At 62.5% G+C, this 55835-nt stretch carries 55 protein-coding genes, 3 tRNA genes and 1 pseudogene (1 of these 59 running past the window's edge); 38 read left to right on the forward strand and 21 right to left on the reverse strand.

The window, feature by feature from the left end:
• The 7 genes and pseudogenes from DDF70_RS14410 to DDF70_RS14435 form a co-directional block, all read left to right on the forward strand.
• Positions 1-217, forward strand: a pseudogene (locus DDF70_RS14410) (aminotransferase); the annotation flags it as partial.
• A 7-nt stretch (positions 218-224) separates the two neighbouring features.
• Positions 225-749: a hypothetical protein gene (locus tag DDF70_RS36590; protein WP_162820405.1), complete on the forward strand. Its 525-nt coding sequence runs from the start codon at positions 225-227 to the stop codon at positions 747-749.
• Between the two features lie 98 nt (positions 750-847).
• A complete protein-coding gene (locus DDF70_RS14415; RefSeq protein ID WP_114945560.1) occupies positions 848-2173 on the forward strand; it encodes a homoserine dehydrogenase in 1326 nt (441 codons plus the stop codon).
• A 55-nt stretch (positions 2174-2228) separates the two neighbouring features.
• Entirely contained in the window at positions 2229-3227 is a 999-nt protein-coding gene (gene glpX, locus DDF70_RS14420) for a class II fructose-bisphosphatase (protein ID WP_114945639.1), read from the forward strand.
• Positions 3228-3339: 112 nt separating this feature from the next.
• Positions 3340-3783, forward strand: coding sequence for a GNAT family N-acetyltransferase (locus DDF70_RS14425; protein ID WP_114945561.1), 444 nt, complete (start codon positions 3340-3342; stop codon positions 3781-3783).
• Positions 3784-3973: 190 nt separating this feature from the next.
• On the forward strand, positions 3974-5785 hold the full coding sequence (gene recJ / locus DDF70_RS14430; protein WP_114945562.1) for a single-stranded-DNA-specific exonuclease RecJ: 1812 nt from the start codon (positions 3974-3976) through the stop codon (positions 5783-5785).
• Positions 5786-5864: 79 nt separating this feature from the next.
• Positions 5865-5939, forward strand: a tRNA-Glu gene (locus DDF70_RS14435).
• 97 nt (positions 5940-6036) lie between these two features.
• Here DDF70_RS14435 and DDF70_RS14440 read toward each other — a convergent pair.
• A complete protein-coding gene (locus DDF70_RS14440) occupies positions 6037-6291 on the reverse strand; it encodes a hypothetical protein (protein WP_162820406.1) in 255 nt (84 codons plus the stop codon).
• A 426-nt stretch (positions 6292-6717) separates the two neighbouring features.
• On the opposite strand from DDF70_RS14440, the gene DDF70_RS14445 reads away from it, so the two are divergent.
• Positions 6718-6951: a DUF6894 family protein gene (locus tag DDF70_RS14445; protein WP_114945564.1), complete on the forward strand. Its 234-nt coding sequence runs from the start codon at positions 6718-6720 to the stop codon at positions 6949-6951.
• A gap of 63 nt (positions 6952-7014) precedes the next feature.
• Here the strand turns inward: DDF70_RS14445 and DDF70_RS14450 are convergent, their stop codons facing one another.
• The 3 genes from DDF70_RS14450 to DDF70_RS14460 form a co-directional block, all read right to left on the reverse strand.
• A complete protein-coding gene (locus DDF70_RS14450) occupies positions 7015-7269 on the reverse strand; it encodes a hypothetical protein (protein WP_162820407.1) in 255 nt (84 codons plus the stop codon).
• Positions 7270-7349: 80 nt separating this feature from the next.
• Complete coding sequence (locus DDF70_RS14455) at positions 7350-7976, reverse strand: 2-dehydro-3-deoxy-6-phosphogalactonate aldolase (protein ID WP_114945566.1); 627 nt, start codon at positions 7974-7976, stop codon at positions 7350-7352.
• 90 nt (positions 7977-8066) lie between these two features.
• Positions 8067-8264 (reverse strand): hypothetical protein, encoded by a 198-nt coding sequence (locus tag DDF70_RS14460; protein WP_162820408.1) that lies wholly within the window; start codon positions 8262-8264, stop codon positions 8067-8069.
• A 398-nt stretch (positions 8265-8662) separates the two neighbouring features.
• Here DDF70_RS14460 and DDF70_RS14465 point away from each other — a divergent pair, with 398 nt between their 5' ends.
• From DDF70_RS14465 to speB, 3 genes are all read left to right on the forward strand, one after another.
• Positions 8663-9178, forward strand: a complete 516-nt coding sequence (locus DDF70_RS14465) for an Lrp/AsnC family transcriptional regulator (protein WP_114945568.1) — start codon at positions 8663-8665, stop codon at positions 9176-9178.
• A gap of 100 nt (positions 9179-9278) precedes the next feature.
• Positions 9279-10478, forward strand: coding sequence for an ornithine--oxo-acid transaminase (gene rocD / locus DDF70_RS14470; RefSeq protein WP_114945569.1), 1200 nt, complete (start codon positions 9279-9281; stop codon positions 10476-10478).
• An 18-nt stretch (positions 10479-10496) separates the two neighbouring features.
• The gene (gene speB, locus DDF70_RS14475) at positions 10497-11537 is read left to right on the forward strand and encodes an agmatinase (RefSeq protein ID WP_205772433.1); all 1041 of its coding nucleotides are present in this window, start codon (positions 10497-10499) and stop codon (positions 11535-11537) included.
• A 168-nt stretch (positions 11538-11705) separates the two neighbouring features.
• On the opposite strand, the gene DDF70_RS14480 is transcribed toward speB, so the two are convergent.
• Positions 11706-12662: an acetyltransferase domain-containing protein gene (locus DDF70_RS14480; protein ID WP_162820409.1), complete on the reverse strand. Its 957-nt coding sequence runs from the start codon at positions 12660-12662 to the stop codon at positions 11706-11708.
• Between the two features lie 102 nt (positions 12663-12764).
• Here DDF70_RS14480 and DDF70_RS14485 point away from each other — a divergent pair, with 102 nt between their 5' ends.
• From DDF70_RS14485 to DDF70_RS14495, 3 genes are all read left to right on the forward strand, one after another.
• Positions 12765-13478 (forward strand): SIR2 family NAD-dependent protein deacylase, encoded by a 714-nt coding sequence (locus tag DDF70_RS14485; protein WP_114945641.1) that lies wholly within the window; start codon positions 12765-12767, stop codon positions 13476-13478.
• A gap of 127 nt (positions 13479-13605) precedes the next feature.
• Positions 13606-14226, forward strand: coding sequence for a cold-shock protein (locus DDF70_RS14490; protein ID WP_170316076.1), 621 nt, complete (start codon positions 13606-13608; stop codon positions 14224-14226).
• The gene (locus tag DDF70_RS14495; protein WP_114945643.1) at positions 14226-14693 is read left to right on the forward strand and encodes a DUF192 domain-containing protein; all 468 of its coding nucleotides are present in this window, start codon (positions 14226-14228) and stop codon (positions 14691-14693) included. Before DDF70_RS14490 ends, DDF70_RS14495 begins: the two co-directional genes overlap by 1 nt.
• Before the next feature lie 92 nt (positions 14694-14785).
• On the opposite strand, the gene DDF70_RS14500 is transcribed toward DDF70_RS14495, so the two are convergent.
• Complete coding sequence (locus tag DDF70_RS14500; RefSeq protein ID WP_114945571.1) at positions 14786-15046, reverse strand: PilZ domain-containing protein; 261 nt, start codon at positions 15044-15046, stop codon at positions 14786-14788.
• 427 nt (positions 15047-15473) lie between these two features.
• On the opposite strand from DDF70_RS14500, the gene DDF70_RS14505 reads away from it, so the two are divergent.
• The 3 genes from DDF70_RS14505 (at position 15474) to DDF70_RS14515 (ending at position 16104) form a co-directional block, all read left to right on the forward strand.
• A tRNA-Pro gene (locus tag DDF70_RS14505) sits at positions 15474-15550 on the forward strand.
• A gap of 37 nt (positions 15551-15587) precedes the next feature.
• A complete protein-coding gene (locus DDF70_RS14510) occupies positions 15588-15893 on the forward strand; it encodes an ETC complex I subunit (RefSeq protein ID WP_162820410.1) in 306 nt (101 codons plus the stop codon).
• A 134-nt stretch (positions 15894-16027) separates the two neighbouring features.
• Positions 16028-16104: transfer RNA gene (locus DDF70_RS14515), tRNA-Arg, on the forward strand.
• Positions 16105-16121: 17 nt separating this feature from the next.
• Here the strand turns inward: DDF70_RS14515 and DDF70_RS14520 are convergent.
• Positions 16122-17975: a PHA/PHB synthase family protein gene (locus DDF70_RS14520; RefSeq protein ID WP_114945573.1), complete on the reverse strand. Its 1854-nt coding sequence runs from the start codon at positions 17973-17975 to the stop codon at positions 16122-16124.
• 340 nt (positions 17976-18315) lie between these two features.
• On the opposite strand from DDF70_RS14520, the gene DDF70_RS14525 reads away from it, so the two are divergent.
• Together DDF70_RS14525 and DDF70_RS14530 are read left to right on the forward strand one after the other, a co-directional pair.
• Positions 18316-18723: a hypothetical protein gene (locus tag DDF70_RS14525; RefSeq protein WP_114945574.1), complete on the forward strand. Its 408-nt coding sequence runs from the start codon at positions 18316-18318 to the stop codon at positions 18721-18723.
• Positions 18720-19037: a c-type cytochrome gene (locus DDF70_RS14530; RefSeq protein WP_114945575.1), complete on the forward strand. Its 318-nt coding sequence runs from the start codon at positions 18720-18722 to the stop codon at positions 19035-19037. Before DDF70_RS14525 ends, DDF70_RS14530 begins: the two co-directional genes overlap by 4 nt.
• A gap of 80 nt (positions 19038-19117) precedes the next feature.
• On the opposite strand, the gene DDF70_RS14535 is transcribed toward DDF70_RS14530, so the two are convergent.
• Positions 19118-19393 (reverse strand): hypothetical protein, encoded by a 276-nt coding sequence (locus DDF70_RS14535; RefSeq protein WP_114945576.1) that lies wholly within the window; start codon positions 19391-19393, stop codon positions 19118-19120.
• 194 nt (positions 19394-19587) lie between these two features.
• Between DDF70_RS14535 and DDF70_RS14540 the strand changes: the two genes are divergently transcribed.
• Positions 19588-19851 (forward strand): hypothetical protein, encoded by a 264-nt coding sequence (locus tag DDF70_RS14540; RefSeq protein WP_245435496.1) that lies wholly within the window; start codon positions 19588-19590, stop codon positions 19849-19851.
• A 66-nt stretch (positions 19852-19917) separates the two neighbouring features.
• On the opposite strand, the gene DDF70_RS14545 is transcribed toward DDF70_RS14540, so the two are convergent.
• Together DDF70_RS14545 and DDF70_RS38750 are read right to left on the reverse strand one after the other, a co-directional pair.
• Positions 19918-20904: a phasin family protein gene (locus tag DDF70_RS14545; protein WP_114945577.1), complete on the reverse strand. Its 987-nt coding sequence runs from the start codon at positions 20902-20904 to the stop codon at positions 19918-19920.
• A 222-nt stretch (positions 20905-21126) separates the two neighbouring features.
• Complete coding sequence (locus DDF70_RS38750) at positions 21127-21252, reverse strand: hypothetical protein (protein ID WP_281024365.1); 126 nt, start codon at positions 21250-21252, stop codon at positions 21127-21129.
• 291 nt (positions 21253-21543) lie between these two features.
• Between DDF70_RS38750 and DDF70_RS14555 the strand changes: the two genes are divergently transcribed.
• Entirely contained in the window at positions 21544-22752 is a 1209-nt protein-coding gene (locus DDF70_RS14555) for an efflux RND transporter periplasmic adaptor subunit (RefSeq protein ID WP_114945578.1), read from the forward strand.
• Complete coding sequence (locus tag DDF70_RS14560; RefSeq protein WP_114945646.1) at positions 22752-25901, forward strand: efflux RND transporter permease subunit; 3150 nt, start codon at positions 22752-22754, stop codon at positions 25899-25901. The genes DDF70_RS14555 and DDF70_RS14560 overlap by 1 nt, the downstream gene beginning before the upstream one ends.
• Positions 25902-25916: 15 nt before the next feature.
• Here the strand turns inward: DDF70_RS14560 and DDF70_RS14565 are convergent, their stop codons facing one another.
• Positions 25917-26291, reverse strand: coding sequence for a hypothetical protein (locus tag DDF70_RS14565; RefSeq protein WP_114945579.1), 375 nt, complete (start codon positions 26289-26291; stop codon positions 25917-25919).
• A gap of 146 nt (positions 26292-26437) precedes the next feature.
• Here DDF70_RS14565 and DDF70_RS14570 point away from each other — a divergent pair, with 146 nt between their 5' ends.
• Positions 26438-28471 carry a prolyl oligopeptidase family serine peptidase gene (locus tag DDF70_RS14570; RefSeq protein ID WP_114945580.1) on the forward strand — a complete coding sequence of 678 codons (2034 nt, stop codon included), beginning with the start codon at positions 26438-26440 and terminating at the stop codon, positions 28469-28471.
• 307 nt (positions 28472-28778) lie between these two features.
• Complete coding sequence (locus tag DDF70_RS14575; RefSeq protein ID WP_114945581.1) at positions 28779-31208, forward strand: helicase-related protein; 2430 nt, start codon at positions 28779-28781, stop codon at positions 31206-31208.
• Between the two features lie 3 nt (positions 31209-31211).
• On the opposite strand, the gene DDF70_RS14580 is transcribed toward DDF70_RS14575, so the two are convergent.
• A complete protein-coding gene (locus tag DDF70_RS14580; protein ID WP_114945582.1) occupies positions 31212-32381 on the reverse strand; it encodes a M20 aminoacylase family protein in 1170 nt (389 codons plus the stop codon).
• A gap of 98 nt (positions 32382-32479) precedes the next feature.
• Between DDF70_RS14580 and DDF70_RS14585 the strand changes: the two genes are divergently transcribed.
• The 6 genes from DDF70_RS14585 to DDF70_RS14610 all read left to right on the forward strand — a co-directional run bounded on the left by DDF70_RS14585 (position 32480) and on the right by DDF70_RS14610 (position 38436).
• Positions 32480-33166 carry a phosphoribosyltransferase gene (locus DDF70_RS14585; protein WP_114945583.1) on the forward strand — a complete coding sequence of 229 codons (687 nt, stop codon included), beginning with the start codon at positions 32480-32482 and terminating at the stop codon, positions 33164-33166.
• Between the two features lie 184 nt (positions 33167-33350).
• Entirely contained in the window at positions 33351-34391 is a 1041-nt protein-coding gene (locus DDF70_RS14590; RefSeq protein ID WP_114945584.1) for an ABC transporter substrate-binding protein, read from the forward strand.
• A 10-nt stretch (positions 34392-34401) separates the two neighbouring features.
• A complete protein-coding gene (locus tag DDF70_RS14595) occupies positions 34402-35250 on the forward strand; it encodes an ABC transporter permease (RefSeq protein WP_114945585.1) in 849 nt (282 codons plus the stop codon).
• Entirely contained in the window at positions 35247-36038 is a 792-nt protein-coding gene (locus tag DDF70_RS14600) for an ABC transporter permease (protein WP_114945586.1), read from the forward strand. Before DDF70_RS14595 ends, DDF70_RS14600 begins: the two co-directional genes overlap by 4 nt.
• A gap of 6 nt (positions 36039-36044) precedes the next feature.
• Positions 36045-37109, forward strand: coding sequence for an ABC transporter ATP-binding protein (locus DDF70_RS14605; RefSeq protein WP_114945647.1), 1065 nt, complete (start codon positions 36045-36047; stop codon positions 37107-37109).
• A 1-nt stretch (position 37110) separates the two neighbouring features.
• Complete coding sequence (locus tag DDF70_RS14610) at positions 37111-38436, forward strand: amidohydrolase family protein (RefSeq protein ID WP_114945587.1); 1326 nt, start codon at positions 37111-37113, stop codon at positions 38434-38436.
• A gap of 94 nt (positions 38437-38530) precedes the next feature.
• On the opposite strand, the gene DDF70_RS14615 is transcribed toward DDF70_RS14610, so the two are convergent.
• On the reverse strand, positions 38531-40405 hold the full coding sequence (locus tag DDF70_RS14615) for an adenine deaminase (protein WP_114945648.1): 1875 nt from the start codon (positions 40403-40405) through the stop codon (positions 38531-38533).
• An 83-nt stretch (positions 40406-40488) separates the two neighbouring features.
• On the opposite strand from DDF70_RS14615, the gene DDF70_RS14620 reads away from it, so the two are divergent.
• Positions 40489-41412: a nucleoside hydrolase gene (locus DDF70_RS14620; protein WP_114945588.1), complete on the forward strand. Its 924-nt coding sequence runs from the start codon at positions 40489-40491 to the stop codon at positions 41410-41412.
• A gap of 26 nt (positions 41413-41438) precedes the next feature.
• A complete protein-coding gene (locus DDF70_RS14625) occupies positions 41439-41966 on the forward strand; it encodes an ankyrin repeat domain-containing protein (protein WP_114945589.1) in 528 nt (175 codons plus the stop codon).
• A gap of 2 nt (positions 41967-41968) precedes the next feature.
• Here DDF70_RS14625 and DDF70_RS14630 read toward each other — a convergent pair whose 3' ends face one another.
• The 6 genes from DDF70_RS14630 to DDF70_RS14655 all read right to left on the reverse strand — a co-directional run bounded on the left by DDF70_RS14630 (position 41969) and on the right by DDF70_RS14655 (position 47209).
• Positions 41969-42826: an SAM-dependent methyltransferase gene (locus DDF70_RS14630; protein ID WP_114945590.1), complete on the reverse strand. Its 858-nt coding sequence runs from the start codon at positions 42824-42826 to the stop codon at positions 41969-41971.
• Positions 42823-43977, reverse strand: a complete 1155-nt coding sequence (locus DDF70_RS14635) for an NAD(P)/FAD-dependent oxidoreductase (protein ID WP_114945591.1) — start codon at positions 43975-43977, stop codon at positions 42823-42825. The genes DDF70_RS14630 and DDF70_RS14635 overlap by 4 nt, the downstream gene beginning before the upstream one ends.
• Positions 43974-44687 (reverse strand): methyltransferase domain-containing protein, encoded by a 714-nt coding sequence (locus DDF70_RS14640; protein ID WP_114945592.1) that lies wholly within the window; start codon positions 44685-44687, stop codon positions 43974-43976. The genes DDF70_RS14635 and DDF70_RS14640 overlap by 4 nt, the downstream gene beginning before the upstream one ends.
• Before the next feature lie 8 nt (positions 44688-44695).
• Positions 44696-45787 carry a type III polyketide synthase gene (locus DDF70_RS14645; protein WP_114945593.1) on the reverse strand — a complete coding sequence of 364 codons (1092 nt, stop codon included), beginning with the start codon at positions 45785-45787 and terminating at the stop codon, positions 44696-44698.
• A gap of 102 nt (positions 45788-45889) precedes the next feature.
• Entirely contained in the window at positions 45890-46810 is a 921-nt protein-coding gene (locus tag DDF70_RS14650; RefSeq protein WP_114945594.1) for a DMT family transporter, read from the reverse strand.
• A gap of 93 nt (positions 46811-46903) precedes the next feature.
• Positions 46904-47209 carry a hypothetical protein gene (locus tag DDF70_RS14655; RefSeq protein WP_114945595.1) on the reverse strand — a complete coding sequence of 102 codons (306 nt, stop codon included), beginning with the start codon at positions 47207-47209 and terminating at the stop codon, positions 46904-46906.
• Positions 47210-47595: 386 nt separating this feature from the next.
• Here DDF70_RS14655 and purT point away from each other — a divergent pair, with 386 nt between their 5' ends.
• From purT to DDF70_RS14675, 4 genes are all read left to right on the forward strand, one after another.
• Positions 47596-48768 (forward strand): formate-dependent phosphoribosylglycinamide formyltransferase, encoded by a 1173-nt coding sequence (gene purT, locus DDF70_RS14660; protein ID WP_114945596.1) that lies wholly within the window; start codon positions 47596-47598, stop codon positions 48766-48768.
• 173 nt (positions 48769-48941) lie between these two features.
• Complete coding sequence (locus DDF70_RS14665; protein ID WP_114945597.1) at positions 48942-51062, forward strand: PAS domain-containing protein; 2121 nt, start codon at positions 48942-48944, stop codon at positions 51060-51062.
• Positions 51062-51493: a response regulator gene (locus DDF70_RS14670; protein ID WP_114945598.1), complete on the forward strand. Its 432-nt coding sequence runs from the start codon at positions 51062-51064 to the stop codon at positions 51491-51493. The genes DDF70_RS14665 and DDF70_RS14670 overlap by 1 nt, the downstream gene beginning before the upstream one ends.
• Positions 51490-52542, forward strand: a complete 1053-nt coding sequence (locus tag DDF70_RS14675) for a sensor histidine kinase (protein WP_114945599.1) — start codon at positions 51490-51492, stop codon at positions 52540-52542. The genes DDF70_RS14670 and DDF70_RS14675 overlap by 4 nt, the downstream gene beginning before the upstream one ends.
• A 15-nt stretch (positions 52543-52557) precedes the next feature.
• On the opposite strand, the gene DDF70_RS14680 is transcribed toward DDF70_RS14675, so the two are convergent.
• Positions 52558-52938, reverse strand: coding sequence for a hypothetical protein (locus tag DDF70_RS14680; RefSeq protein WP_114945600.1), 381 nt, complete (start codon positions 52936-52938; stop codon positions 52558-52560).
• A 375-nt stretch (positions 52939-53313) separates the two neighbouring features.
• Between DDF70_RS14680 and DDF70_RS14685 the strand changes: the two genes are divergently transcribed.
• Positions 53314-54957, forward strand: coding sequence for a Na/Pi cotransporter family protein (locus DDF70_RS14685; protein ID WP_114945601.1), 1644 nt, complete (start codon positions 53314-53316; stop codon positions 54955-54957).
• Positions 54958-54965: 8 nt separating this feature from the next.
• Here DDF70_RS14685 and DDF70_RS14690 read toward each other — a convergent pair whose 3' ends face one another.
• A complete protein-coding gene (locus tag DDF70_RS14690; RefSeq protein ID WP_114945602.1) occupies positions 54966-55166 on the reverse strand; it encodes a hypothetical protein in 201 nt (66 codons plus the stop codon).
• A gap of 126 nt (positions 55167-55292) precedes the next feature.
• On the opposite strand from DDF70_RS14690, the gene gcvA reads away from it, so the two are divergent.
• Positions 55293-55835 carry the 5' portion of a transcriptional regulator GcvA gene (gene gcvA / locus DDF70_RS14695; RefSeq protein WP_114945603.1) on the forward strand. 393 nt of this gene lie beyond the right edge of the window, so only the first 543 of its 936 coding nucleotides appear in the window; the start codon lies at positions 55293-55295; its stop codon lies beyond the right edge, outside the window.

Consider the following 55835-nt stretch of genomic DNA (forward strand, 5'->3'; position numbering starts at 1 on the left):
GATGGGCAGCCTCGAATTCTCCAAGCTCCTGGTGGAAAAGGCCGACGTGGCGGTGGCGCCGGGCATCGGCTTCGGCGAGCACGGCGACGAGTATGTGCGCATCGCCCTTGTGGAGAACGAGCAGCGCATCCGCCAGGCCGCGCGCAACATCCGCAAGTTCTTCGACAATGCGGACCAGACGCTCCACAACGTGGTGCCGATGGTGCGTCGGGGATAACTGGCTGTTGCGCGCCAGTCTGCGAACAACCCTCTTCCCCTTGTCGATGGTTCTTTGCGCTGCGGTGATAGCCGCAGCCAATGCCAATCAACCTTCCCTTCGCTGGAACTATGAGGTCAGGTCGGATGATGGACAGTGCCTCGCCCGCGCTGATGCCGAAAACCGGCAAGTAACCGTTTTTCGGCTTGGACCAGAGGGGTGGGATCAGCTCTGGACGGTGCAGGACTATGCTCCGTCCGTGGCTGTGGGAGGGGGCTGCCTCACCCTCATATTAGAAAGCGGCGACATTCTAGGAGAAGGCGACCCTGCGACGATCGTGCTGGCTTTTTATCAAAGGGGCCGGCGGAGTGGTTCCGTCAAACTCGGAGATGTCTATCCTGATCTGGACACGATCAACCGCACTTTCCGCGGATCATTTTGGATCGAAAGGATGATCTGGGAAACAGGACGGGTTCTGGTTCGGACGGTAGATGGTCGACAGCTAACCTTTGATCCAGCTTCAGGAAAACGGTTGAAACAGATCCGCTTCTGAAGAGACAGGGCGGATCGATTTCCGGGCATGGACAGATCCCAGGCGTGACTTTAAGAGGGCGGGATAGTTTCGGTCCCAAGTCCACAAGGAGGAATGACGTGTCGCCTCAAGCTCTTCGGGTCGGCATTGCCGGCCTCGGCACCGTCGGCGCATCGGTCATTCGCATTCTCGACCGCCAGAACGAATCTGTCGCCCAGCGTGGCGGACGGGCGGTTGAGGTCGTGGCGATCTCGGCTCGCGACCGGACCAAGGATCGCGGCTTCGATCTCTCCCGTTTCACATGGTTCGACAGCCCGGTCGAACTGGCGCGCTCGACGGATGTGGATTGCGTGGTCGAGCTGGTCGGAGGAGCGGACGGAGCGGCCCTGGAGACGGTGCGGACGGCACTTTCGCTCAGCAAGCACGTGGTCACGGCCAACAAGGCGCTGCTCGCCAAGCACGGTCTCGAACTGGCGAAGCTCGCCGAAGAAAAAGGCGTTTCGCTCGCCTTCGAAGCCTCCGTCGCAGGCGGCATTCCGATCATCAAGACATTGCGCGAAGCCCTGCCGGGGAACCGGATCTCGCGCCTCTACGGCATCCTCAACGGCACCTGCAACTACATCCTGTCCCGCATGGAGCTCGAGGGGCTGACCTTCGCCGAATGCCTGAAGGACGCGCAACGTCTGGGCTATGCCGAAGCGGATCCGACCTTCGACGTCGAGGGGTTCGATACCGCCCACAAGCTCGCGATCCTCACCAGCCTGGCCTTCGGCACCGAGATCGATGCGGATGCGATCTATGTGGAGGGCATTTCCTCCATCACGCCGCTCGACCTCGCCATGGCGAAGGAGCTGGGCTTCCGCATCAAGCTCCTGGGCGTCGCCGAGCGCACCAAGACCGGCATCGAGCAGCGCGTGCATCCGACCATGGTGCCCCGGACCTCCTCGATCGCCCAGGTCATGGGGGTAACCAATGCCGTCACGATCGACGCCGACGCGGTGCGGGAACTGACGCTCATCGGGCCGGGAGCAGGGGGCGACGCCACCGCCTCCGCCGTCGTGGCCGATATCGCCGACGTCGCCACCGGCAATGTGCAGCCGCTCTTCGGCACTCCGACGGATCGTCTGGAGAAGGCCGCCCGCGCACCCATGCAGCGCCACGAGGGCGGCTATTACGTTCGCCTGACGGTCCATGATCGTCCGGGTGTCGCCGCCGGCGTAGCAACCCGCATGGCGGAGGCCGACATTTCCCTGGAGAGCATCCTGCAGAAGCGCTCCGAGATCGCCGCGACGCAGGATCCGCACGGCCGCTCGGGCGCGCCGGTCTCCCTCGTGCTGATCACCTACGCGGCCAGCGAAGCTTCGATCCGCTCGGCCTTGGAAAAGATCTCGAGGGATGGTCTTATCGCCGAGCCGCCCCAAGTCATTCGCATCGAACGCGAGTAAGCTACGACCGGTCCATTCCGGACCCCGACGATCACAAATGGGAGACGACAAGTCCATGTCGCAAGGCATTACCGTCCAACCGGGCCAAATCATCGAGCGCATCCTGACCCTGGAGCTCGTCCGCGTCACCGAGCGCGCGGCGGTGGCCTCCGCCAGGCTGCGCGGCCGCGGCAACGAGAAGGCCGCCGACCAGGCGGCCGTGGATGCCATGCGCCGTGAGCTGAACAAGCTTCCCATCGACGGCACCGTGGTGATCGGCGAGGGCGAGCGCGACGAGGCGCCCATGCTCTTCATCGGCGAGAAGGTCGGCAACAAGCAGGGCCCGAAGGTCGACATCGCGGTCGATCCGCTGGAAGGCACCACGCTGTGCGCCAAGGACATGCCGGGTTCCATCGCCGTCATGGCCATGGCGGAGGCCGGAACGCTGCTGGCGGCTCCCGACGTCTACATGCACAAGATCGCTGTCGGACCGGGCTACCCCGCCGGCGTGGTCGATCTCGACGCCTCACCGGAAGAGAACCTGCACAACCTCGCCAAGGCGAAGGGCGTGAAGGTGAACGAACTCACCGCCCTCGTGCTGGACCGTCCGCGTCATGCAGACCTCATCGCGGCGATCCGTAAGACGGGTGCCGGCGTCCGCCTGATCTCGGACGGTGACGTGGCGGGCGTGATCTTCACCACGAAGCCCGCTGAAACGGGCATCGACATCTATCTCGGCATTGGCGCCGCACCCGAAGGCGTCTTGGCGGCCGGAGCGCTGCGCTGCATCGGCGGTCAGATGCAGGCCCGCCTAATCCTCGATACCGAGGAGAAGCGCTCCCGCGCCCTCCAGATGGGCGTGACCGACCCGAACAAGAAATACGACATGACGGATCTCGCCCGGGGCGACGTGATCGTGGCGGCGACTGGCGTGACCGACAGTGCCCTGACCAGAGGTGTCCACTTCGGCAAGGAGGTGATCACCACCGAGACGGTGGTCTACCGCTCCGCCACCGGCACCGTGCGCCGCATCTACGGCGAGCACCGGGAGCTGTCGAAGTTCCACCTGGACTAAGTCGCTCCTGCAACGGACTTCATCTTAGTTTCGTCATGGCCGGGCTCGTCCCGGCCATCCACGTTTTATGTCCGGGCGTGCATGACGATGGACCAGTAAGGGGAAAGCACCTGTGATTGAAATCCGTCCCTTCACCACGGAAGACCGGAATGCCTGGGAGATTCTCTGGCAGGGCTATCTGACATTCTACAAGTCGTCCTTGCCGCCCGAGGTCACGGATGCCACATGGCGCCGGTTCCTCGATCCTGCCGAGCCCATGCACGGCCTTGCGGCGGTTCTCGACGGCAGGATCGTAGGTATCGTGCATTACCTCTATCACCGCTCCACCTGGACGACGGCCGATTACTGCTACCTGCAGGATCTGTTCACGGCCGAGGAAGCGAGGGGACGAGGGGTGGCACGAGCCCTGATCGAGGCCGTGTACGAGAAGGCGAAAGCCCATGGAGCAAGCCGCGTCTACTGGCTGACCCATGAGACGAACACGACCGCACAGGCGCTCTACGACAAGGTCGCCTCCCGCAGCGGCTTCATTCAGTACCGCCATCTGTTGGGCTGATGTTCTTCGCCACGACGTCATCACGGGCCTTGTGCCGGTGATCCTAATCGATCGAGGCACAACGCTCTTCAGCATCGGGATGGCCGGGACCGATCCCCGGATCAAGTCCGGGACGGCCATGACAGGTGAGGAGCGGCTGGGGTACTTTGCCAGGATGCTTTGACCACAATTCGCGGCTAAGACTCCCGCTGTGACCGAATCATCTCCTCTCCTCCTGCCGAAACCCTTTCTCGGCGTCACCAATTCCGCCCTCGGGCGTACCTGGGTCGAGCGCTGCGATGCCGCCCAGGGGACGATTGCGCTCGCCATCGCCCAGACCCATGGCCTGCCGGATGTCCTTTCCCGGGTGTTGGCCGGGCGGGGTGTGGGCATTCACGAGACGGAAGGCTTCCTGAACCCGCGCCTGCGGGATCTCATGCCCGACCCGCATGTGTTGACCGACATGGAGGCTGCGGCCTCCCGGCTGGCCGATGCCGTTCTGCGCAACGAGAAGGTGGCGATCTTCGGCGATTACGACGTGGACGGCGCCTGCAGCGCGGCTCTGCTCGCCGAGTATCTGCGGTCCTGCGGGTTGGATTATGCGATCCATATTCCCGATCGGATTACGGAAGGTTATGGCCCGAATGTCGATGCCATCCGGGCGTTGAAGCAGCAGGGCGCCGACATCCTCGTCACGGTCGATTGCGGCACGGCCAGCATCGAGCCCTTGGCCGAGGCCAGGCGCCTCGGTCTCGATCCCATCGTCCTCGACCACCACCAGGCGCCGGAGCAGCTGCCCGAGGCGCTCGCGGTCGTGAACCCGAACCGGCAGGACGATCTCTCTGGCCTGGGCCATCTCTGCGCGGCCGGCGTGGTGTTCCTGTTCCTGGTCGCCCTGAACCGAGCCCTTCGCGCTCGCGGCTTCTTCCAGGGGCGGGCCGAACCGGACCTGATGGGCAGCCTCGATCTCGTCGCCCTCGCGACCGTCGCCGACGTGGTCCCGCTCGTCGGCCTCAACCGGGCCTTCGTGCGCCAGGGTCTTGCCATCATGAAGAGCCGCCGCCGGGTGGGGCTGGCGGCCCTCCTCGACACGGCGGGCCTCGCCGGGGCGCCGGAGAGCTGGCATCTCGGCTATCTCGTCGGGCCGCGGATCAATGCGGGCGGTCGCATCGGCGATGCCGCTTTGGGATCGAGGCTCCTGCTGACGGAGGATCCCGTGCAGGCGGGGCGGCTTGCCGCCGAACTCGACCGGCTCAATCGCGAACGGCAGGCCATCGAGGTTGTGGCCGTGGCCGAAGCCGAAGCGCAGGCCATGATGGCGCTGGAGCGCATGCCGGACCTGCCGGTTCTCGTGACGGCGTCGGCCGAGTGGCATCCGGGCGTCGTTGGCCTGATCTCCGCCCGCACGAAGGAGCGGTTCCGCCGCCCATCCTTCGCCTTCACGCTGAACCCGGACGGCACGGCAACGGGTTCGGGCCGTTCCGTACCCGGTGTAGACCTGGGCTATGCAGTGCGCGCGGCCGTCGATGCGGGGATCGCCATCAAGGGCGGCGGCCATACCATGGCGGCCGGAGTCACGATCCAGGCTATCGACCTGGAGCGGTTCCTCGGCTTTGTCACCGAAAAGCTCACCGAGCCGGTGAGCTCCATGCGCCTCGCGGACAACTTTGCCATCGACGCGACCCTGACGGCCGCAGGCGCCCAGCCCGCCGTGGTCACGGCGCTGGAGCGGGCAGGGCCCTTCGGCCAGGGTCAGCCGGAACCCGTCTTCGTCTTTCCTCAGCACCGGCTTATCGAAGCCCGCGAGGTAGGCAGCGGCGGGCATATGCGCGTGAAGCTCCGGGGCGGCGATGGCAGCTTCATTGGCGGAATCGCCTTCCGGGCTGCCGGCCAGCCCCTCGGCATCGCCTTGTCTCAGGCCATCGGCAATACGCTCCATGTGGCGGGTACGCTCTCCATCGACCGTTGGGGCGGCAACGAGAAGGTCGAGGTTCGCATCATGGATGCCGCAAGGCCGGAATAATTCCAATCAGGTGCTTGCGATGCGTCACGAACCCATCTATAGGTTCGCCCACTTCGGAGGCACTGCCCCGAAGGACTGCGCGCCCTTCGTCTATCGGTTAGGACATCTGCCTTTCACGCAGGAAAGAGGGGTTCGACTCCCCTAGGGCGCGCCACTCTCCAATCCCACGAACTCAACTGTTTTCAACCTCATCAGGCATCCATCGACGCCTCGAAGGTTCGATAGTCTCGGCCAATCGTCCCGGACGGATTTCAGGCCGGATTGCCCTTGATCTTGGTGACCATTTCCCAATTGTTGCCGGCGGCGATGAGGCAGGCTTTGCCGTTCGGCATCGTCATCACCATCGTCCAGGATCCGTTTGACGAGGCGAAGACCTCGAGCACCTGCCCGGGCTGGGCGAGGCCTATTCCGACCGGATCTTCCTTGTACTGATCTGCAAGCAATTTCACGAGCTGTTCGCGCGGGCCGCATGAAGTCTGCGCAGCGGCCGGCGTGATTCCAAACATGGCGATCGCACCTATGAGAATAGCTGAATCGAGAGGGCGACGGATCATGGCATGTCCCTAACGGTTGACCCGCGATTACCCTTGGCGTGCCAATCAACGCGCTCTCATGGAAAAAGCTCCATGGATCGACCTAGAACATCGGACCCAAGAGTGGACTCCACTTTTGGGATTTATCCGATGTTCAATTCCTCAAGCGGCGCATCGTTCTTTGCGGAAAACCGGGTCCACTTTTCACTAACGTGGCCCTACGGGTCGCTAGCGCGGCCCGCTGGGTCGGCACGATGCGCTAGCCGGCCTGCTACAGCCTTGCGACTGGTGTCACTATTTCCGAAAAATACGTGTATAGGAGAAGCGTAGGTGCCTGATTGAACCTGCGGCCCGCAGGGGCGTTCTTCCCGCCAAACATCCATCTGAAGCTTGATTCCCATGCCCCGTTATTTCTTCAACATCCGAGACGGCTATGACGTCGATGAAGACGAGGAGGGAATCGACCTTCCCGACCTCGAGGCCGCACGCGCCGAGGCACTGGCCACGGTCGAGGAACTGCGCGATGAACTGGCCGATGCGGGCAACATCGAACTCGAGATCACCGACGAGACAGGTCGGCGCCTTCTGACCGTGCCGTTCTTCCGGGGCGGGCAGGGCGGACGCCGCCGCTGAAAAGCCATCGACAGAGAGGCCCGGCGTGAGGCCGGGCCCCGACTGGCGAAAAGAAGAGCCCGATCAGCACTCGGTCTTCTTCTTGGTGGTCGTGTCGCCGAACTCGTCCGTCTTCTGCTTGGTCTCGGTGGTGCAGCCCACGGAACCCGTGGTCGTGGTGACCGAGGTGGACGACGTCGTGCTCGGCTCCGTCTTGCGCTCGATGGTCGTCTGGCTGCCCAGGATGCCTTCTTCCTTCTTGATGGTCGTGGTGGTGTCCTGAGCGAAGGCAGCCGTGCTGAGAAGCGAGGCCGCAAGGATCAGTAGCGTCTTCTTCATCGTGAACTCCTTGAACAAGCATTTCTCCCTGAGAACGGCTTTCGCTCCCAGGGGTTCCTGCTCAGGTCGATCAGATGTGCTCAGGCGGACTGGAGGCTATGCCAAGCTTGCGCGAAGTTTCTGGCATTCCGGCCGATCTCCTCGACCGACATGGCCGGCGTGAAAAGCGCGGAGCCCAGCCCGAAACCGTTGGCGCCTGCATCCACATACGGCTTCATGGTGTCCGGCTTGATTCCGCCGACCGGCAGGACGAGCGCGTCTTTCGGCAGAACGGCCCTCCAGGCCTTCACGACGGTGGGCGGAATGGCTTCGGCCGGGAAGATCTTGATGGCGTCTGCTCCTGCCTTCAGGGCTGCGAAGGCCTCCGTCGGGGTTGCTACGCCGGGGGTGCAGAGGAGGCGGTTCTTCTTGGCGGACCGGATCACGTCCAGATCCGCATGCGGCATGACGATGAGTTTGCCGCCCACATCGTGGACACCAACGACCTGCTCGGGCTCCAGGACTGTTCCAGCCCCGACGAGCACGTTCTTCGGCATCGTCCTGGCGAGGATCTCGATGCTGCGGAAGGGCTCCGGCGAGTTCAACGGGACCTCGATGATCCGAAAACCGGCTTCGACCAGGGCGAAGCCTACCGCTTCAGCATCGTCGGGCTTCAGCCCGCGCAGAATGGCGACCAGAGGAAGATCGATCAGGTAATCCCGCAGCACAACAGCACCTCCAACCCCACCGCGAAAACGCAGATGTCCCGAACACCTTACGGACAGGCGGGTACTAGTTGGCAAAGCGGGAGGTCGGTTTCAACCTTTTGCCGCCCGAGCAGGGAGAAATCGTACCAGATAGGAAACAGCACTGCGAAGCGTGTCCCGACCGTCTGCGCTGTGCTCGATGAACCAGTCTTCCAGGGCCGCGTCGGGATACAGTTCTTCGACCCCGGCGAAGAACTGCATGAGCTTGAGGGAATCGAACCCGAGCGAGTGGGTCAGTGACATATCCATGCTGACCACGTTCCTGCAATTCTCGTTAAGGGATCTGCAGAGAGCCGAGATGCTCTCGGCGACATCCATCTCCGAAAGAAGGTTCACTGATTTGGGTCCCTCAAAAAGTGACGTAGAGTTATACTCAAGCTTCAAGGTGGCACAACATTGAAATGATATAGACTTGTGAAGAATGCCTCAGATGTGGCGATTTGATGTAATAACATGTCATATCAATGTGGCTCGATTGTGGGCGATCTCACGATTTTCAGGTGAGGGGCTTCGATCGGGGTTGGCGCTCCGTTGGGGTTCTTCCTTATTCCTTATGTGGAATTGCAGCGCTCATGCTTGGTGGGATAGAGACCTGACGATCTGCCGTCGTCGGGTCTCATCCATCTGGGCCCTATCCGAGTCGAACCATGAAGCCGCCCTCGAAGCTGCTTAGCCGCAGCGTCAAACCTTCCCTCGACCGGATCGACCTGATGATCCTCGATGCGCTCCGCGACCACGGACGCATAACCTATCAGGCTTTGTCGGAGCGGGTAGGGCTCTCGGCGCGTCCCTGTCTCGAGCGCGTGAGGCGCCTTGAACAGAAGGGCGTCATCCGAGGCTACACGGTGCTGGTCGAGCCTTCCGCCCTCGGGCACGACATCATCGCCCTGGCCGGGATCAGCATGCGCGATCCTTCCACCGGGACCCGGCAGCGTCTGGAGCGAGCCTTGACAGCTAATCCTGCTGTGATCGAGCTCCAGGTCGTTAACGGCGAGTACGATTACATCGCCAGAATCGTGGCCCCGACCCTGACCGCTTACGAAGCCCTGACCGAAGCGTATCTCGCCGATCCCGGGTTTGGAATCGGGCGTATCCACACGACCTTCGTGCTGAAGACCCTGAAGGATTTCGAGGGCTACCCTGTGCCCGAGCGTCAGGATTGAGCGCTGGCACCTGAACGCACGACAGAAACGGCTGTCGCGCGGCCGGAATTCAGCCTCAAATGAAGCGTCAAGCTCCTAAGCTTGTCCATGGAGGATTTCCATGGATTTCATTGCTCTCGAACGATCGGTCACAGCTGCCAACTACGACCCTTTGCCCGCTGTCCTGAGGGAGGCGAAGGGCGTCTGGGCCACCGATACGGAAGGCCGGCGCTATCTCGACATGATGAGCGCCTATTCGGCCGTCAGCCTTGGCCATGGCCATCCCCGCATCCTCAGGGCGATGATGGAACAGGCCTCGAAGCTCGCCGTCACCAGCCGCGCCTACCACACCGAACTGCTCGGCCCCTTCCTGGAGCGCCTCGTCCAGATCACCGGCCTCGACATGGCGCTTCCCATGAACACGGGAGCCGAAGCCGTCGAGACGGCGATCAAGGCCGCCCGGCGTTGGGGATACACCAGGAAGAAGATTGCGCAGGATCAGGCGGAGATCATCGTCGCCAACAACAATTTCCACGGTCGCACGACCACCATCGTGGGCTTCTCGTCCGACGAGTCCTATCGCGAGGGTTTCGGCCCCTTCGCCGGCGGCTTCACGCTGGTGCCGTTCGGGGATGCCGCCGCGGTCGAGCGGGTCATTACGGGCAACACCTGCGCGGTCCTGATCGAGCCGATCCAGGGCGAGGCGGGGATCGTCGTCCCGCCTGAAGGATATCTGAAGGATCTGCGTGCCATCTGCGACAGGCACAATGTGCTGCTGATCCTCGATGAGGTTCAATCGGGCCTCGGCCGCACGGGGCGCTGGTTCGCCCACCAGCATGAGAATATCAAGCCGGACGGCCTGATCCTCGGCAAGGCGCTTGGCGGTGGCGTCTATCCGGTCTCGGCCTTTGTGGGCACGCATGATGTCATGGGCGTCTTCAAGCCGGGCTCCCATGGCTCGACCTTTGGCGGCAACGCCCTGGCGGCCAGAATCGGCCTGGAGGCCCTGGCCGTGATCGAGGAGGAACATCTCGTCGAGCGGAGCGCGGAGATGGGTGTGTATCTCCAGGACCGGCTGCGGGCCATGCGCAGCAACATCGTGAAGGAGGTGCGCGGTCGCGGCCTGTGGGTCGGTGTCGAGGTAGATTCCAACGTGGTTTCCGCCCGAGCGGTCTGCGATGCGCTGCTCGAGAACGGCGTGCTCTCGAAGGACACCCACGGGACGGTGCTGCGCTTCGCGCCGCCTCTCACCATCACCCGCGACGAAATCGACTGGGGAATGGAGCGGATCGAGCGGGTCTTCGCCCGCGCCGTTCATTGATGCACGGGGATTCCATCGATGGCACAGAACCTTAAGAAGATGAACGAGCCTGCCACTCGCGAGCAGCGGCTGGAAACGTACCAGCCGTTGTCCGGAATGGTGGTTCCCCGCTTTGCCGGCATCTCGACCTTCATGCGGCTGCCCTACCTTGCACCCACTCAGGCGCCGGGCGAGATCGACATCGCGATTCTCGGCATACCGTTCGACGGAGCTACCACCAACCGACCCGGCACCCGGCTCGGGCCGCGCCAGGTACGTGAGGCGTCCTCGCTTATGCGCCTGGTCAACTACGGCACGCTGGTCGCGCCGTATGATCTCTGCGCCTGCGCCGATGTGGGTGATGTTCCGGTCAATCCCATCGACGTGCAGGATACGCTTCGTCGGATCGAGGCGGAGGTCTCCTATCTCCATCAGGGTGGCGTGACGCCTCTCTCCATCGGCGGCGATCACATCATCTCATATCCGATCCTGCGCGCTCTCGCGGCGAAGAGCGGTCCCATGGGGCTGATCCATGTGGACGCGCACAGCGATACGGGCGACACCTATTTCGGCGGGCAGAAGCTCACCCATGGAACTCCGTTCCGCCGCGCCATCGAGGACGGTGTTCTCGATCCCAAGCGCATGGTGCAGATCGGGATCCGAGGCCATATGTATGCCGCCGACGAACGCGAATGGGCCCTCGATCAGGGAATTCGCATCATCGACATGGAAGAGGTGGTGGAGAAGGGCATTCCTTATGCGGTGGCCGAGTCGCGCCGGATCGTCGGGATGGACCCGACTTATTTCACCTTCGACATCGATTCCATCGATCCGGCCTTCGCGCCGGGCACCGGGACACCGGAGATCGGTGGCTTCACGAGCCGCGAGGCGCTCCAGCTCGTCCGCGGCTTCCGGCACCTGAACCTGGTCGGCGCCGACATGGTCGAAGTGTCCCCTCCGCTCGACCAGTCCGGCGGCACCGCGCTGGTGGGCGCGTCCATAGCGTTCGAACTCCTCTGCCTGCTGGCCGAGGCGAGGGCGGAACGTGTCTCGAAGGAGACACGGCTGAACGTGGTTTGAAGAGCTCTGCACAGTCATTCCGGGGCGCCGGAGGCGAACCCGGAACCCATAAACACGGCGGCTCAAAAATAGAGCGGGCAACGTCACGCCTCTTACTGCACCATCAGTGGCTATAGGTTCCGGGTTCCGCTGCGTGGCCCCGGAATGACGGCGCTGAATCATTACAGCTCAGGAAGGCGCGCGCTGGCGCATGCATTGCTGCGCCGCCCGCGAGACCCGCGTGCTGTCCTCCTCGGCGGCCTTGTTGGCGAGGAGCCTTTGCCAGAGGTCGCGCTCCGGGACCTGCTGCAGAATGCAGGAGCAGACCGACGGGCACAGGGCCGGATCGCCGTTCTGCATCAGGCAGATCTGCCGACAGGCCGCCGACGGGGCCGGACCAACGATTTGAGCGACGCCGAAGAGGATCCCGAGCAGGACGATCTGGTGCGTCAGGTAGATCGGCAGGCTCTTGCGTCCCGCCCAGATCAGAAGCTTCGAGAACGGATTCGCGGCGCGCCAGCGTGCAAGGTTGAGCGTCTCCTGCCGGGTCAGCAGCAGTTTTCCGCCGGCAACGCCGATCAGCACGAGACCGAACCACGGAAAGATCGGCACGTAATCGTTCGTCACGGGATCGGCGGCTCCGAGGCCGAGCCAGTCGAGCCAGGGCGCGTCGAGGGCCGGACTCGTGAAGAGCCATGGGCCGACAAGGAAGAACGCGGCGGCGCCCAGGGTCAGGACAGGATGCAGGCGCAGGAAGGGCAGGGCCAGCACGCTCGAGACGGCGATGCAGTGCAGGATGCCGAAGAAGATATAGCTTTCAGGAAAGGCGAAATAGGTCGCGAGGGTCACGGCCAATGCCGCGCCGCCGACCCTCATGAGGCGTTTCAGGAAAGGGTTCCGCCGAAAGCCCTGGGCATGGGCGAGTACCAGGCCGAATCCCGCGAGCATCAGAAAAGAACCTGCGATCCCCCTGGCGAACCAGCGCCATGCGGGGATTTGGAGGATGTTCGTGCCGATCAGCTGCAGGAAGCTGAGGTCCCAGCTGAAATGGTAGATGATCATCGCGGCTATCGCGAGGCCACGGGCGACATCGATAGCATCCCAGCGCTGGGAAACGGTGCGGGCTTGGGGCAAGGTGGCGGTCAAGTGTACCTGTCTCGTGGGTAACGGCATTCCCTCACAGCCTGTCAGCCTTATGTGAGTGACATGACCGAGAGCCTCGCTGCATCAATCGCCACATTACAGGACATGATTCAAGATGCCCGCATCGTTGCCGGCTTCACAGGGGCGGGGATCTCGACAGAAAGCGGGATCCCTGATTTCCGGTCCCCGGACAGTCCGTGGATGCGCCACAAACCGATCTCCTTCGATCTTTTCCTGCAGAGCGCGGAGGCGCGTCGGGAGGCATGGCGGCGGAAATTCGCCATGGACGATCTCTACCGTGGTGCACGTCCAGGACTGGGCCACCTTGGTTTCGCATCCCTTGTGGCAGCGGGCCGGATGCCGGCCGTCGTCACCCAGAACATCGACGGCCTCCATCAGGCCTCGGGGCTGGGCGAGGATCAGGTCATCGAACTGCACGGCAATGGCACCTATGCCAAGTGCCTTTCCTGCGGCCGCCGCCATGAACTCGAATGGGTGAGAGAAAGTTTCGAGGCGGAGGGCGAGCCACCCAATTGCCGCATTTGCGGAGGAATCCTCAAATCGGCGACGATATCGTTCGGACAGACGATGCCGGAGCAAGCGATGCGCCGGGCCCAAAAGCTGACGGCGTCGTGCGACCTCTTCCTGGTCGCCGGCTCGTCCCTCGTGGTCTATCCGGCGGCGGCATTTCCGGCCTTCGCCAAGGATAACGGGGCGCGGCTGGTGATCGTGAATCGGGAGCCGACACCTCTGGATGAGACCGCCGATCTGGTGATCCATGCGGAGATCGGCTCGGTCTTCTCAGTATTTGTGCCGTAAGTTCAAGAACATGCGGGTTGCCGAAAATTTCATCGCCCTTTGATGCGCGTTTCTGGCTTCCCCTGATTCAGGACGATGTTATCCTCTTATTAAGAATCGGGTTCATGATTCGAGTTTGGGTAATTTCATGACTGGCGATTACGGCTCCAATTCTTTCAGTCTCCGCGAGGAGAATTCGTCTTTAGATCAGGGCCACCGCGAGGTCGCTCAGCCAGCCTCGGAAGAGGGTGCTCTCGAGCTCGTCCAGGTCAGCGGTCGCATCAAGTGGTTCGATGTCGCCAAAGGCTTCGGCTTCATCGTTCCCGATAACGGCATGCCCGATGTTCTGCTTCATGTGACCTGCCTGCGCCGGGACGGCTACCAGGCGGCCAATGAAGGAGCTCGGATTGTCGTCGAAGCGGTTCAGCGTCCCCGCGGCCTCCAGGCCTTCCGCATCCTCTCGCTCGACGAATCCACTGCCCTGCATCCTTCCGAGCTTCCGCTGCCCCGGACCCATGTCCAGGTGGTGCCGACCAGCGGCTTGGAGCCGGCGGTCGTGAAGTGGTTCAACCGCTTGCGCGGCTTCGGATTCCTGACCCAGGGCGAGGGTAAGCCGGACATCTTCGTCCATATGGAAACCCTGCGCCGTTACGGCATTGCCGAGTTGAAGCCGGGTGAGCGCGTCTTCGTTCGCTTCGGGGACGGTTCCAAGGGCCTCATGGCCGCCGAGGTTCGTCTGGCCGACATGGCCCTGCCGCACTCCCATTGATGAGCTTTGCCGTGCTGTCGCGTATCCGGCCTGCGTTGTCGGCCTTCGGTTTTCTCGTTCTTGTCGCCAGCGCGGCCTACGCGCAGGCGTTCGAGAATCTATCCATCGCCACCCAGGGTGGGCAGCGGCAGACGTTCAGGGTCGAAGTCGCCCGTAACGACGCGGACCGCGCCCAGGGGCTGATGTTCCGCCGGTCCATGCCGGCCGATCAGGGCATGTTGTTCGATTTCGGCCGTGTCGAGCCCGTGGCCATGTGGATGCAGAACACCTATCTGCCGCTCGACATGCTGTTCATCCGCGCCGACGGGACGATTGCCCGAATCGCGGCCAATACCGAGCCGCTCTCGACCCGGACCATTTCCTCGGGTGAACCGGTGCTCTCGGTCCTGGAGCTGAACGCCGGTACGGCGGCCAAGCTTGGAATCAAGCCGGGCGACCGGGTGGAGCACCCGCTCTTCAAGCGGTGATGGTGATGCGGATGGGGGGGCGCGTCCAGCCCCCGGCAAATCGTCCCGTTATCCCGATAGATCTGCCCGGATCGCGTCTGGCAAGGGACACCTCAATCCGTAAATCGTCCTCCGTAGTGGATGCCGGTGGTCCAGATCAATCGGACATTCGCCTTTGCGTCCTGCGAGGGGATCCGAAGCTCGAACTCCAGGGGAAGGTCAGCGGGCGGGGCGACCACCAGTCGCACGCCGGCTTCCGACAGGTCCCAGACCGTGCATTCGATCGGTTCTCCAGTCGTTTCGCTTGCGATCCAGCCTTCCATGCAGGCGGGATACCGCTGACATGACCGGCGCTCTGGTATCCGATGGCTCATGCTTCTGATCCTGCCTTCGAGGGAACAACCCTTCTAGAGGAGGAAGCTGGTGTGAAAATGGCCTCGCATATGTCATTCATTCCGTTGCGGAAGGTGAAGCGCCAGACATCCAAAAAAATAAGCGCCTCCTGACGGTTGGCGCTCAGGTACGATCCGTAGGGGCAAACCTGGATCGGGACAGGGATTATGGCTCTGGCCTTGGCAGAGGGAAGAACCAGGTCGGCAATCATGAGGGGTATCGGGCACCTCGGAAGAATATGACTTCGGGATAGGTCGTGGCCCTTGCCGCGTCCTGCCCGCGGGTTCAGGGCGATTCCCCGGTGATTTGATCCGGGAGATGGGTCGTTTTCTTTGTTTCCCGATCGAGGAACCTCGCCCTTGCGCATCGGTTCTCAAATCGATAGAGAAACCAAGCTGTTGAGGATAACGGGGTGTAGCGCAGTCTGGTAGCGCATCTGCTTTGGGAGCAGAGGGTCGCGGGTTCAAATCCTGCCGCCCCGACCATCTTCACCGGATGAGTCTTGGAGAGAGTCCAAAACCAATGCCTGCACGGATCTATAAGCCCGCCAAGTCCGCAACGCAGTCCGGAATGGCCCGGACCAAGCAGTGGCTTCTCGTTTTCGAGCAGGACAAGCCTCGTGAGATCGAGCCCTTGATGGGCTGGACGAGCTCGGGGGATACCCGCCAGCAGCTCCGCCTCTGGTTCGACACCAAGGAGGAGGCCATTGCCTACGCCGAGCGCGAGGGCATTGCCTACCGGGTCGAGGAACCGCATGAGGTCAAGCGGCGGACGATTTCCTACTCCGACAATTTCAAGTTCAACCGGGTCGGGCCCTGGACCCACTAGAGCATCGTGTGGAAAAGTGGATCCGGTTTTCCGCACAGAGCGATGCTCTGATGAAAGAAGAAAGCATCGGATTGGATCCCAAAAGTGGATTCCACTTTTGGGTCCGATGCTTTAGGGACAAGGCCCCGGTCGATGGCTCCGTAGCTCAGCTGGATAGAGCAGCCGCCTTCTAAGCGGCAGGTCGTAGGTTCGAGCCCTACCGGAGTCGCCATCCCATTACCGAGTGAATCAGGCTTGAAGCACGTACGCGCCTGGCGCCTCGCAGAGCGGCGGGTAACCTTGCGCCGGTGCCCCCATGGGCGGTGGAACTGTCGGCTCGTCGGAATGGGACACCAGCCAGCGCGTCCATTCGGGCCACCATGACCCCTCGAACCGAGGTGCGATCTTGATCCAGGCGTCGGGATCCAAGTAATGCCCCGAGGCGGATCGTGTCAGCACCTGGAAGCTCGCACCCGTCCTGTTCGGATCGGCAACGATGCCGGCATTGTGACCTCCGGTCGTGAGAAGGAACGTCACATCGGTATCAGCCAGGAGATGGATCTTGAATGCCGAGCGCCATGGCGCAACGTGATCGCGCTCGGTGCCGACCGCGAAGATCGGGATGCGTATGTCTCGGATGGCTATGGGGCGTCCGTCGACGAGGAAGCGTCCCTCGGCCAGGTCATTGTTGAGGAAGAGCTGTCGCAGGTAGTCCGTGTGCATGCGATAGGGCATGCGTGTCGCATCAGCGTTCCAGGACATAATATCGTTGAGCGGCGTGCGTTCGCCCAACAGGTAGTGCCGGATAAGCCGCGACCAGATCAGGTCGTTCGAACGCAGAAGCTGGAAGGCGCCCGACATCTGCCGCGTATCGAGATAGCCCTGGCTTCGCATCAGGTCTTCGAGGAAGTGAAGCTGGCTCTCGTTGATGAAGAGCGTCAGTTCGCCGGCCTCGCGGAAATCGGCCTGGGCGGCCAGGAGTGACAGGGTCGCCAGCCGCCTGTCGCCGTCCCGCGCCATGGCGGACGCAGCGATGGAGAGAAGAGTGCCGCCAAGACAATAGCCGACCGCATGAATTTTGCGGTGGGGCAGGACGGCATTGACCGCATCGAGCGCGGCCATCACCCCGAGCCTTCGGTAGTCGTCCAGGCTGAGATCCCGATCCTCGGCGGTCGGGTTCTTCCAGGAGATGATGAAGACCGTGAAGCCCTGGTCGGTCAGGTAGCGGACCAGGGAGTTCTCGGGCGAAAGATCGAGGATGTAGTACTTCATGATCCAGGCCGGCACGATCAGGAGCGGTTCCGGGCGAACCTTCTCCGTCGTCGGGTTGTACTGGATCAGTTCGATGAGGCCGTTACGGTAGATCACCTCTCCGGGCGTGACGGCGACCCTGCGGCCCGGTCGGAAGAGTTCGGTGCCGGCCGGAGGCTTGGAACGGATGATTCTCTCCCAGTCATCGATGAAATTCCGGAGGCCCTGGACAAGGTTCTGCCCGCCCGTCTCGAGAATGCGCTCCTGCACCACAGGATTGGTTGCGATGAAGTTCGACGGTGACACCATGTCGAGGATCTGGCGCATGACGAACTCGACAACCGCTTGGTGCTGCTTGGTTACCCCGTCGATATCGGTCGTGGCGTTGTCCCACCATTGCTGCAGCAGCAGAAAGCTTTGTTGAACGAAATTGTAGGGCCACTGTGACCACTCCTTCTCCGCAAAGCGGCGGTCTTGCGGGAGGGGGTGAATGCACGGCGCCGCGCTGCCGCAATTAATGGCGCACCGAGAGCCGAACTGCGTCAGCCGCGCCCATTTCCGCGCGGCTTTCGTCGCAAGCTCAACCTGCTTGCCCGGAGAGATGGCAAGATGGACCCCCCAGTCCATGAATGCATCGACGATGGCTGCAGGTGAGAGGCCGGCCGTCAAATGCGCAAGGCCGGCATGGACGGTATGATCGAGTGCATCCCGAAGCTGATGGAGTTCGGCGTCGTCCCATGGTTCCGGGAAGGCTGGTGGGGCGATGGCACTGGGTGCCAAGGCAGGCATCATGGGGAGGTGGGGCTCGAAGGTCTGGCGTTCCTGGGATTGGGCGGGTGTACGAGCGGGCATCGCAAACTCCGGAACTTCCTGCCCTCATACGAGGGAGATAACCGTCTCATTATGATCGCCGCTCTGGTGCGTTCCTTGCGGTGGATCAATTCCCCGCTTCCAGCTTCGGTCACGGGACGGCTGAGGCCTGCAGCCTGCGAAATCTTCGTTGATATGGCGATCGAATGGCAGCGATCTTTCGAGCTACCCATCAGATGTTCCAGGAGATCACTGGAACAGCCTTTTGCAGTCCCGCTCATGCCTCAATTTGACGTGAATCAAGGCAGACGGACGACATGGTCCTAGGGTTTGCCTCAAAAGGCAGGTCCATGTGAGGCACGCTCGAAGTCGGGAGGGACAGTTGCTTTACCACATCACCCTTCATCTTGCCCGCAACAGGCAGTTTCCGGAAGGCAGCCCGCGCTACGGCTATGAGCTGACCGCGCCGCTCGATGAGGACGGGCACCTGGATCAGGAGGAATGGGCGCGAAAGCGATCCTTCTGCCGCGTCCGCCGCTTCTGGGGCGATGAAGGCGAGCGGCAGGGCGTTCTCATTCACCGGGCAGGCGGCGCTGGTGGCGCGACCTGGCTGATCGATTACAACCAGGGCCGCTTTGGTGACGAGGAGGCAGGCTACCACCTCAATCAGCATCGTTTCGTTGAAGGCGAGTACGTCACCATCCAGGATGAGGACGAGAAGCCTTACACCTTCGAAATCGTTTCGGTTCGGGATGCCGAGCCGTCGCCAGCGGAAGGACGCCGGCTATGAGAGGCCTGGTCATCTGCGGCCTTGGGCTCATCCTCGGAACGACGACCGTCATGGCTCAAGCTGGACGCATCCAGCGCGGCCAGACTTTCGCGCAGACCAACTGTTCGCAATGTCACGCGATCGGTCGGGTGGGCGAGAGTCCCATTCCCGAGGCGCCGCCCTTCCGGACACTGCATACCCGTTATCAGATCGAGGATCTGGCAGAGGCCTTTGCGGAGGGCATCACCACAGGGCATCCCTCCATGCCTCAGTTCCAGCTCGACCCCGCTCAGATCAACGACCTCATCGCCTACCTGAATTCCATTCAGGGCTAGCCTGATCGGCGCAACGCGGAGCCGTCACCCTGCAGGTCGTATTCGACGAGCAGGTACAAAGCAGCCCACGCGGCATGTCCTTATGCGAAGGTCTCCTCGATCCGGGAACGGAGGGTCACAAGTTCCTGAATGTATGGGGCTCGCTGCTCACAATGCAGGCGCTGGAGGCCGGCGATCATTTCGCTCTTGTGATCTTCATCCGCCTCACTGTGCCTGATGGAATCGAGACGCTTTTCATAAGCGAAGTCGATGTCCGCCAAATCGGCAAGTACCGTTTGGAGCTGGGGGAGAATGTCGGGCGAGTAGAACTTTTCGCTCTTCGATACCTTCTGGAAACGCACGACGTCTGCGGCCATAGCTTCCTCCGACGGTATTCTTCAAAGCTCAGCTTTCCCGAACCTTTGATTTAACTTAAGCCTATAACTTTGGTCTGCATATGGCGGCGTGACGGTGCATGCCCGTAGAACAGATCACTTTTCCCGAATGACCATGCAAGACGCAGATGTCGCAAGCATTGATTCCGATCAAGTCATCGGTAGAAGCTTCTGCCATGGCGCTTGCCGGACTTATCGGCCAAGCTGCGCAGAACCGTGAACTGTCCGTGGCCCTGGAGGCGCTCATGATCGGGTGGATCGTTCGGATTTTGATGATTGCCGCGAGTGTCGTTACAGGTTGGTTCGTTGCCAAGGATGCGCCGATCTTCGGGGTGGCGCAGGTCATGGTCGCCCTGCTTCTTCTCACGTTCATCGTTGCGGTCCTGGCATTCTGGCCGCGCCGTTGGACAACTGCCCTGAACCGGTCCTGGAAACAGTGAGCGGATCGCTCCGGGCCATCATTGACGCCCCGGACGGAAGCCGGGGCGCCATCTCACTCCGATGCTCTAGGCTGCCCGGTTGGCTCGATCGGAGAACTGCTTCACCTCGGCCGTTGCATTCCGCGTGGCTTCGTCGGCCAGCTGCATCGTGAGCTCGGCCATGCGTCGGCTGTTTTCCATGGTCTGCTCCAGATTATCCCGGATGAGCGAGCCCTGAACCGCGACGAAGTCATTCATGGAGCGGCAGCGGGCGAGGGCGTTCATGCCTTCGATGTTTGTCCGCAGACGCTTCTGACATAGCTCGAACCACTCTCGGGAGACGTCCTGCATCCCTCTCGCCAGGGAGATGTTGGCTTCTACCACGGTCCTGACATTGCCCGAGGCCGGCTCGCCGGATGCGCGAGCCTCGCCGTTGGGCCGAGCGTACATTTGCATCGCTTGGCCCGTCGAGCGGCGGGCCAACTCGGAGAACAGCCCGAAGCTGGTCTGTATCGCCTGCTGCATGGTCTGAGCAATGCTCTGAACATTCTCCGTCCCGGTCTTCACGGTCTCGGCCAGGTCTTCGGTCATGCGTTGAACCGTTTCGACCTGATCGCGGGCGCGGCGCGCTTCGAACCGCTTCGTTTCATCGATTGCTGCCATTTCATCCTCCACCTTCTCGGCGACCGCTTCCACCTCATCGTCGCTCAGGACCTTGAGCACGGCCGGGAGAAGCTCCTTTCTGTCATCGCGGATATGCTGCTGAAACACTCTTCTCAGCTCTGCCACCTTGGAGAGAAACTCTCCGGTATTCTTCGGCATAGTCTCCAGCTCCGTCAGGAGCGCATTGGTTTCCTCATTGTCGTCGAGGGCCTGCCGGACGAGATCGTCCATCCCGTGCCGTCGGAGAACCGGCAGGAGGTGCTGCTCCTGCAACGTTGCCAGGAGCCGCAGTTCTTCCTGCAGTTCCGCGAACAGACGCTCGCGGGATTTCACGGCATTGTCGGAGGTGGCGAGAAGCTTTTCGAAGAGATCCCGCGCCTTATCAGGAGGCGTCTGGATAATTTTTCGCATGGTGATGATCCGTTCGCAAAAATTAGATGAAACGCAGCCCTGCGCGGAGCGCAGCCGTCCAGGTGCTGAATGGTGATGGGATGCTAGTGCTGGACACCTAACGGCCAGGGAGCAAATAGGTTCGGCCGTCTCCAGAGCACGAAATGGTCCTGTACGGCGAGGTCTAAGCGGGTGTCTTTTTCCAGAAGCACAATCTGAGCTTCGATCGCCCTGAGCTCACGTTCAAGCTTGGCTGTCCGACGATTCTCGGAGGAAATGGATTTTCTTTTCTTGGCCTTCATCAAGCACTCCATGGTCCGGGCAGCCCGCGGCTTCCTCGAAAGAAGCGGACAGCGTGCGGATGGCCATGTTGGTGCCCCCTGCGATCATTTCATTCTGTCGTTGATGCGAATGATATCGAAGTGCGCCTGTTCGTCTGTCAGGAACCCGACACAAGGAAAGAAATTGTTAACACAGGTTAAAGTGCCGCAGGTCTGCATTCGCAGGAGCCTGTCCGCACGTCCGGCCGCGGCGGAACTCGCACATGGCCGGGATGTTCATGCCTTAGGGTGAAGATCTGCCGTCGGACGCTCGCCCATGAACATCGATAAAGGTCAGCCCTGAGTCGAGGGCCTAGCCTGAATGAGTCCGGAGGGTCGGGTGGTCAAGAGAATACTCCTGATCGTGATGGCCGGCGTGGCTCTTGCGGCGGCAGGCTACTTTTTCATGCTCCGCACACCACGTCAGACACCAGCCCAGCAGACGGCGTCCGCGACGCTGCCAGTCCCCCAGGTCGGCATCATCGTCGCCCGGCCCGCTGAAGTGCCGTATCCGGTGGAATATGCCGGCCGCGTCTCCGGTTTTCGCGACATTGAAGTCCGCGCTCGGGTAGGCGGGCTGCTGCTCAAGCGCGAATTCGAGGAGGGGGCTCGCGTCACACAGGATCAGGTGCTCTTCCGGATCGATCCCGCGCCTTACGAGCTTGCCCAGAGCCGGGCGGAGGCGCAGTTGCAGCAGGCACAAGCGGCCGTCCGTCAGGCCGAGGATAATTTCAATCGGATCGAGCAGCTCGTCCGCCGCGGAGTTTCAACGGAAGCCCAGCTCGAGGACGCCCGCTCCCAGCGGGACCAGGCTCGGGCCGGGGTGCAACTCGGCGAGACCGAGGTTCAGAACGCCAAGCTGAATCTGAGTTACACCACCATCACGGCGCCGGGAACAGGCGTCACGGCGCTGGAATCGCCGCCGGTCGGTGCGCTGGTCCAGGCGCAGCAGACGCTTCTGACCACCATCTCCCAGATCGACCCGGCTTATGTGGTCTTCTCCTTCACGGATGAAGAGGGCAGGGCCTTTCGTGCCCTGAACGAAAAGCGGGAGAAGCCGATCTCCGAGAAGGATCTGACGGTCGAGCTTCAATTCGCCCAGCAGGGCAAATATCCGCAGACCGGCAAAATCGACACCGCGGCCCAGCGGGTCGATCTCCAAACCGGGACGATTCAGGCGCGGGCGGTCTTTCCGAACCCTGACGGCCTGTTGCTGCCGGGCCAGTTCGTCAGGATACGCCTCATCGGCATCACCTTGCCCGATGCCATCGTCGTCCCGCAACAGGCCGTCAGCCAAGGGCCTCAGGGGCCGACGGTCTACGTTGTCGGGGAGAACAACATTGCCCAGGCTCGCCCGATCCGCTTAGGTCCCGAAGTCGCGACTGGCTGGGTCGTGCAGAATGGCCTGAATGGGGGCGAACGGGTCATCGTCGATGGCGTGATCCGCGTCAAGCCGGGCCAGCCTGTCCAGCCCGTGGAGATGGATCCGAAAGCCGCGCAGACGACCGGCTCCCCGGACAGCCCGGTATCCAGCGGGAACCGGCCATGATCTCGAAGTTCTTCATCGACCGCCCGATCTTCGCCTCGGTTCTCTCGATCGCCATCTTGCTCATCGGCCTGATCGCCATGCGGGTTCTGCCGGTTGCGCAATATCCCGAGATCGTGCCTCCTCAGGTCGTCGTTTCGGCCAATTATCCGGGCGCGAGCGCGGAGACGATCGCCGAGACCGTTGCGGCCCCGCTGGAGCAGCAGGTCAATGGGGTCGAGGACATGATTTACATGCAATCGACCTCCACCGGCTCAGGGACCATGAGCCTGTCGGTGTATTTCCAGACCGGAACGGATGCCGACCAGGCGACCATCAACGTCAACAACCGCGTCCAGCGGGCAACCGCCGTCCTGCCCGAGGAGGTGCGGCGGCAGGGCGTGACGGTGACCAAGCGGTCGTCCTCGATCCTTCAGATCGTCGCCATGTCTTCCCCCGATAGGCGGTACGATACGATCTACATCTCCAATTACGCCCTCATCAACGTCATCGACGAGCTTCGCCGCACACCGGGCGTCGGTGATGCATCGCTCTTCGGCGCTTCCGATTACTCCATGCGCATCTGGCTCCGCCCTGACAAGCTGGCACAGTACAATCTGACGCCCGGTGACGTCGCCGCCGCCATCCGCGAGCAGAACGCGCAATTCGCGGCCGGGCGCTTTGCGGAGGAGCCCACGCCGGGGCGGCAGGCCTTCACCTATTCGGTCACGACCCAGGGCCGCTTCGCGGATCCCCGCGAGTTCGAGCAGATCGTCCTGCGCTCGGACGAGAATGGCGGCGCGCTGCGGTTGAAGGACGTCGCGCGTGTCGAGCTCGGCTCGCTGAACTATTCCACCGTGTCGACCCTCAATGGGGCTCCGACGGTGCCGATCGGGATCTATCTTCAGCCCGGCGCCAATGCGCTCAGCGTTTCGGCTGCCGTCGATGCGACGATGAAACGGCTCGCCCAGCGCTTCCCCGACGGGCTGCGCTACGACGTTCCTTACAACACGACGAAATTCATCCAGGTTTCCATCGACGAGGTGGTCAGGACCTTCGCCGAGGCCATCGTGCTCGTCGTGGTCGTGGTCTTCCTCTTCCTGCAGAACTGGCGCGCGACCCTGATCCCGCTGCTTGCGGTTCCGGTCTCCATCATCGGGACTTTTGGCGGCATGTACGTGCTCGGCTTCTCGGTCAATCTCCTTACGCTCTTCGGCCTCATTCTCGCCATCGGCATCGTGGTCGATGATGCCATCATCGTGCTCGAAAATGTCGAGCGCATCATGTCGACCGAGCGCAAGCCGCCGCGGGAGGCTGCCATCCAGGCCATGCAGGAGGTGAGCGGACCGGTGATCGCCGTGGTGCTGGTGCTCTGCGCTGTGTTCATCCCCGTGTCGTTCCTGGGAGGACTCGCTGGAGAGCTCTACCGGCAGTTCGCCGTGACCATCGCGGTATCGGTGGTGATCTCCGGCATCGTGGCGCTCACTTTGACGCCGGCCCTGTGTGCGCTTCTCCTCAAGGAGGGCCACCAGGAGCCCTGGCTGCCGTTCCGGATCTTCAATCGGGGCTTCGATCGGGTGATGCGGACCTTCACCTCGGGCACGGCCTTCTTCCTGCGGCACGCTTTGATCGCCCTCGTTCTGATCGCCGGAATGCTCGGCGCCACCTGGTGGCTGTTCGAGCGCGTGCCGGGCGGTCTCGTCCCGGCGGAGGACCTTGGCAACGTCTTCGTCGTCACAGCGCTGCCGCCCGCTGCCTCCCTCGATCGCACTCTCGACATCACCGCGAAGGTGAGCGAGGAACTCAAGAACAATCCTGCGGTCGCGGACGTCGTGACGATTGCCGGATTCGATCTTCTGTCGGGAGCTCAGAAGACGAATGCCGGCGTATCCTTCGTCACCCTCAAGGACTGGTCGGAGCGAACCGATCCGCGTCTCGACGCGCGCAATCTCGCACCGGCTTTCGCGGCTCTGAACGTCAATTTCCGTGACGGTGTCGTCTTCGGGTTCAATCCGCCGCCGATCACCGGCATGAGCACCACCGGCGGATTCGAGTTCTTCCTGCAGGATCGCTCGGGTGGTTCTCTCGAGAGCCTTTCCCAGGCGGCCCAGCAGGTGGTTCAGGCCGCGCGGCAGCGACCGGAACTCTCAGGCGTCTCCACGACGTTCAACACGAACGTGCCGCAATATCGCATTGATGTCGACCGCGACAAGGCGAAGGCGCTCGGCGTGCCGATCTCGGCCATTTTCGACACGATGCAAAGCACCTTCGGCAGCCTCTACGTCAACGATTTCGGCCTGTTCGGACGGACCTATCGGGTGAGCCTGTCCTCCGAGCCTCAGTTCCGTATGAGCCCGAACGACCTGCAGCACGTGTTCGTCCGGTCCGACAAGGGCACGATGGTTCCGCTCAGCGTCCTCCTTTCCACCACCCGCATCGTCGGGCCGGATGTGGTCGACCGGTTCAATGTGTTCCCCGCCGCCAAGATCCAGGGCAATCCGGCTCCGGGATACTCATCCGGGCAGGCGATCGCCGCGATCGAGCAGATCGTGTCGCAGAACCTGTCCTCCGACTACTCCATCGGCTGGACGGGATCGGCCTATCAGGAACTCCAATCGGCCGGGACGGGGTCTCAGGGGTTCGTCCTGGGCCTCGTGATGGTGTTCCTGATCCTCGCCGCGCAGTACGAGCGGTGGTCCCTGCCGTTCGCGGTCATCACGGCCGTGCCCTTCGCGGTCTTCGGCGCCATCGTGGCGATCTGGCTCCGCGGGATCGAGAACGACATCTATTTCCAGGTCGGGCTTGTCACCCTCATCGGTCTGGCGGCCAAGAACGCGATTCTGATCGTGGAGTTCGCTGCCGAGCGCCACAGGGCAGGGGAAAGCGTCTACGAGGCAGCCCTCGACGCGGCCCGCCTCCGGTTCCGCCCCATCGTCATGACATCTCTCGCCTTCATCCTCGGCGTCGTGCCGCTTGCGGTTTCAACGGGTGCGGGATCCGCAAGCCGCCACTCGGTCGGCACCGGTGTCATCGGCGGCATGCTCGCCGCGACCTTCCTGGCGATTCTGTTCGTGCCCCTGTTCTTCCGTCTGGTGACACGGGAGCGGAAGCCGGCGGACAAGGCGGCGGCCGCGCCCGTCATGCCGGATTCCGCGCCGGCGCGGGAGGTTTGATCGCTACCCGGCCCCTCAGCGCTTGCGCAGCCTCTCGATGGCCTCTTTGTGGGCTGCGGGGTCAACATCGTACTCCGCCGCCAGACGTTGGATCTCAGCCTGTCTTTCCTCTGGTGAAAGCCGAGGATTCAGGCTCGCGACCGCGGCCAGGAAGGAGGCTCCCGCGAAGACCGGGTCGCGACGTCTCGCGGTCTGCTCCCGCTCCTTCTTCAACTCGGCCTGACGCTGCTTATAGGTCTCGAGCGGCCCGAGCGCCCTTAAGGCACGGTTGCGCAGGGCCTGGACCGGAAGGTCATGCTCGCCGGCGATATCCGGCAAGGCCTGTTCGGGATCTTCGCCGGCCATCAGGGCTTCGGCAAGTTCTTCGAGTGCGGATACGAATGGATCCATGGCTGCCCCTTCGATTCTCTATCGTCAACGGATGGTGATCGATCCGGTTCTGAGCAGAGGTGTTGCTCAGGGCCGGGACTGACCAATAATCCCTTCAACCGATTCTCGTCCGCCCGATACCATCAACCTGAACGGAACTCGCAACCATGGCCGAACGGATGCAGGAGCGCCACGATCCCTATCTCTGGCTGGAGGATGTGGAAGGCGAGGAGGCGCTCGCCTGGGTACGTGCCCATAACGAGGTCACGAAGGCGGCTTTGTGTGACGCCGCTTTCGACGCCGACAAACGGGCGCTCTACGAGATCTCGACACGGCCGGACAACATCCCCTTCATCACCAGAAGACGTGGCGAACTCTACAATTTCTGGCAGGATGCCGGGCATGTGCGCGGCCTGTGGCGGCGAACCTCGATGGATGACTATCGCAAGGCGGAGCCGTTCTGGGAGACGGTTCTCGACATCGATGCATTGGCACGCGCCGAGGGAGAGGACTGGGTCTGGAAGGGATGCGGCACGCTCCAGCCCGAGCAGCGCTACGGCTTGGTCAGCCTTTCCCGGGGCGGGGCCGATGCCGTCGAGCTGCGCGAGTTCGATCTCGTCGAGAAGCGTTTCGTGGAGGATGGCTTCGCCCTTCCAGAAGCCAAGGGCGGTGCCACATGGTTCGACAAGGACCAGCTGCTGGTTTCCACGACGCTCGGCGAGAATGCGGCGACCGCTTCCGGCTATCCGCGCACCGTCCGGATTTGGCAGCGTGGTTCGGATTTCCAACAGGCGCCGGTGCTCTTCCAGGGCGAGTTCAACGATATCTACATCTCGGCTTCCGTCGATCTGGAGCCGGGCTTCGAGCGAATCTTCTACCGGCGGCAGATCACGTTCGAGGAGGGGATAAGCTACCTCGCGCAGGAGCAGGGGGACCCCCTGCTCATCGATCTGCCCCTCGATGCCCGCTTCGATGTGGAGAAGGACTGGCTGGTCGTGAAGCTGAAGAGCGATTGGGCTCTTCCGGAGCGCACCTATCCGGCCGATGCGCTCCTGGTGATCAGCTTCTCCCGGTTTATGGCAGGGGACCGCAACTTCGAGATGCTGTTCGATCCTGGTCCCAGGCGCGTGCTCTCAGGCTTCTGGTGGACCAAGTCCCGGCTTGTTCTGACCGTACTGGACAACCTCGCGAGCCAGATCTGGCTCGGCACCCCGGGTACACCCTGGCAGCTGGAACGCCTGCAGGGGCTTCCCGATACCGCAGCTGTGCATGCCATGTCGCTCGATGCCGGGCAGCTCGAACGGACAGATGAATTTCTGCTCTCGATCTCGAGCTTCATCGAGCCTACGAAACTGGCGCTCGTCACCGAGGACAAGCGGATCGAAGTGCTCAAGGAGGCGCCTGCCGCCTTCGACGCTTCAGGCATGGAGGTCACGCGGCACGAAGCCGTTTCGGTCGACGGGGAGCGCGTTCCCTACTACCAGATCGGCTCAAAGGATCAGCAAGGCCCGCGCCCGACTGTGCTTTACGGCTATGGCGGTTTTTCAGTTTCCATGACGCCGGGCTATCTCGGCGGTATCGGAAAGACTTGGCTGGAACGCGGCAATGTCTGGGTTGTCGCCAATATCCGCGGTGGCGGCGAATTCGGGGCCGCGTGGCACAAGGCGGGCATGCGGGAAGGCAAGCGCCTGTCCCATGACGACTTTGCGGCCATCGCCCGGGAGCTGGTGAGGCGCGGCGTCACGACGGAACAGCAGTTGGCGGCTTATGGGGGTTCGAACGGCGGGCTGCTCGTCGGCAATATGCTCACGCGCTATCCGGAACTTTTCGGCGCCATCTGGTGCACGGTGCCGCTCCTCGACATGCGTCGCTATACGCGGCTGCTGGCGGGGCCCAGCTGGGTGGCGGAATACGGCGATCCGGAACGGCCGGAGGATTGGGCCTACATGGCGGGCTTTTCTGCGTACCAGAATCTCGAAGAGGGGCGTTCCTATCCTCCGGTCCTGCTCGTCACATCGAGACGGGATGACCGTGTCCATCCGGGCCATGCCCGCAAGATGGCGGCCAAGCTCGAAGCCATGAAGCAGACGGTCTTCTTCTACGAGCCTGATGATGGCGGGCACGGTGCGGCGAACAAGGAGCAGGCGGCTTTCCTCTCGGCTCTCGGGCTTTCCTTCCTCAGGAAAACTCTCGGCACCTGAGGCCTTCTCCTACTCCCCAGGGGATAACCTGTTGCAGGTGACGAGCGCGTGTGGTCATCGATCTCTTGATATTGCACTCTGCCATGGCCAAATGAGGGGGAAGGAAAGTGCCAGCGGATCAAGGCTTTAAGGCAGATCCTTCCTGTTTCGACCCAAACCTGGCCGGGTCGACCTATATCCCTGAGAGCGATCCCCGAAAACATGTCAGCCTTCCGCGAGTTGAATCCTGGCTCGTGCCAACACGGCAGGCGCATCTATGAACGAGGCTGGAGCAGCGGCGAACGCGCTTCGCCAAACGGAACCGTGAATGTCCAAGAAGTCAAAGAACCTTGTCAGCCTCAACCATCTGCCGGGCATCCTCCTGGCCAGCGAGGCGGAGTGCGAGCGCTGGATCGAAGCAGGGCTCATTCCGGTGGCCGAGCGACGGACGTTCCAGAAACGTGGGCGTACCTTCGAGGCCCCGATGTTCGATCCGGACGTGGTCGCGAAGCTCGCCGGAGAGGTGCCGGCATGGCGGGAGCAGGGCGGCGAGATGCAGAAGAGCGCCTCTCATCCATCCCGACGGGGTGGCGAGCAGCAGCCTCTGGACGATGCCGCTCACCGGCGTCGCCAGAGCATTCTTGCGCCCGTTCGACGAAACACGGGCCTCTACATCGCCGAGGACATCCGCCGCGTCGAAAAAGGTCCGTGGAAGCCGGAGCGGGTTTTCGCGGGCTATCGGGCCGTGTTCAGCAAGCCGATGCAGATCCTGCCGGACAGCGCTCCCATCGACATCGTCATCGAGTACGCCCTCGCCGAGCCTCTCGAAGTGGCCGCGGTGGTGCTCGCACCGGCGCGCGTCGAGCGCACCGAACTCGCAACGGCGTCGGATGCTCTCGAAGCCAGGGTCGTCGAGCTGCGGAATGCGGTCTTCGAGGCCTGCGAGCAGGAACTGACGAGCTGGCGTGACGAGCTCGAGACCTATCTCGACGCCTTCGAAGACGCAAACGAGCGTCAGGCCATCCTCGGCGGCATTCAGGCCGCCATCGAGAAGCTCGACCGCATTCAGGCGTCGGACAAGGGCGGACCGGCTGGAGCAGGGCGCAAACTGCGCCAGAAGCTCGACGACTACCGCTCCAAAGCGGCTGCCAGAAGGCTCCGGCATCTGCGTGAAGCGCAAATTCGCGAAGCCTCAGGTTATGAGCGCTACGCGGCCATCTTTCCCGTCGCCCGCTCCCTCAATCGCCGGTTCCTTTTCCTCGCCGGTCCGACCAACTCCGGCAAGACCCACGAGGCCCTCAGACTGGCCGGTGAGGCCGAGACCGCCGAGATCCTGTCGCCGCTGCGGCTTCTCGCGCTCGAACACTATGAACGCCTGAGCGGGGAAGGCTTCGCGGCCGGCATGGTCACGGGCGAGGAGCGGGTGCTGCCGGAGGGCACGACCCATATCGCCCGCACGATCGAGACGCTGGACCTGCACCGTGTCGTCGATGTCTGCGTGATCGACGAAGTGCAGATGCTGGGCGACCCGAGCCGCGGCTGGGCCTGGACGCAGGCGATGATCGGAGCGCCGGCGAAGCTCGTGGTGCTGACCGGCGCGCCGGAGGCAATCCCCCTCGTCGAGCACCTGCTCGCCATGACCGGTGAGCCGCTGGAGGTGAAGATCCTCAAGCGCAAGGGCAAGCTTCGGTTGGAAGGTGTCCCGGCCAACCTCAACAAGCTCACCCGCGGCGATGCCGTCGTGGCCTTCACCCGCCGCGCGGTGCACGACCTGCGCACGCGCCTCGTTGCGTCGGGTCGCACGGTCGCAACCGTATACGGGGCTCTCGGGCCCGAAGTCCGCCGGGCGGAGGCCGCGCGTTTCCGCAACGGTGAGGCGGAGATTCTCGTGGCGACCGACGCCATCGGCATGGGATTGAATATCGGTCCGCTCAGGAGGGTGGTCTTTTCGACCCTGCGCAAGTTCGACGGCGTGCGCGAGCGTCAGCTCACGGCCATGGAAATCAAACAGATCGCCGGCCGGGCAGGGCGGTTCGGCCACCATGACGAAGGTATGGTAACGGCGCTTCCGGAGGCAGGCGCCTACGCGCAGGTCGAAACCATCGTGCGCAATGCCTTGAATGGCGACGCCGCGAAGCTGCGGGGAAAGGCCTATGTCCGTCCGAACCAGGAGACGGTGCTGTCAGCGAGCGAGGTGCTGCAGACGGACCGCCTCGGCCGCGTGCTTCGCCATCTCTACGACACGCTTGTCGCCGGCCATCCGGATCTGCGCATGGCCGATATGGACGAGATGATCGAGCTGGCGACGCTCCTCGATACGGTGGACATGCCGATCCTCGACCGATTGTCCTACGCGATGGCGCCGGTCGATGGACGCGAGCAGCTGGCGGTCGAACTGCTCCTCGACTGGGCGCGGCAGCACGCTCGCGACGGGCGGGTCGACGCTCCGGATTTCGGCGTGAACGCGGACCTTCTGAAGCTCGAGGCCCGGGTGAAGATCGCGACCAGCTGGCTTTGGCTGGCCCAGCGCTATCCGGACGTCTTCGAGGATGTGGAGGCAGTGGTCGATCTACGTGCAAGCCTCAATGCAAAGATCGAAGAGAAGCTTGTCGCGACGTCCGTATCGCATCGCCGTAAGCCGGACGAAAAGGTCCGACGTGACAGGGGCAAGAAACCGCATAAGCAGAAGAAAAACCGACGCGGCTGGGCCGAAGCCGATGCCGGTGAGGCCGAGCCCCAGCGCGCGAGATGGCAGTAGACCTCAGTCTGCAAGCTCCTGCTCCACGAGCGCCACCCAGAAGGCTACGCCGGTCGGAATCGCGTCGTCGTTGAAATCATACGCCGTGTTGTGATGCAGCGCTCCGTCGACGGCGGGGCCGTTCCCGAGCCAGACATAGGCGCCGGGCGCGGCCTCTCCGAAGAACGCGAAATCGTCTCCGGCCGTCGAAGGCTCGAAATCGGTTACCACCTTTGTACCGCAGACGGACTGCGCAGCCCTGAGTGCGCGCTCTGTTGCATCCGTGTGATTGACGACCGGTGGAATGCGGCGGCGGAATTCGTATGAGACCTCGATGCCGAACATCGCCGCGACGCCTCGCGCCAGCCGCTCGATCTCCGCTTCGAGCTGGTCGCGTACCAGTGCGGAATAGGCCCGTGCGGTTCCGCCGATCTCCACGACATCCGGAATGACGTTGAGCGCCCGCGGATCGCCGGCCTGGATGGAGCAGGCGCTCACCACGGCAGGCTGCAACGGATTGATCACCCGTCCGACGATGGTCTGGAGCGCGGAGAGGAAGTGCCCGCTCGCGGTGATCGGGTCCTTGCCGAGATGGGGCTTGGCTCCGTGGGTACCGACGCCCCTGAACGTCACGAACCACGTATCGGACGAGGCCAGCTGGGGCCCGGCCGTCACCGCCATCTCATCGACCGACAGGCCCGGCATGTTGTGCAGGCCGTAGACTGCATCACAAGGAAAGAGATCGAAAAGCCCGTCCTCGACCATCTTCTTCGCCCCGCCGCGCCCTTCCTCCGCCGGCTGGAAGATGAAATGCACTGTGCCTGAGAAGTTGCGGGTGCGTGCCAGGTGACGGGCCGCTCCGAGCAGCAGGGTTGTGTGCCCGTCATGACCGCACGCATGCATCTTCCCGGCGAATTTCGACTTGTAGGGACGTTCAGCCTGTTCCGGCATGGCGAGCGCGTCCATGTCGGCGCGAAGGCCGATGGCACGCGTGCCGTTTCCCACTCGAAGAGTGCCGACGACGCCTGTCTTCCCCAATCCCCGGTGCACACTCAGGCCAGCCTCTTCCAGAAGCGAAGCGACGATCCCGCTCGTGCGTTCCTCTTCGAAACCCAGCTCCGGGTGGGCATGCAGGTCTTGGCGGAGGCTGCGCAGGAATGATAGGTCCGCCTGGATGAGGTCCGGAAGGGGCATCGTGCTGTCATCCTGATCTGGTCGGTGAGGTGTGTTCGATAGCGCGGCGGCGGCTGGGTCACAATCGTTCAGTGCCGTCAAATTGGAAGATATGAGCCATGGAGCCCCATGATTTCTGGCAGGAGATCCATCCGCCACACACATTCGAGCGGCTGCCGGATGGGGGGCATTGCGGGTTCTTCCCCGCCGAGTTCGAGGACGGGCGGCAGCTGCGCCTTCCCATTCGCGAACTGGCCGATGGGGAGCACGCCCTGGCATCGCTCATCATCAACCAGGCCGGTTTTACCGTCGAAGAGGCTCTATGCGCGAGCCTCGCGGAGAAGGTCCGTGCCTTCGAGCCGGAGGTGGTAATCGGACTGCCCACCCTCGGCCTCACCCTCGCGAGCGGGACGGCGAAGAAGTTGGGGCACGGTCGATACGTGCCGTTCGGGACATCACGCAAGTTCTGGTACCGGGAGGAACTCTCCATGCCGATGAGCTCCATTACCAGTCCCGAGCAGATGAAGCGGCTCTATCTCGATCCCCGCATGCTGCCGCTGATCGAGAACCGGCGGGTGCTGCTCGTGGACGACGTGATCAGCAGCGGACGCTCCATCGGGGCCGCCCTGAAGCTGCTGGAGGCCTGCGGGATCAGCCCGGTCGCCATTGGGGCCGCGATGCTGCAGACGGACGCTTGGCAGGAACCGGTTTCAGCCATCTATTCCCATTCTTTGGACCGGGTGGTGGGTGTGCTTCGAACTCCCCGTCTGAAGCGGTCGCCGACAGGTGGATGGATTCCCGAATAGCCGCCTTCTTTTGCAGATTTTTTGAGCAGAAAGGCGATAAGGTGGGCAGACACCTTGGCCGGAAGGGCTTTCCCGCGCCCGCGGTTGTGTTATTGCCTGTGCCGATAGGGCAGTTTTCGCCCCTGTAAAGGATATCGGCATCCGTATCCTTGGCTTTGAAACAATGAAACCAGGAGAATCTGAGATGGTTGGGCGTTGGCGCAAAGCGATGACGAGCATGGCGTTGGCTCTGGCGGCCTTGTCCGCGTCCCCAGCCATGGCGCAGAACAAGACCCTCACGATCTCCTGGTGGGGCTTCAACGGCGACAAACTTGAAGAGATCATTCTTAAGCCGTTCCGCGCCCAATGCGGCTGCGATCTCGTCTTCGAGACCGGCAACAATGCCGACCGCCTGAACAAGATCAAGATTCGCGGCGGCGGCGGTGTCGATGTCGTCTACCTTACCGACAGCTACTCGCAGCTTGGCATCCAGGAGGGCCTGTTCCAGCCGGTCGATCGCGCGAAGGTCCCCAACATCAACGGCATCTACGACCTTGCCAAGGAGCCGCAGGGCAAGTTCGGCCCGGCTTACACTATCGGCCGCGTCGGAATCATCTATGACAGCGCGAAGGTGTCGGCGCCGATTACCTCCTGGAACGATCTGTGGCGGGATGATCTCAAGCGTCGCGTCTCTCTGCCCGGCATCACCACGACCGCAGGCCCGATGACTGTTCTAGTCGCGGCGAACAAGGCCGGTGTCGATCCGTACAAGGACGAGAGCGCAGCCTTCAAGGCGCTCGAGCAGCTGAAGCCCAATGTGGTGAAGAACTACAATACCGGTTCGGAGCTCGTGAACCTTTTCTCGACCGGCGAGGTCTCCGTCGCCATGGCGCAGGACTTCACCCTCGCTCAGATCCAGGCGGCGGTGCCGACCGTACGCTGGGCGGAGTTGAAGGAGGGTGATTATGCCACCCTCAACACGGTGAACATCGCCAAGGGCGCGGCGAACCCCGATCTGGCGCACCAGTTCATCAACTTCATCCTCGATCCCAAGATCCAGCAGACCCTGGCCGAGCGGGGCGTGGACGCGCCGGTTGCCACCGCCGTGCAGCTGACACCCGAGCAGGCCTCCCGCTGGACCTATGGCCAGAAGATGATCTCCTCGCTCAAGCGTCTCGATTACGAAAAGCTGAATGCGGCCAAGAACGATTGGCTCGATGCCTGGAGCGAGGTTTTCGGGAAGTAATCCTGCCATCATGACATCAAGACATTTCTGGCGCCCGAGCGGCGCACCCGGGTGGGCGCTGACCGCGCCCGCCACGCTCGCCGTGATCGGGTTCCTGATCGTGCCGATCGGCGCCGTGATCGCAGGAACCTTCATGGATCCGCGTGGGGTCTTCGCCCCCTACATCTCCTATTTCAATAGCGGCTTCCGCACGACGGTCCTTTTCCGGACGCTCCAGATTTCGGCGCTGACGACGATCATCTCCCTGATCTTCGGCTTCATGACGGCCTATGTGGTCTCGCGGGCGCCGGGCAAGGTGAAGAGCCTGCTCATCGTCGCGGCGGTCTTTCCGCTCCTCACGGGCGTCGTGGTCCGCGCCTTCGCGTGGCTCATTATTCTGGGCCGCAACGGCATCCTGAACCAAGCCCTTCTGGCGCTCGGCATCGTCAACGAGCCGCTTGAGATGCTCTATACGCAGGGCGCCGTCATTGTCGGCATGGTCTATCTCTTCGTGCCGCTCATGGTTCTGTCCCTGGTGGGCGTCCTGGAGAACATCTCCAAGGACGTGCTGCAGGCCTCCTCGTCCCTCGGCGCTTCGCCCGTGGCGACCTTCTGGCAGGTTCTGCTGCCACTCGCGGTGCCGGGCCTCATCGTCGGTGCCGTGCTGGTCTTCACCGGCAGCTTCACGGCCTACGCCACCCCGCAGCTTCTGGGCGGAGAACGCCAGACCGTCCTTGCGACGCTGCTGCAGCAGCGCGCCATGGTGTCCTTCGACTGGGTCGGTGCCTCGACCATCGCGGCAATCATGACGGTGATCACCATCACCATCGTTCTCGCCATGAGCCACATCGCCCGCCGCATCAACCCCATGGCTACGTGATGTCCGACAGACCTCATCCCATCCTCATCGCCGTGGCGGCACTGGTCTATCTGTTCCTGATGGTGCCGCTCGTGATCGTGGTCGGTGCCGCGCTCAGCGACACGACCTATCTGACCTTCCCGCCGCAGGGGCTTTCGCTGCGCTGGTTCTACAACATATTCGAGATCAGCGCCTTTCGGCGGACCATCGTCACCAGCCTGCAGATCGCCTTCCTGGGAACGACGATCGCGCTTCTGATCGGCATTCCGGCCGCCTATGCTCTCAACCGTTTCCGGGTCGAGCTGCCGAAATGGCTCGGCACCTTGTTCGTGCTGCCGATCCTCGTGCCTGAGATCGTATTCGGCTTCGCGCTGCTGAAGTCGCTGACGGTGGGGGTGGGGGCGCCGATTTTCCTGGCGCTCCTTGTCGGCCATACTCTGATCGTTCTGCCCTATGTGGTGCGGGTGATCAGCGCCAGTCTCGCGTCCTTCGACTTTTCCATCGAGGAGGCGGCGATCAGCTTGGGCAGTGCGCCGCTGAAGACCTTCTTCACCATCGTTCTGCCGAACGTCCGGGGAGGGGTGATCGCGGCGTTCATCCTCGCCTTCATCACCTCGCTCAACGACGTATCGGTGTCGCTTTTCCTCACCGGACCGGGCGTCAGCACCCTGCCGATCCAGATCCTGGCGCATGTGGAGCAGTTCTTCGATCCGACCGTCGCTTCCGTCTCCGTCCTCCTGATGTTCCTCACCGTGGCCGTGATGGCCATCGTCGAGCGAACCCTCGGCCTCACCTTTCTTGCGAAGTAATTGTCCGTGACACAGCCTCTCGATATCAACGCCGTTTCCGCCCATTACGGAACGACCAAGGTTCTCGAAGACCTCTCGCTCTCGGTCCAAGCCGGCGAACTCGTCTCGCTTCTCGGCGCCAGCGGCTGCGGCAAGACCACCACGTTGCGTCTCATCGCAGGGTTCCTTTCCCCAACCAGCGGGTCGATTTCCCTGGGCGGACGTGACCTGACCCGGCTGCCGACCCACAAGCGCGACATCGGCCTCGTTTTCCAGAACTACGCGCTGTTCCCGCACCTTTCCGTTCTGGACAACGTCGCCTTCGGGCTGAAGCAGCGGGGCATTGCCCCGGAGGAGCGCCGCAAGCGGGCCCTCGCCATGCTGGAGCGCGTCGGCCTCTCAGCCCTGGCGGATCGCGCGCCGGGAGCACTCTCGGGTGGGCAGAAGCAGCGCGTGGCACTGGCCCGGGCGCTTGTGATCGAGCCGCCGCTGCTGATGTTCGACGAGCCGCTCTCCAATCTCGATGCCAAGCTCAGGGTCGACATGCGTGTCGAAATCCGCCAATTGCAGCGGGCCAATGGCACCACCTCGGTCTATGTCACGCACGACCAGGAGGAGGCGTTCTCGATTTCAGACCGCGTTGCCATCATGAATGCCGGGCGGCTGATGCAGTTCGACCGGCCGGAGGTGCTGTATCGACGTCCGGCCAACACCTTCGTGGCCCGCTTCGTCGGCTTCGAGAACATTATCCCGTTCAAGACGGTGGAGCGGGATGGCGATACGGTGACGGCAGAGGCTGCCGGAATGCGGTTGCGCCTCTCTCAGAGCCTGTTCGGCTCCATTCCCGACACGTTCCTGCTGGCCACGCGGCCGGATGGTCTGATGGTCTCGCCGGATGTGGCCGCCGAGGGACTGCCGGCTCGACTGGGCCTGAGAACTTATCTCGGTCGCGCTTATCAGTACCAATGCGAGACGGCCGCCGGCAACCTCGTCGCGAATGGCAGCCTCACGAACCCGCTGAAATCGGGCGCCACCGTGAAGCTCGTGCCCGTGCCGGAGCAATGCACCATTCTGGCTTCCGAGGAAGACTGACATGGCTGCGATCATCATTCAGAACGCCTGCCTGCTCCCGATCGACGAGACGATGAGCGTCATCGATCGAGGATGGGTGCATATCGAAGGCAGCACGATCCAGGCTGTCGGTTCCGGCGAACCGCCGCTGGTCGAAGGAGCCGAGATCATCGACGTCGAGGGCGATGTGATCATGCCCGGCATGGTCAATCCCCATGCTCATCTGGCGATGACCCTGTTCCGGGGCCTCGGCGAGGATGTGGACGACCGGCTGTTCCGGTACGTGCTGCCCATGGAGCGCAAGTTCGTCTCTCCGGAAATGGTGCGCGTGGGAACGCTCCTCGGTGCGCTCGAATCCATCGAGGCAGGCGTCACCACCATCGCCGACATGTACTATTACGAGACGGAGGTCGGGCGAGCCCTGGATCAGGCAGGTTTGCGCGGCGTAGTCGGCCAGACCCTCGCGACCTTCGACCCTCCGGATCACAAGACCATCGATGATGGCTTCGCGCTCGTTGAGGAACTCGTCTCCGAGTTTTCAGGCCATGAGCGGATCGTTCCATCCATTGCGCCCCACGCTCCATACTCGACCGATATTGAGATCATGGCTCGCGTGGCCCGCTGGGCCGAGGCTCATCCGGGCGTTCCGGTGCAGCTCCATCTCGCCGAGATGGACAGCGAGATGGAATGGTGCCGCAAGAACCATGGCCTACGACCCGTGGCCGTGGTCGAGAAGGCGGGACTTCTGCGTCCCGGCCTGATCGCGGCCCATTGCCTGCACATCGATCCGTTCGAGATCGAGCGGATGGCGAAGGCGGATGTGCGGGTGGCCCACAATGCCCGCTCGAACGCGAAGGCGGGACGCGGCATCGCGCCCATCGAGGCGATGCGCGCCGCCGGCATTAAGGTCGGTATCGCCACCGATGGGCCGATGAGCGGCAACACCCTCGACCTGTTCAGCCAGTTCGGCCCGGTCTCCATGTTCCAGAAGCTTCTCGGCCACAGCCGCAAGCCCATGCCGGCCGCCCAAGTAATCCGCATGGCGACGCTGGAAGGCGCGCAGGTGCTGGGGCTCGACAGGCGCATCGGCTCGCTCGAGCCGGGCAAGCAGGCGGACCTGATCCGGATCGACCTGTCGGCGCCGCGCCTGCAGCCCGTCTACGACATCTACGCCACGCTCGTGTTCTCCGCGATGCCCGCCGACGTACAGGACGTAATGGTCGGCGGCCGCTGGATCATGCGGAGCCGCCAGGTGGAAAGCCTGGAGCGCAAGAAGATCCTGCGCGATGCGGGCCAGATCGCGATGACGTTCAAGGCCGAGATGGCCAGGATCGACGCCGCAGGCTAGAGCATTTTTCGGCGAAGTGGACCCGGTTCGCCGTTAAAAATGCGGCGTGGCAATGAAGAGAGCTGTTTCCACGCAGGTGGAAGCAGCTCTAATGCTACCAGACGACCGGGTGCGTCTGCCCGGTCGCCACATTCACGAAACCCTGCGGAGCGGCCTCGCACGGCGCGACCAGAACCCAGCGCCAGGGGGCGCAGGTGAGTGTCGCGAATTGCAGCCGCTCCGGAAAACCCGGATACCAGCGAGGCGAGAATGTCGGCTCGTAGAGCCAATCGATCTTTTCCGCTGCCGCATAGAGTTGCTGCATCTCGGAATCGAGCTGTTCTGCCGTGCGCTGGGTCATCAATCCACCTATCTCGTAGCGCACCTCCGCCAGAACCTTGCCGCCGCTGACGAGAACCCAGCCGCCGCCAATCTCCGCCACTCGGTTTGCCACCATGGCCATGGCTTCGTCCGAAGAGCCGACGATCCAGAGATTGTGCTTGTCGTGAGCGACCGTGCAGCCGACGGCGGTGTCGGGTGTCTTCGGACCGCAGCCGAGCCAGAACATGCGGGAGGTTTTTCCCTCGCCCGAGAAGCGGTCGACGATGGCGAATTTCGTGACGTTCCGCGCCGGATCACGATGAACCTCGCCGTTCTTCGCGGGTAGTTCCATGGTGATGAAATCGTCGTGCCAGTGGAAGGGGCGCAGCAGGGCGGCCTGCATCGTGCTACGACCGGGCTCTGCCGGGATGGCGAAATCCCGAGGTTCTATCCTGCGCCGGATGTCCACGGTCTTCGAAGCCCATTCCGGCCAGTCGATGGAAGGCAGCGGCCCGATATAGTCCGCTCCCTTGGACACGGGCTGTCCATCCGCCCAGACCTCGACAATTGAGAGCGTTCCCACGTCGTCGAGGAGCACAATGTCCGCAAAGCGGCCGGGCGCGATGCTGCCGACCCATGGCGTGAGACGCATGTGGCGGGCTGGGTTGATGGTCACGCATTGAATCGCGATCTCGGGAGTGAGGTCCGACTCGATCGCGAGGCGGACATTGTGATCCGTCGCCCCCATCCGCAGCGTGTCCGACGCACTGCGGTCGTCCGTGGCGAAGGCTACCTGCGACCAATCGGAGAGGTCACGCTGAATCAGACCGGCGATGATCTCCGGCATCGAGTGAGGCCTGATCTCGATGAAGATGCCGTGACGCAGCTTGTCCCAGACCTCCTCGGCCGTCCAACCCTCGTGGTCCGAGGCGAGCCCGGCGGCCGCGAAGGCATTGATGGAGTTCAGATCGCGCAGCCCCGCGCCGTGCCCCTCCACCACGCCACGCTTCTCGAATGTGGCTTGGATCATGCCCCAGAGCCGCCTGTGCGATGGGTTTTCCGGATTCCACACGGCAGGCCAGTCCATGACTTCATCGAGACCGGCGACCATGAGGCTCTCTTTCAGGAAGCCGGCCTGTTCATCGTATCCATAGTACCCGCCGCCCCATTCGTAGGCGGTCGGCGGAACGGCCGATCCCGGTAGAGGGAAGATCTTCATCGGGGACCCGTGCCGCCGGGCGGTAAGCCAGAAATCGAGATTGTGCGGGCCGTCCACATTCGAAAATTCGTGGCTCGCCTCGCACGTCCAGGTATTGCCGCGCGGCAGAACGAGAGCCGCCTCGTATTCAGGCGTGAGGTGCGAACTCTCGATATGCTTGTGCACCTCGCCGAATCCGGGAACGGCCGCAAGATCGGCCCTGTCTGCTCGGGCGACGGCTGTCCCTGGGAACGTTCCGGCAGGTCCAGTCCAGGCAATGCGGCGGCCGCGGATGGCGATCTCCTGGTCCTCCAGCCATGTGCGTGTATGAACGTCGAGCAGACGTCCGACCCGCAACAGCATATCGGCCGGTCGCTTGCCGAGACCCACCAGCACGAGGTCCTGCCGGATGCGGACCTCGTCCTCGGCATTCACCAGGAGATCGTCGGGAATCGAGGTTGGTTGGGTCACGGTGCACCTGTAGCTATGGTCAAATTCGGTCCGGTGTCGGATAAGCAGCAGCACGGACTCACCGCAAGGTTTCTAGCCTCGTCATGCCTCACGTAAAACCCCGACAAATCGTCATCGATACGGATCCCGGGATCGACGACGCCATCGGCATTCTGCTCGCGCTGGCTTCACCCGAGTTCTCGATTGCGGGAATCACCACCGTTGCCGGGAACATCGGCATCGACACGACGACACGCAACGCGGGCCGGTTGCTCGCCTTTGCCGGCCGGCATGACGTTCCAGTGTTCACGGGCGCGTCGGCGCCGCTGTCCCGTCCGGGTCCCGAGCCCTTGAATCTGCACGGCAAGGACGGTATCGGCGGGGTCGATCTGCCCGCTCCCGTGCGGCAGCCGGAGGGCCGACCCGCAGTCGAATGGCTGGCGCAATTTCTGCTCAGCGAGCCGGCCGGCAAGGTCGACATCTTCGCTCTTGGGCCGCTCACGAATATCGCGCGTCTCATCCTCGACAATCCCGAGGCCGCCAAGCGCATTGGCCGGATCATCGCTATGGGAGGCGTGGTTTACGAGGCCGGTAATGTTGGTCCTCGCGCCGAGTTCAATCTCTGGGCCGATCCGGAGGCAGCGGATGTCGTCGTGAGATCGGGGCTTCCGCTCGTGCTCGTGCCGCTGGATGTGACACGCCGGGTTCGTGCCACAAGGGAATTCATCGCAACGCTTTCGGCCTCAGGCAAACCTCTCGCCTCGATGGTCGCCGATCTGATCGAGTCCTATTTCGAGACTTCGACCCATCAGGAAAGCCGTCCGCTTCACGATCCCTGCGTGATGCTGTTCGCACTGGCACCGGAACTGTTCCGGCTGGAGGATCTGCGCCTGAGCGTCAGCACCGGACCCTCCGCGGATGCGGGTGCGTTGACGGTCGACGAGAGCGGAACACCGGTTCAAGTCGCCACGGGTGTCGACGGTCCGGCCGCTCTCGATCTCCTCGCCAGGACGTTGGCGTCCTTTTGAGGCACGACCCATTTCGGGAGAGCGCAATGCAAAATGAACCACCCAAGCCGGAACTGGACGAGGAAACCATCGCCTTTGCACAGCGGGTGTTCCAGCACGCCAGGGCAGGGCAGGCGCAGGAGCTCGGGGACTTGTTGAGCATGGGGCTGCCGCCGAACCTGAGGAACGAGAAGGGCGACTCGCTCCTGATGCTCGCGAGCTATCACGGGCATGTCGACACCGTGCGGGCACTCCTGTCGCATGGGGCGGATCCGGAACTCGCCAACGATCGCGGACAGACTCCATTGGCAGGCGCTGCCTTCAAAGGCGACATGGCGACGGTTCAGTGCCTTCTGGACGGGGGTGCGGACGCCAACGGTCGTAGCGAGGGGGGAAAGACCCCACTCATGATCGCCGCCATGTTCAACCGCAGCGAGATCGTCGAGGAGCTTCTTGCGAGGGGGGCTGATCTCACGGCGCGGGATGCGGGCGGCCTCACGGCCGAGGCATTGGCTGGTGCGATGGGAGCAGCCGACACGGCGGCTCTGCTTGCCAAGGCCGCGCGGAATTCCTGAGATCAGGCAAGGCTCGATGGCTTGTGGGCCGTCAGGAGACCATAAACCATCGAGCCTGTCGTATAGGCCAGCCAGATGCGAGGAAGGCTCAAGGCGAAGACGCGGTTCCTGGAATGCGCATTGAGCAAATAGCGCCGATATTCTGCCCGAGTGAGGAGCTTTCTCGCTACGCGTCCGCTGCAGAGCGTCCAGGTGCGTTTCACTTTTGCGCTTAAGTTCTCGATTCCATCAACCTTGAACCCGGCCTTTTCGGCCCAATCGCGATATTCCGGAACTGTCCCCAACCCAGCCAGGCGGCCCTCGCGGCAGATCGGCTCGAGGAGAAGGCGCTCCTCCCATGCTCCGGCTTTTTCCCGGGCGAGCCAAGCATAGACGGCAAGCCGCCCGCCGGGCCGAAGGGTGCGGTAGGCCTCGTCGAAGAAGCGCTGCTTGTCGGGCATATGTTCGGAACTCTCGATGGCGTACACATGATCGAAGATGCCGTCCGGGAACGTATTCGCGAGCCAGTCCTGACGTATGAAATGGAGCAGGGGAGATTGGGCCGCGCGCTTCTCCGCCTGCCTGAGCTGCGCGGACGAAAGGGTCACACCGGTGACGTGTGTGCCGTATTGCGCGGCAAGCCATTCAGCCGTCGCGCCGTATCCGCAGCCGATGTCGCAGACGTGCTGTCCGGTCTCAAGCGCCAATGTGTCGGCCAGATGAGCGATCAGGCCTTCAACCGCTTGATCCGGGGTTTCCAATCCCGTCGCCCAGAGACCATGGTGAACGTGCTCGCCCCAGATCTCGCGGTAGAACGGATCGAGCTCGTCGTAATGGTCTGCAACAGAAGCCGGTGTCTGAGGCTCCCTGGGAACGATCATGATGCAAAAAGCACTCTGTTCATGGAGGCCTCCTGCACGCGGGTCAGCGACGTGACATGGCGCATAGCGGCAGGCCAGATGCGGGAGAGATGAAAGACCGCGCCTTGGCCGGCCGCGTGTCGCACGGCGTGGTTCAGGACGGATGCCAGCCGGATCGAGCGGCGGATATCTGATCCGATCCGGTGGTGGAAGATTGAAGCTGCTGGACCGTGTTCGAGAAAAATCGAAGCTGCAAGGCAGCCGCTGTGCAGCGCGATCGACATGCCCTCGCCAGTGAAGGAAGGAATGACGCCCATCTGGTCGCCAAGCCGAAACAGACCTTGGGGTTCGTCCGGAACCGGCCTGTGCAGAAAGCCGTAGGGAATTTGGAAGATCGACAACGGGCGCTTGAGGAGGGGCACGGCGCTCTGCAGACGTCCACTGAGATGCGGGCATTCGTCGAGGATGGAGCTAAGAAGGCTGTCCCAGCTCTTCCCGACCTGTTCAAAGCGCTGCCGGGAAACGACGAGGCAGAGATTGGCGATTTCCCGCTCGACCATCTGAAGCCCGGCATAGCCGCCGCGGAAGAGCGCCACTTCGACAGCCCCGTCGAGGGCCTGCCGTTCCCTCTTCGCCAAACGATACTGCAATTTGAAGCCGATGAGGTCGTTCGTAGAGCCGAGCGACGCCCGCTTGACCCCTCTGACATCATGCTTGCCGGTCGCCAGGAAGACGCTGTCGGCCGCCATTGAACCGTCCTGTCCCATGTCGATGGCGATCTGCGTCCGGTCGGCGGAAATCGACCTCGCGGCCTGACCTCGAATGATCCGAGCTCCGCGGCCCTCGGCCTGCTGCAGCAGAGCTTCATCCAAAACCCTGCGGGACAACCCTCGGCCGACAAAGGGCAGGCCGACTTCGATCAGTTTGCGGTCCCGAACAAGGCGCAGGCGCGAGATCCGGCTCGCTCCGAGAGCATCGAGGTCGACTCCAAGATGGACCAGATAGGTTTGAGCCTCGATGCTCAGGAACTCGCCGCAGACCTTATCCCGAGCTGCCGCATCACGTTCGATCACCAGGACGGAACGACCGGCGTCGGCGAGCATGCAAGCGGCCGATGCACCGGCAAGTCCGCCGCCGATGACAACGACCTCCTCCTTGCATCTCCGTCTCATTTCAATCGGCTCACGCAGAGGCGGAAGGACGGATACCAGCGGATCCGGGCTGCTCCAGGGGCGAGACCGGCCGAAGTCAGGATCGACTCCCAATCCTTCCGGCGGAAGCTGCGGGCAATCGAGATCGGCCCATCGTGCCGGACGAAACGATGCCATCTGGCCGCCCAGGAAAGTGCCCGGAAGAAATGGAACGGGACAGGGTGGCGGTAAAGGTCGGCGATGAACCAGCCGCGCGTCGCAACGCGCTCCATCCATCGGACAAAGTCCGCCACCTCGGCATTGGTCATGTGATGTGTCGTCTGCGAACAGAGGATGAAGTCGATAGGATGACCCGGTTTGAAGTCGAAGACGTTCCCAGTTCTGAAATCTATGGGGACATCGGGGGCGGTCGCGCCGCGGGCAATCGGCTCGCTCATAGGGTTGAGATCGACACCGATGAGGTCGACTGGCCTGTTGCGTCGGCGACTCCAGTCATGGATCCGCCGCAGCAGGTCGCCGTAGCCGTAGCCGACGTCGAGGATCGTCACGCGCTCATGCGGATCCAGCCGACGGGTCGCCCGGTCGAGCCATTGCAGCACCGGACCGTGCGTCATGGTCACGACATTGACCATAGCCAGATCCTTCAGGCAGGCGCGGTAGTCCTCCAGGCTGACGGGCTCGGTGTCCATCCACTCCGTCTCGGGACTTCGACTGGCAAAACTCCGGGCCATGACAGCCTCTACTCGGTGAGAGTGAAACGGAATGTCTCGGCCACGAGCCCCGGGCCGAAGGCCATTCCGAACCCGTTCGAGTTCCGGGGAGCATCCTGCATGATCCGGCCAAGAACGAACATCAGCGTCGCAGAGGACATGTTGCCGAAATCCCGCAGCACGCCCCGTGACCAGTGCAATGCATCTGGATCGAGGTCGAGGCCCTGTTCCACCGCGTCGAGGATCGTTCGTCCGCCGGCATGGACAGCCCAGAGATCGAATTCGTCCTTGCGCTGTCCTCGCAGGATGCCTCCGTCGTCGTTCCGGGTGGCCTCATGACGGAGGGCTTTGGTGATCTGCCAGGGGACATCACCGGACAGGCTCATTTCAAACCCTGCGTCGCCGATGCGCCAAGTGATGAGGTCCTGCGTATCGGGGATCGTGGCCACGCGGAAATCCTTGATCGCGATGCCGGTCGGGGCCGCAGAAACGAGGCTGGCCGCACATCCATCGCCGAAGAGCAGGGCGCTGAGGATCACCTCCATGTCGGAGGTCTCCTGAAGGTGGAGCGTGCAGAGCTCCAGGTTGACGACCAGCACCTTGGCGCTCGGCTCGGACCGGACGATGTGATGGGCCACCTTCAGGGCGTTGACGGCAGCAGCGCAGCCCATGAAGCCCACCATGGTCCGTTCGATGGACGGATTGAGCCCCAGCCGCTCCATGATCTGCTGATCCAGGCCTGGCGCCGTAAACCCGGTGCAGGAGGCCACGACCATGTGGCTGATCGATGCGAGATCGTCATTCAGGTCCAGGGCCTCGATGGCCTGTTGGGCGAGATCGACCGCATGGGTCTCGAAGCGCTTCATGCGGGCGCCCGTACCGGCAAACTGTCCCGGTTGGAAAAAGCCCTCCTGGTCAGCCGAGGCCCCAAGGTTCTCGCTCGGCATAAGGGTGGAATAGCGGTGCTCGATCCCGGAACGCTGGACCATCCGCCTGAAGATCAGTTTGTCTTTCCGTTCAGGCAGGAACTGATCGACGAAGCCAATGAAAGTCTGATGGACGTCATGCTGCGGAACGGCGGTGCCGATCCGATTGATATATGCACTTGCCAAGCGAACCACCCTGCCAATCCCGACCCGAAACGGAGCGATCGGGGCACTATGGAGACGAAGATAGGGCAGGTCCGAGGATGCGAAAACGAAAGCAGGCGTAGAAGTCGCACCCTAATGCGAAAGGGGCGAGGCCTCGCTTTCGGTTTGGGTTGAGGCGGCCGGAGCGGCATCCGGCTGGGGAGGCCGCTTGAGGGTCTGCTCCCGTGCGAAGATGAACAGGCCGGCGGCTACGACGATGAAGATGCCGACCAGCGCCATGGCATCCGGCCATTCGTCGAAGAACAATGCGCCGATGGCCAGAGCCCAGAGGATCTGGCTGTACTGGGCCGCGCCGAGACGGTCGGCCGGGGCGTACATGGTCGCGATGATGAACAGGGCCTGCGCGACGAAAGCGGTTGCCGCGAAGGCGAGCAGCAGCACCCATTGGTGGGGCGTCGGCCAGGCGAAACCCGGAACCATCAGGATGCCGGCGATGACGGTCGTCGCCAGGAAGACCGTGCCGATAAGAGTGAAGCGCTTTTCCGTGTGACCGATCATCCTGCCCGTGATGACGCCGCCTGCCGCGCACAAGGCCGCCGCGAGAGCCGCCAGATGGCCGGGTAGAAATTCCTTGAAGCCGGGACGCACGATGATCAGGACGCCGATGAAGGCGGCGCAGACCGCAAGGCCGCGGCGCCATCTGACATGTTCCTTCAGAACGAAGATCGACAGGATCGTCACGAGGCTCGGCATCAGGAACAGAAGGGCGAAGGCCTCCGCAAAGGGTAGGCTCCGGAAGGCCATGACGCTGAGCGGCGTCGTGATGGCGATCAGGAATACCCGAAGTCCCATGAGCCAGGGCCTGTTCCAACGAACGAGGTCGACAAGTTTGTCGCCGGGTTTCATGAAGACCGGGGACAGCAGGAACGGAATGAGGTAGCCGAAGAATGTCACCTCGAAGGGGTCGAGGCCATGGCCGATCTCCTTCACAACCGCATCGCCCCAGGCAAAAACGGCAAAGGCAAGAAAAGCAAGGAGAATACCTTTGACCATGTTCGACAATCCCGCGAGGTAGCGGTTGTGAGTATGCAATAGCGCGGGCTGTTGCGACCCGCGCGCCCAGATAGGATGAAGAGAATAGGGAAATTATCTCGGCATGACGAGGCGGGGGCGCTTCCGCTCGACGACGACGACTTTCGGTCCGTCCGCTCGCTCAGGCATCAGCACGCGCTCGGGCAGCCGCTCGGATCGGCGAGGCTGGGGCGCCGCCTTCAGCACGACGGGGCGTACCTCTTCCTCGGGGAGGCCCATGAGCTGCGCGGCGATCTCGACCTGGCTGTCGATATCATCCGTAAGACCCTGTGCCGCGACGATCGCCTCCTCCAGAACCGGGGGCTCTACGCGGGTCACGCGCCGGCTTCGGCTTTCGGACGATTTCTTCTTTGCTAGCATTGGGCTTCTCCTGGGCAGACCCCTTAACCCATTGAACTTCCGATTGCGTAGTGCGCGATTGAGACGGCAGGGCTGCATCCAGCGCAAGCGAGGCCGGTGCCCTCCCCATGGTGAACGCGACCCAGAGGGGACTTGATCCATGGTTCGTCCCGAAAAGCTGCAGAATTGGGGCTTTTACGTCTCCTGCCAGGGAGGAAACAGGATCGGTGTTATCCTATGTGAATAAGACCCATCAATCCTCCGATTAAGAGCGCCGGGACTCGACCTCGCTGCCCCGGTCGGCCATTGATGGTTGGAAGCGATGGCACGTCCGCACGTATATGGACGTGAGTTTGGCAGTCTGCGAACCAGGCGGCGCAGTCCATCCCGCAAGGAAAGGCATTCTCGTGTTCACAGCCAAGATTCTTCTCCTCGGATCGGGCGAGCTCGGGAAGGAGTTCGTGATCTCGGTCAAGCGCTATGGCTGCTATGTGGTGGCCTGCGACAGCTATCCCGGCGCTCCCGCCATGCAGGTAGCCGACGAGGCAGAGGTCTTCTCCATGCTCGATGCAGATGCTCTCAAACTCGCTATCGAGAAGCACCAGCCCGATTTCATCGTCCCGGAAATTGAGGCAATCCGTACGGAAGTGCTGCAGGATTTCGAGGACAAAGGCTTTACGGTCGTTCCTTCCGCCCGGGCCGCGTCGCTGACCATGAACCGCGACCGTATCCGGGAGCTTGCCGCAACCGAACTCGGCCTGCGCACGTCCAAGTACCGCTACGCGGAGAGCCTCGATGAGGTCAGGGAAGGGGCCGAGCACACGGGGCTGCCCTGCGTGATCAAGCCCGTTATGTCTTCATCCGGGAAGGGACAGAGCACGGTGCGTACGGCCGACCAGCTGGAGCAAGCCTGGAATGATGCCGTGGCGAACATGCGGGGGGACCGCAAGAAGGTGATCGTCGAGGAATTCATCGCCTTCGAATACGAGATAACCTTGCTGACGATCCGCTCCCGTGACGGTGTCTCGTTCTGTGAGCCCATCGGCCACCGCCAGGAGAGGGGCGATTACCAGGAATCCTGGCAGCCGACCCCGATGACCGAGAAGCTGCTCGGGGACGCGAAGGACATGGCGCGGAAGGTCGTCGACAATCTCGGCGGGTATGGCATCTTCGGGGTCGAGTTCTTCGTCACCCGCGACGAGGTGATTTTTTCCGAACTCTCGCCTCGTCCCCATGACACGGGTCTTGTGACGCTTCTCTCCCAGAACCTGTCGGAGTTTGATCTCCACGCCCGCGCCGTTCTCGGCCTTCCGATTCCCCAGGTCCGGCTGCACGGTGCCACCGCCTCCGCGGTGATCCTTGCTGACCGGGAGGCGGAACGGTTCAGGATCGACGGGCTGCGGGAGGCCCTCGCACTCGGCTCGACGGATGCCGACGTGGAGGTGCGCATCTTCGGGAAGCCCACGACCAGGAAACACCGCCGCATGGGTGTGGCTCTTGCCTCCGGTCACACGGTCGAAGAGGCGCGCGAAAAAGCGCGGCAGGCGGCGGCTCGGGTGCAGATCGAGTATGACGACTGAGCGGGTGTCCGATGAGGCGTCGCTCAAGAGGTGCCGGCGGCCCTCGCGTGACGCATCGGTCACAGTGACTGCACGAAATGCTTGGCCTTATGGTACTTGGCACAGGGCGGCCTAGATAAGGACAGGCTCTGTCCGGTATCAACGAGGGGGCTGGCGCCCGACCAGCGGTACGATTGCATAGAATCAACTTTGAAGCGCTTTTCAGTGCCTCGCCCAATCCCTACGTGCTGCTGGATCTCTCGCTCACCATAGTTGGGATGAACGACGCCTACCTCCAGGTGACCATGCGCGATCGAGAGGACCTGATCGGACGCAACATGTTCGATGCGTTTCCGAGCGATCCGGACTCTCCGAGCCATCGACAGTTGCGAGGCTCCTTCGACAAGGTCATCCGGGAGAAATCCGCCGACTATCTCTCATTGATCGAGTACGCCATTCCCTTGCCGAACGGCCAGGGCTTCGAGGAACGTTTTTGGAGCGCAACCCATACGCCGCTTTTCAATGAGGCAGGCGAAATGGCGTTCATCCTCCAGCACACGGTCGACGTGACTGAACTCCATCGGTTGCGGAATCTGGCGAAGAGCACGGTCCTGTCGGCCGGCCCGTCGGCCCTGATCGAGACGGATATGTTCCGCCGGGCCCAGGCGGTTCAGCAGGCTAACGAGGTGCTGAACGAAGAGCAGCGGCGCTTGCGGGGGCTGTTCCAGCAGGCGCCCGGGTTCATGGCAGCCCTGAGTGGGCCGGACCATGTCTTCACGATGGCCAACACGGCCTATCTTCAAGTGGTGGGCCGCGAAAACATCGTTGGCAAGTCCGTCCGGGAGGCATTGCCCGAGGTAGTGGACCAGGGCTTCATCGAGCTTCTCGACCGCGTTTATCAAAGCGGTCAGCCTTTCGTGGGTCGAAGCATCCGCATCTTCCTGGAGCAGGGTGCCGGAGCCCTTCCAGATGAACGCTTTCTGGATTTCGTTTATCAGCCGATCTTTGATCCCAACGGACAGGTGTCCGGGATTTTCGTGCAGGGGCACGATGTCACGGAGCAGAAACGCACCGAGGAGGCTCTCCGAGAGAGCGAGGAGCGGTTCCGCGCCATCGCCAACTCGATTGATCAGATGATCTGGGCGACGCGCCCGGACGGTTTCCACGATTACTATAATCAGCGCTGGTACGAGTATACCGGGGTCCCGGAGGGCTCGACCGACGGCGAGGCCTGGAACGGCATGTTCCACCCGGGCGATCAAGAGCGTGCATGGACGATCTGGCGCCGGTGCCTGGAAACGGGTGAGCCATACCACATCGAGTATCGGCTACGGCATCGCTCCGGCGAGTACCGCTGGGTCCTTGGCCGGGCGCAGCCGGTCCGTGACGAGGAGGGGCGGATCAAGCGTTGGTTCGGAACCTGTACGGACATCCACGATTTGAAGCAGGCGCAGGACGCGCTTCGCGAGAGTCGGGAGCGGGCACTGCGCACCGAAGAGGAAACCCGCAGACTGGCATCGGTTCTAGCCGAGCGGGTAACGGAACTCGATGCGGCGAACGAGGAAATCCAACGCTTCGCCTACATTGTCAGCCATGATCTGAGAGCCCCGCTCGTCAATATCATGGGGTTCACCAGCGAGCTTGAAGGGGCCCAGGCGGAGATCGAGCGGCTCTGGAGGAATATCCAGCAAGCCAACCCCAGCCTTATCTCGCCGGCAGTGCGCGAGGCCATCGAATCCGACCTGCCGGAGGCCATCGGCTTCATCCGGTCTTCAACGGTCAAGATGGACAAGCTGATCGGGGCGATCCTGAAGCTCTCTCGCGAGGGACGACGGGTCCTGGCCCCAGAACCCATCGGCATGGCGCGAATGTTGGAGGCTCAGCGCCAAAGCGTCGCACACCAATTATCGGAACGGGGAGCGGAACTCCTGCTGGAGCCTGTTCCCGACCTCACCAGCGACCGGCTTGCCATCGAACAGATCTTCGGAAACCTCATCGACAACGCTGTAAAGTACCTCGACCCGTCCCGCCCTGGCAGGATTGTGGTCCGCGGGCATGACCTTGGGGAGAGTGTCGTCTACGAGGTCGAGGATAACGGACGGGGGATCGATCGTAAGGATTTCGAGCGCATCTTCGACCTGTTCCGCCGCTCCGGTGTCCAGGATCAGCAAGGCGAGGGAATCGGACTTGCACATGTGCGCGCTCTCGTGCGAAGGCTCGGCGGTACGATTTCGGTTTCGTCCCGCCGAGGGGAAGGCTCGACCTTCACCGTCGTCCTGCCAAGCTATCTCAGTATGAGTTCGGAAGCCGCCTGATGCCTCAGCAACAGCCCGTTATCATCATTATGGTCGAGGACGACGAAGGACATGCCCGCCTGATCGAGAAGAACATCCGTCGGGCCGGCGTCTGCAACGAGCTTCGGACCTTTGCCAGCGGGACGGCGGCCCTGGACCACCTGTTCAGCGATGAGGTTCGCAATGCAGGCCCGTTCCTTGTCCTGCTCGACCTCAACCTGCCGGACATGAACGGGGTCGACATTCTCGCCAGGCTGAAGGGCGACGAGAAGCTGAGACGTGCGCCGGTGGTGGTGCTCACGACCACCGACGATCAGCGTGAAGTGCAACGCTGCTACGATCTCGGCGCCAATGTCTACATCACCAAGCCGGTGGAATATGAGTCCTTCTCGCAGGCTATCCGCCAGCTTGGGCTGTTCCTGTCGGTCATTCAGCTACCCGAAACCCTATGAGCCAGGGCGCTGCCGAAGCTGAACCGATCCGGCTTCTGTACATTGATGACGATCACGGGCTGGGCCGTCTGGTCGAGCGTTCTCTGTCACGCCACGGCTTTCAGGTCAGGCATGCCCTCAGCGGCGACGAGGGGTTGAGCCGGCTTGCCGCCGAGCGCTTCGACGTCGTCGCCCTCGATCACTTCATGCCCGGCAAGGAGGGCCTCGAAGTCCTTTCCGAGATTCGGACCCTGTCCGACCCGCCGCCGGTCGTCTACGTGACCGGGGCCGATGAGGGGAGGATTGCGGTCGCGGCCCTCAAGGCTGGTGCGGCTGATTACGTGATCAAGGATGTCGGTGGCGTCTTCCTCGATCTCCTCCGAACGGCTGCCGAGCAGGCATTGGCCGCCGAGAGGCTCCGTCAGGAGAAGGAAGCGGCTGAAAGGGAAATGCGCGAGGCCCGGGAGCGGGCCGAGATGCTGCTGCGAGAGGTCAACCATCGCGTCGCCAACAGTTTGCAGCTGGTCGCATCCCTCGTCGCCATGCAGCAGCGGGCGCTCGGCAGCGACACCGTCGCGCGGGACACGCTGACCGAAACGCAGAGCCGTATTACGGCCATCTCCCAGATTCACCGGCGACTTTACACCTCGAACGACGTCCGTTTCGTCGAAATGGACACCTATCTGGAGGGGCTCGTCGAGGAGCTGGAAGGCGCCATGCGCGCCGCCGGGCGGGAGCATACGATCACATTGCGGGCGCAGCCCGTCTCGATCCCCACCGACAAGGCTGTCTCTGTCGGCGTCATCGTGACGGAGCTTGTCACGAACGCATTCAAATATGCCTATCCGGCTGGAAAGGCCGGCGATATCCGGGTTGCCCTGTCGTCCGACAAAGGACATGCGATTCTGACCGTCGAGGATGACGGGGTCGGATGGAAAGGGACTGGGGTGGTGCAGGGGAGTGGCCTTGGCACGAAGATCGTGAGGGCCATGGCATCCAATCTGCAATCCGTTATCGAGTTCGACCAGACATACTCGGGGACGCGGGCCGTCCTGTCCTTCGCGATCTGACTTACCTGACCACGCTCAGCGCGACTGGTTGTTCTTCGAGCCTCCGCCACTCAGGCGCGCTCGGATTTCTCCGACAATGATGTTCAACTCTCGCTGCAGCCGGTTGAGCCGCGAGAGCAACTCTCCATCCGGCATCCCTGTCGTGTTCGGACGCTCCTCTCCATTGGGAGCCGAGTGCGTCATGCTGCGCAACTCCTCCAATGTCGTCGGGCCGATATTGGGGACAGTCAGCCATTGGGCATCCGAGATGCTGGCGACTTCGCGGATGGTGGGGCACCGTCCTTTGAATTCGGCCAGAATCGCTCCCCGGACGCGTCCGGAGCATTTCTCGATTGGAAATGGATCATCCAAACCCATCTCGCGCCCTCGCACACCCACCAGTGAGATCCCGTCCATCAATGCCTGCCACCCTGGAACTTAGCTTTTTAGGACATTCAATGCGTAGCGATTATATGCACAAAAGAGCAGACGACCTTTAGGAGATGGCGGCATGCGTTCGGAGTAGCCAAATTGATCTTGGAAACAAGCTTTGCTGTTTTTGCGTTTGTGCAAGGTTCTGAGATTGGGCCAGGCTGGCCGTCGGGACGTCTGAGCTTCTATCGAGTCTAGTGGTATTCCCATTGGGCACGGGCATTCGAAATGACATTTCTCGAGCAATTTTCCCACGATTGTTCCGATACATGTCATTATTAGCCGGCAACCTTATTGCCGTCCTGGCTATTGATGATAATCAAGGGGATCGTGCCGTATTTCGCGATTCCAGAGGATTGAATGTCTGCAACCTCCGTCTTGATCCACCTTTTCGGTGAGATTGCCCTGCTTTTGTGGGGCATCAACATGGTCAATAGCGGGGTTCAGCGCGCTTTCGGCAGCGATCTTCGTTGGATTCTGGGCGTAGCGCTAAGGACGCGTCTGCAGGCCTTCCTCGCTGGACTGGGCGTAACGACGGTCCTGCAAAGCAGCACGGCGACGGCATTGATGGTGGCGTCCTTCACGGCTGGAGGCGCGGTCGATATCGTTCCGGCTCTGGCTGTGATGCTCGGGGCGAACGTGGGCACCACGCTTATCGTGCAGGTGCTTTCGTTCGACGTGTCGTTGATCTTTCCGGCGCTGATTTTCGGCGGTTTCGTAGCTTACCGCCGCGGAAGAACGAGTCGGATCAAGGATCTGGGCCGCGTGACCATCGGCCTGGGGCTGATGTTGCTTTCGCTGCATCTCCTCGGCGAAACGATCAGGCCCATTGAATCGTCGAAGGTCATCAAGGACCTTCTGGCCGTCATCGCGCCCGATCCACTGATCCTGGTGCTCCTGTCCGCGCTCTTTGCATGGCTCGCCCATTCCAGCGTTGCCGCGTTGCTGTTCATCATGTCGCTTGCGGGAGCCGGCGTCATCGATGCTCATTCGGCTTTGGTCATGGTGCTGGGCGCCAATCTCGGCAGCTCCCTCAACCCCCTGCTGGAGGGAACCGGAGGCGATCCCGTCAAACTGCGCGTACCGTTCGGCAACTTCGCCATGCGGGTCATCGGCTGCCTCGTGACGTTTCCGCTGATCGACCCGATCCTCTCTGCCATGTCGGTCTTCGACGCCCATCCGGAACGTCTGGCCGCGAATTTTCATACGCTTTTCAATCTCGTGGTTGCGGTAATCTTCATCCTGCCGCTGCCCTGGATTGCGCAGCTGCTGTTGAAGGTCTTTCCCGAGAAGCTCCGCGCCTCCGATCCGGGCACGCCGCAATATCTCGACAGGGATGCTCTCGATACTCCGTCCGTGGCCCTGTCCAACGCGGCCCGCGAAGTCCTGCGCATGGTCGATACCGTCGAGTCCATGCTGAGGAGTTCGCAGGATCTCTTCCGGGAGGACGATATCAGCCGGGTGGATCAGGTGAGCCGCACGGACGACGTGCTCGACAGGCTGTTCAGCGCGATCCGCCGTTATCTGAGTTCGATCAACCACGAAACCCTGAGCGAGGCGGAGGCGAAGCGCCTCTCGGATATCCTCGCCTTCGCCATTAATCTGGAACATGTGGGCGACATCATCGACAAGAACCTGATGGAACTGGCCGCCAAGCGCATCAAGAACCATCTGCGCCTGCCGAAGGACAGCCTGGAGGACATCACCAGCATGCATGCGAAGCTTCTGGAGCATCTGCAGCTTGCGGCATCAGTCCTGATGTTCCAGGACCTGGGTTCTGCCCGCAGGCTCGTCTCCGAGAAGGAGCGCTTCCGTGATCTCGAACGGGCGGTCGCGCAGAAGCATCTCGAACAGCTCCGGTCCGGCCGCGCCGTCGGCGATACCAGTGCGCTTCAGCTCGACATCGTACGCGATCTGAAGCGCATCGAGGCGCATATCGCTTCCACCGGACATTCGCTCCTCGAGCAGAGCGGGGAGCTCAAGCCCAGCCGCCTGACGTCGTGAGCCCAGGATCACATCTTCTCCATCAGGGCGCGCCAGTCCATGTAGCGGGCAGGTTCGGGAAGACCGATGTCGCGCCGCTCGTGATCGGACAGGGCGCCCAGGTCCCGGATCACGGGCTGCGTCTTCCGGAAATCCGGGCGGAACCAGAGCTTCAACCGCAGCCAAGCGCTTTCGACGCCGCGAACGCGGCGCGCATCTTCGTATCTCATGACAGCCTACCGTGATGGTTTGCCAGGGCTCCAGGGCCGTGGTGATGGGAAAGAGGATGCGCTTGTCAGGAAAACTTGACAAAGCAATTGCCGATAGGCTGGCATAAGGTAGCCTTATGGATCATCATGTCTAATCCGCCTTCCAAACTCCCTCCCATGAGCGCCGTCCGAGTCTTCGAGGCGGCTGCCCGGCATCAGAGCTTTACCCGCGCTGCCGAAGAACTCGGCATGACGCAGGCTGCGGTGAGCTACCAGATCAAGATTCTCGAAGACCGGGTCGGAGCACAGCTCTTCAACCGCTTGCCCCGCCAAGTGACCCTGACGACCAAGGGGCGCCAGCTTGCGCCCGCCGTAACGGAAGCCTTCGAAGCCCTTCGGAATGCGTTCTCGGGTGTTGAAGAGACGCTGCAAACAGTCCTGTCGCTCACGACCCTATCCACCTTCGCTTCCAACTGGCTCGTGCCGCGCCTGGGGCGCTTCCGGCAGCTTCATCCGAACATTGCCGTTCAGATCTCCGTCTCGACCGAGATAGTGGAGCTTGGTCGCAGCGAGTTCGACATCGGGATCAGGAGCGGCACAGGAGACTGGCCGGGACTCGAGACACATGTCCTGTTTCCGAACCAGTTCATCCCGGTGTGCAGCCCCGAATTGCTCAAAAACGTCGAGTTG

It is taken from the genome of Microvirga calopogonii, from assembly GCF_003347665.1.
In the GTDB taxonomy this organism is placed as follows: Bacteria; Pseudomonadota; Alphaproteobacteria; order Rhizobiales; family Beijerinckiaceae; genus Microvirga; species Microvirga calopogonii.

Excerpts from the sequence above, each read along its gene's own strand:
- DDF70_RS14540 (WP_245435496.1), top strand. The coding sequence starts at position 19,588 with ATGGCGCTTGCCGGACTTATCGGCCAAGCTGCGCAGAACCGTGAACTG.
- DDF70_RS14465 (WP_114945568.1), top strand. The coding sequence starts at position 8,663 with ATGAAGCCGCCCTCGAAGCTGCTTAGCCGCAGCGTCAAACCTTCCCTC.
- DDF70_RS14490 (WP_170316076.1), top strand. The coding sequence starts at position 13,606 with ATGACTGGCGATTACGGCTCCAATTCTTTCAGTCTCCGCGAGGAGAAT.
- DDF70_RS14450 (WP_162820407.1), bottom strand. The coding sequence starts at position 7,269 with ATGAAGAAGACGCTACTGATCCTTGCGGCCTCGCTTCTCAGCACGGCT.
- DDF70_RS14500 (WP_114945571.1), bottom strand. The coding sequence starts at position 15,046 with ATGAGCCATCGGATACCAGAGCGCCGGTCATGTCAGCGGTATCCCGCC.
- DDF70_RS14655 (WP_114945595.1), bottom strand. The coding sequence starts at position 47,209 with ATGCTAGCAAAGAAGAAATCGTCCGAAAGCCGAAGCCGGCGCGTGACC.
- DDF70_RS14675 (WP_114945599.1), top strand. The coding sequence starts at position 51,490 with ATGAGCCAGGGCGCTGCCGAAGCTGAACCGATCCGGCTTCTGTACATT.
- DDF70_RS14585 (WP_114945583.1), top strand. The coding sequence starts at position 32,480 with ATGGAGCCCCATGATTTCTGGCAGGAGATCCATCCGCCACACACATTC.
- DDF70_RS14620 (WP_114945588.1), top strand. The coding sequence starts at position 40,489 with ATGCCTCACGTAAAACCCCGACAAATCGTCATCGATACGGATCCCGGG.
- DDF70_RS14630 (WP_114945590.1), bottom strand. The coding sequence starts at position 42,826 with ATGATCGTTCCCAGGGAGCCTCAGACACCGGCTTCTGTTGCAGACCAT.
- DDF70_RS14520 (WP_114945573.1), bottom strand. The coding sequence starts at position 17,975 with ATGCCCGCTCGTACACCCGCCCAATCCCAGGAACGCCAGACCTTCGAG.
- DDF70_RS14510 (WP_162820410.1), top strand. The coding sequence starts at position 15,588 with ATGCCTGCACGGATCTATAAGCCCGCCAAGTCCGCAACGCAGTCCGGA.
- speB (WP_205772433.1), top strand. The coding sequence starts at position 10,497 with ATGGCACAGAACCTTAAGAAGATGAACGAGCCTGCCACTCGCGAGCAG.
- DDF70_RS14670 (WP_114945598.1), top strand. The coding sequence starts at position 51,062 with ATGCCTCAGCAACAGCCCGTTATCATCATTATGGTCGAGGACGACGAA.
- DDF70_RS14485 (WP_114945641.1), top strand. The coding sequence starts at position 12,765 with ATGATTCAAGATGCCCGCATCGTTGCCGGCTTCACAGGGGCGGGGATC.
- DDF70_RS14685 (WP_114945601.1), top strand. The coding sequence starts at position 53,314 with ATGTCTGCAACCTCCGTCTTGATCCACCTTTTCGGTGAGATTGCCCTG.
- rocD (WP_114945569.1), top strand. The coding sequence starts at position 9,279 with ATGGATTTCATTGCTCTCGAACGATCGGTCACAGCTGCCAACTACGAC.
- DDF70_RS14580 (WP_114945582.1), bottom strand. The coding sequence starts at position 32,381 with ATGCCCCTTCCGGACCTCATCCAGGCGGACCTATCATTCCTGCGCAGC.
- glpX (WP_114945639.1), top strand. The coding sequence starts at position 2,229 with ATGTCGCAAGGCATTACCGTCCAACCGGGCCAAATCATCGAGCGCATC.
- DDF70_RS14610 (WP_114945587.1), top strand. The coding sequence starts at position 37,111 with ATGGCTGCGATCATCATTCAGAACGCCTGCCTGCTCCCGATCGACGAG.
- DDF70_RS14680 (WP_114945600.1), bottom strand. The coding sequence starts at position 52,938 with ATGGACGGGATCTCACTGGTGGGTGTGCGAGGGCGCGAGATGGGTTTG.
- DDF70_RS14565 (WP_114945579.1), bottom strand. The coding sequence starts at position 26,291 with ATGGATCCATTCGTATCCGCACTCGAAGAACTTGCCGAAGCCCTGATG.
- DDF70_RS14495 (WP_114945643.1), top strand. The coding sequence starts at position 14,226 with ATGAGCTTTGCCGTGCTGTCGCGTATCCGGCCTGCGTTGTCGGCCTTC.
- DDF70_RS14575 (WP_114945581.1), top strand. The coding sequence starts at position 28,779 with ATGTCCAAGAAGTCAAAGAACCTTGTCAGCCTCAACCATCTGCCGGGC.
- DDF70_RS14635 (WP_114945591.1), bottom strand. The coding sequence starts at position 43,977 with ATGAGACGGAGATGCAAGGAGGAGGTCGTTGTCATCGGCGGCGGACTT.
- DDF70_RS14690 (WP_114945602.1), bottom strand. The coding sequence starts at position 55,166 with ATGAGATACGAAGATGCGCGCCGCGTTCGCGGCGTCGAAAGCGCTTGG.
- DDF70_RS14460 (WP_162820408.1), bottom strand. The coding sequence starts at position 8,264 with ATGGATATGTCACTGACCCACTCGCTCGGGTTCGATTCCCTCAAGCTC.
- DDF70_RS14445 (WP_114945564.1), top strand. The coding sequence starts at position 6,718 with ATGCCCCGTTATTTCTTCAACATCCGAGACGGCTATGACGTCGATGAA.
- DDF70_RS14530 (WP_114945575.1), top strand. The coding sequence starts at position 18,720 with ATGAGAGGCCTGGTCATCTGCGGCCTTGGGCTCATCCTCGGAACGACG.
- DDF70_RS38750 (WP_281024365.1), bottom strand. The coding sequence starts at position 21,252 with ATGGCCATCCGCACGCTGTCCGCTTCTTTCGAGGAAGCCGCGGGCTGC.
- DDF70_RS14535 (WP_114945576.1), bottom strand. The coding sequence starts at position 19,393 with ATGGCCGCAGACGTCGTGCGTTTCCAGAAGGTATCGAAGAGCGAAAAG.
- DDF70_RS14640 (WP_114945592.1), bottom strand. The coding sequence starts at position 44,687 with ATGGCCCGGAGTTTTGCCAGTCGAAGTCCCGAGACGGAGTGGATGGAC.
- DDF70_RS14595 (WP_114945585.1), top strand. The coding sequence starts at position 34,402 with ATGACATCAAGACATTTCTGGCGCCCGAGCGGCGCACCCGGGTGGGCG.
- DDF70_RS14625 (WP_114945589.1), top strand. The coding sequence starts at position 41,439 with ATGCAAAATGAACCACCCAAGCCGGAACTGGACGAGGAAACCATCGCC.
- DDF70_RS14590 (WP_114945584.1), top strand. The coding sequence starts at position 33,351 with ATGGTTGGGCGTTGGCGCAAAGCGATGACGAGCATGGCGTTGGCTCTG.
- DDF70_RS14650 (WP_114945594.1), bottom strand. The coding sequence starts at position 46,810 with ATGGTCAAAGGTATTCTCCTTGCTTTTCTTGCCTTTGCCGTTTTTGCC.
- DDF70_RS14570 (WP_114945580.1), top strand. The coding sequence starts at position 26,438 with ATGGCCGAACGGATGCAGGAGCGCCACGATCCCTATCTCTGGCTGGAG.
- DDF70_RS14440 (WP_162820406.1), bottom strand. The coding sequence starts at position 6,291 with ATGTTTGGAATCACGCCGGCCGCTGCGCAGACTTCATGCGGCCCGCGC.
- DDF70_RS14545 (WP_114945577.1), bottom strand. The coding sequence starts at position 20,904 with ATGCGAAAAATTATCCAGACGCCTCCTGATAAGGCGCGGGATCTCTTC.